This window comes from Sphaerisporangium aureirubrum, from assembly GCF_042658925.1.
Taxonomy (GTDB): Bacteria; Actinomycetota; Actinomycetes; order Streptosporangiales; family Streptosporangiaceae; genus Sphaerisporangium; species Sphaerisporangium aureirubrum.
Window position 1 is genome coordinate 167,678 of the sequence record NZ_JBHSRF010000003.1, and the last position, 56,324, is coordinate 224,001.

Sequence of the window (56,324 nt, forward strand, 5' to 3'; positions counted from 1 at the left end):
CGAGCCGCGCGAGTGGGCCGCGGCCCTGCGGACCCTGGCCGAGCGGCCCGCCTGGCGCGCGATGCTCGGCGCCGGGGCCAGGGAACACGCCGCCGCGTTCGGATGGTCGGCCACCGCGGCCCGCCTGCTGGACGTCTACGCCGGGGCCACCGCCCGGCTGCACGCCCCCCTCGCGGCCCGCCTCTGATCGCGGGGGCGCCGCGCCGGTCAGGCGGCGCGCCTGATACACGTGGTCCAGCCGGGTCTGTTACGCGGGAGTGTGCACACATGGATCACGAGTCCGTCGTCGAGGCCGCGCTGAAGGCCGCCGAGGTGACCTACGAGAACCCGCGTCCCGGGGCCTACCTGGTGCGCCTGCCCGGCCAGCACAAGCTGGCCACCATGACGTGGCTCACCGTGAGCGACCAGGCACTGCACGTCGAGGCGTTCTTCTGCCGCAGGCCCGACGAGAACCACACCGAGTTCTACCGGTGGCTGCTCACCAAGAACGGCGCCATGTACGGCGTGCACTTCGCCCTCGACGCCATGGGGGACGTCCACCTGGTCGGGCACCTGCCGCTGTCGTCCATCTCGGCCGGGGAGATCGACCGGCTCCTCGGCTGCGTCCTCACCTACGCCGACGAGTGGTTCGACCGCGCCCTGGAACTGGGCTTCGCCTCCTCCATCCGCCGCGAGTGGGACTGGCGCGTCAAGCGAGGCGAATCCCTCGCCAACCTGCAGGCCTTCACTGGCATGATCGAGCGGGGACGGCGGGAGAGCGGCTCCACCGGCACGCCCTAAGCTTGGGCGCATGGCGACTTTGGTGCTATTGCGGCATGGCGAGAGCGAGTGGAACGCGAAGGGCCTTTTCACGGGCTGGGTCGACGTCACCCTCTCGACGGCGGGCGAGGAGGAGGCGCGCCGCGGCGGCCGTCTGCTGCTCGACACGGGACTGCGTCCGGATGTTGTGCACACCTCGGTGCTGACCCGGGCGATCCAGACGGCGAACATCGCGCTCGGCGCGGCGGACCTGCTGTGGCTGCCGGTCTCGCGTACCTGGCGGCTCAACGAGCGCCACTACGGCGCGTTGCAGGGCAAGGACAAGGCGCAGACCCGCGAGGAGTTCGGCGACGAGCAGTTCACGCTGTGGCGCCGCTCCTACGACGTCCCCCCGCCGCCCCTGCCGGACGACGACGAGTACTCCCAGGCCGGTGACGCGAGGTACGGCGGCCTGCCCCCCGAGCTGCTGCCGCGCACCGAGTGCCTGAAGGACGTCGTCGGGCGCATGCTGCCCTACTGGTACGACTCGATCGTCCCCGACCTAGCCGCCGGCCACACCGTCCTCGTGGTCGCGCACGGCAACTCCCTGCGCGCCCTGGTCAAGCACCTCGACGGCGTCTCCGACGAGGCGATCGCCAAGCTCAACATCCCCACCGGCATCCCGCTGCGCTACGAGCTGGACTCCTCCTTCAAGCCGGTCGTGGCGGGCGGCGAATACCTCGACCCCGACGCCGCCAAGGCCGCCATCGAGGCCGTGGCCAACCAGGGCCGCTGACCGCGCGCGACGACAACGGGGCACGGCCGCCGGCCGTGCCCCGTCCCTCTTCGACGCCTCGTCAGTCGATGGAGTCGGGGTCCCGGCTCCCGGTGACCAGGTAGACCACGTCCCGGGCGACCCGCACGGCGTGGTCGGCGTACCGCTCGTAGTAGCGGCCGGTGAGCGTGATGTCGATGGCCGGCTCGATGCCGTGCGACCACTCCTTGGACAGCAGCACCCGGAACAGCCGCCGGTGCAGCCGGTCCATCTGGTCGTCGTCGGTCTCCAGCTCCTTGGCGAGCTCGATGTCCTGGCCGATGATGCAGGTGCCGGTCTTGGTGACCAGGCGCTCGGCGATCTGGCCCATCTCCAGGATGGTGTCGCGCACCTCCGGCGGGATCGCCGACTCGGGGTGGCGCATCCGGGCGATCTTGGCGACGTGCTCGGCCAGGTCGCCCATGCGCTCCAGGTCGCTGCCCATCCGCAGCGCGGTGATGGCCGTGCGGAGGTCCACGGCGACCGGCTGCTGGGTGGCCATGAGTTCGTAGATCGAGGTCTCCAGGTCCGCGTAGATGCGGTCGACCTCGGCGTCCTGGGAGATGACGCTCTCCGCGAGCTGCAGGTCGGCGTCGAGCAGCGCCGTGGTGGCCCTCGAGATGGCCGAACGGACAAGGCGGGTCATCTCCACCAGGCGGTCGGTGAGAGCGTTGAGTTCGTCGTGGAAGGCGTCGCGCATGGCGCTCACGCTACGCGCGGGATCGTGAACGAACTTCGTCCAATAGGTGAACTCTCCAGGAAAGGGGCCTGCCGGGGTACCTGACCGGCGGGAATCGACACCTACCATCGGAAGCGTGAGTGAGATCGTGGCGAGCCTGGCAGCGCTGGCGGGGTTCGTCGTCGGGGCGATCGCGATGATGGCGGTCCGCCCGCGCGACAAACAGCCGTCCGGCCCGGACGAGAACACCGACAACATCCTTCCGCAAGGAGTGGCCTCGGTTCTCGCCGTGCTGCCGTCGTCGGCCGTCGTCCTCGGCCGGGACGACCGTGTGCTGCGGGCCAGTTCGGCGGCCCGCGCCTTCGGGCTGGTCAAGGGTGATCAGCTCACCGCGGCCGAGCTGCTGGCGCTGGCCAGGCAGGTCCGCCGCAGCGGCGAGATCCAGGAGAGCGAGATCGAGGTCGCGGGGAACAGGTTCGGCGTCGAGCCGACCACGTTCGCCGTGCGGGTGGCGCCGCTCGGCACCCACGGCCAGGTGCTCGTCCTCGCCGAGGACCAGACCGAGCGCCGCCGGGTCGAGGCGGTGCGCCGCGACTTCGTCGCCAACGTCAGCCACGAGCTCAAGACCCCCGTCGGCGCCCTCAGCCTGCTGGCCGAGACCGTCCAGGACGCCGCCGACGACCCCGTGGCCGTCACCCGCTTCTCCGGGCGCATGCAGCACGAGGCCGCCCGGCTCACCTACCTCGTCCAGGACCTGATCACCCTGTCCCGGATCCAGGGCGGCGAGCCGATCCCCACCCCCGGCCGCGTGCCGGTGGACGAGGTGGTGCACGAGGCCATCGACCGCTGCGGCACCCGGGCGTCCGCCAAGGAGATCTCCTTGGTGGCCGGCGGCACCGAGGGCCTGCGCGTCTGGGGGGACGACGAGCTGCTCGTCACCGCCCTGCGCAACCTGATCGACAACGCCGTCGCCTACAGCCCCGAGAACACCCGGGTCGTGGTGTGCGCGCGGGCGGTCGGGGACACCGTCGAGGTCAGCGTCAGCGACCAGGGCATCGGCATCCCGGAGAGCTCGCTGGAACGGATCTTCGAGCGGTTCTTCCGGGTGGACCCCGCCCGGTCCCGGGCGACCGGAGGCACCGGCCTCGGGCTCGCCATCGTCAAGCACGTCGCCGTGGCCCACGGCGGCGAGGTGACGGTCTGGAGCAAAGAAGGCTCCGGCTCCACCTTCACCCTTCGTCTACCGGCTTTCGGCGGCGCGGCGATGGCCGTGCCGGACAGCACAACTAATTCCCTGGAGGCCGCGCAGTGACCCGCGTGCTCGTCGTCGAGGACGAGGAGTCGTTCTCGGACGCCCTGTCCTACATGCTTCGCAAGGAAGGGTTCGAGGTGGCGGTCGCGACCACGGGCCCGGAGGCGCTGGACACCTTCGACCGCAACGGCGCCGATCTGGTGCTGCTCGACCTGATGCTCCCCGGCCTGCCGGGCACCGAGGTGTGCAGGTCGCTGCGGCAGCGGTCCAAGGTGCCGGTGATCATGCTGACCGCCAAGGACAGCGAGATCGACAAGGTGGTGGGCCTGGAGCTCGGCGCCGACGACTACGTCACCAAGCCCTTCTCCTCCCGTGAGCTGGTGGCCCGCATCCGCGCCGTGCTGCGCCGGCAGGGCGACCTGGAGGAGATCGACTCCGCGGTGCTGACCGCCGGCCCGGTGCGCATGGACGTCGACCGGCACATCGTCGCGGTGCGCGGACGGCCGGTGCAGCTCCCGCTGAAGGAGTTCGAGCTGCTCGAGGTGCTGCTGCGCAACGCCGGGCGGGTGCTGACCCGCGGGCAGCTCATCGACCGCGTCTGGGGCGCCGACTACGTCGGGGACACCAAGACCCTGGACGTCCACGTCAAGCGGCTGAGGGCCAAGGTGGAGTCCGACCCGTCCAACCCGCGGTGCATCCTCACCGTGCGAGGGCTCGGTTACAAGTTCGACCCCTCAGAGGTGTAGAAACGTGAAAGGCCTCCCGCCCCGTGCCCGGGGTGGGAGGCCTTTTCGCGTTCCGCTCAGGAGCTGGCGGAGGGGTCCGGGGCCGGGGTGGCGCTGGTGCTGGGCACGGCCGTTGCCGTCGGTGTGGGGGCGGTGCTCGGCGCGGTGCTCGGCGCGGGGGAGAGGCTGGAGTACTCGCGGCTGCGGGTGACCACCGGGACGATCATGTTGACGTCCCCGGCGTTGCTGAAGCTCAGCGTCAGCACCAGGGACTCGCCGCCCAGCAGTTCCTTCGGGGCGCCCTGCAGGACGTACTTGGACGTGGGCGTGCCGGTGTTCACGAGCTGCCCAGGAGGCAGCGTGAGGGGGCCGGGGGCCTTGACCGTGCCGCCGCCCTGTCCGGCCACGGTGATGCCGTTCAGGGTGTCCGGAGCCGCGCCGTAGTTCACCATGGAGAGGAAGAGGGGCAGCGCGCCGCCGGCCGGGATTCGCGCGCCCGACTCCGGGCCGAGGAGGAAAGCTTGCGGGATCTTGATGCCGTTCCTGCCGTACGTCTTGGCGGAGCCGCTGCTGCCCATCAGCACGTTGGCCTCGGTCGGGGCGTAGGCGTTGCTGGTGTTCGCGTCGGGCCCGGCGCCGCACGCGGCCAGCGCCGGGGACAAGGCGAGCAGCGCGGTGACGACGGTCACCCGGCGACGGCTGGTGCTGGTCACTGTTCGGGGTCTCCTTGGTGCACACGGGTATGGCCAGTGGCCCACCTTATCGGCGCCGGCCACCCCTCCCGAAGCCGGGCCGGGGGCACCGCGAGGGCCGTCTCAGCGCAGGTCATCAGCCGTTTTTCCAGGGCGGATTCACAATGCCGCGCGGTTGTCAAGTCCCAAATGGAGGCTTTGACCTGCAGTTATGTTGATTTCACTGTTCCGGGAGGGGACTGACGCGTGGTATCCTGGAGTACAGCGGAAGGGGTACTTGTCACATGACTTTCCAGGTCGGCGACACTGTCGTCTACCCCCACCACGGGGCTGCTCGAATCGAAGCCATCACGACCCGCACCATCAAGGGCGAGGATAGAACCTATTTGGTGCTGAAGGTCGACAAGGGCGACCTTACCGTTCAGGTGCCGGCGGAGAACGCCGAGCTCGTCGGTGTGCGTGACGTTGTAGGCCAGGAAGGCCTGGAGCGTGTCTTCGATGTGCTGCGCATGCCGCACACGGAAGAGCCCACCAACTGGTCCCGCCGCTACAAGGCCAACCTCGAGAAGCTGGCGTCCGGTGACGTCAACAAGGTGGCCGAAGTGGTGCGCGACCTGTGGCGGCGCGACAAGGAGCGCGGGCTGTCCGCCGGCGAGAAGCGCATGCTCGCCAAGGCCAGGCAGATACTGGTCAGCGAACTCGCCCTCGCCGAGAAGACAAACGAGGACAAGGCGGAAGCCCTCCTCGACGAGGTCCTGAACTCCTGAACACATCACTACCACTGCCAAGGGTGGGCATCGGCGTCGATGTCCACCCTTTCGCATTCGGACGTGAGCTCCATCTCGCCGGGCTCCACTGGCCCGGCGAGATGGGGCTGTCCGGACACTCCGACGGCGACGCCGCCGCACACGCCTGCTGCGACGCGCTGCTGTCCGCCGCCGGCCTCGGTGACCTCGGCGCGCTCTTCGGCACGGCCGACCCCCGCTGGTCCGGCGCCTCCGGCGTCGCCCTGCTGGAGGAGACCGCCCGCCACCTGCGTGCCGCCGGCTTCACCATCGGCAACGTCGCCGTGCAGGTCATCGGCAACCGCCCCAAGCTCGCCCCCCGGCGCGCCGAGGCGGAGAAGGTCCTGAGCGCCGCCGCCGACGCCCCCGTCGCCCTCAGCGCCACCACCACCGACGGCCTGGGCCTCACCGGCCGGGGCGAAGGTGTCGCCGCCATCGCCACCGCGATCGTCTTCCCGTCCTAGGTGTCCTAGGTAAGGATTCCGTGGCGGCGACGGCATCAACCGGCCCCGCCCGCGAGCCGTCGTACTAGCGGGATACCTAAGGCGGGTGCACAGCCTCACGAATCCTTTGGACGGCGTTCCGCTCACCGGCGCGGGTGCACGGGGCGCCGTCCAACTTTCTTTACCGCTCTGACCTGCGGTTTCGAATTTTCTAGGAATAGTCCTCCACGACGGGGTAGCCATCAGTTCAGCGTGAAGGTGCGACCCTCACAGGGGAGGCTCAATATGTCCATCGAAACCATCCTCGGCGCGATCGTGATCGGTGCCGTCATCGGTGCTCTCGGCCGCTTGGTCCTACCGGGCCGGCAGCCCATCGGATGGCTGCTCACCATCGTCGTCGGCATCGTCGCCGCCCTAATCGGTACGGCCATCGCCCAGTACATCGGCGTAGCCACCACCGACGGCATCGACTGGATCGAACTGGTCCTCCAGGTCGTCCTCGCCGTCGTAGGCGTGGGCCTCGTCGCCGGCCTCCGAGGCCGCACAAGGGTCTAACCAAAAACTGCCAAACACCCACCCACCCAAAGACCCGCCCGGCCCAGCCGGGCGGGTCTTCCCCATCCCGCCCCCACACCTCGGCCCCATCGCGTCCCACCGCGAACTCGGCGCCGCCGTACGGAGGTCAACCCATGGTGTGCGCGGCGCCGGTGAAATGGTCCTCGCAGAGGGCGCGCTCCGCGCGGAAAGCCGCAAGGGCTGTGCTCCTGCGGGGGACACCCCCGCACCCCCGGCCCCTGCCGGGCTCATCGTGCTCCACCGATCGGTCCTCGACCGGAAAGGATCACTCCTCCGGTGGCAGCGGAGTGCTGCGCATGCGTCCGGACGGCGGGGCGGCGGTCTCCTCCGAGTACGCCGGACGCCGTGGAGCGTCCTGCGGAGAGGCGACCTCCTCGGGATCCGCCACCCAGGCGCCGTGCGCGGGATCGGGATCCTGCTCCCCGGCGGGCAGCCGGGCGGAGTCCTCGCGCAAGCTCGGGTACGGCTGAGTGTCCACCTCGACGCCGACAGGCTCCTCCGTGGCAGGCCCGGCGTCGGCCTCGTCGCCCCGCTCCACATACAGGCCAGGGTCGTACTCGTCGTCACCGGTGAACGCCGGATAGGGCTGGGTTCCCCCACCGGCCTCCGGCTCCGCGACCCCGGGCAGAGGATGCACCAGTACGTCCCCACTGGCGGGCCGCATCAGATCCCCCCACCGCAGCGGAAGATCGGGCTCCCGCCCGCCACGCGGCTCAGGCACCAGCGTCTCGTCCTTCCCGGCCCTGTCCCGCCACTCAGGCTCGTCCACGACGAGAGGCGATTCATCCCGGGGCGGCGGCAACTGATCGACGGTAGGCGTCTCAGGGGCAGGCGTAGGCCCCACGACAGGCTCCGCCTCAGGAAGGTGCCGAGCGGCCTCCTCCCGCTCCTGAGCGGTCACAGGCTCCTCCAGCGGAGGCGCCTGCACGGGATCCCGGACCTCGATCACCGGATCGGCGGCCACCGGAGCAGTCCGATCGCCCCCGAACGGCACAAGGTCCTCATCGCCCGGCCCAAGATCAGCGATCTGAGGCGCGCGAACGGACAACAGCAGCAGCCACAACCCGAGCACCAGCAGAGCCCAGGGCAGCACCGCGACCGTCACCGCGGCCTCCCGGGGATTGATGGTGGCACCCGTGGCAACGACGGTATTGGCGGTAGCGGCGGCCACCACGAGTACGGCGAGAACGAACCCCGCCTGAACCCGGGCAGGCCAACGCCGCGACCGCAACAGAAAGACACTGATGAGCGCGACAGCGAGCAAAGCGCTGAAGCCCGCCGGATAGAGATACGCGAGATCCCCCCGCGCCCCCCCGGTCATGGCGAGCGCGCGCAGCGGTTCGAAGGACAACGTGCAGGCGGCCCCGGCCAGCCCGGCGACGGCGAGCACGGCGACCGAGGTCCCGAGGCGGCGGAGCGCGAGCGCGATTCGGCTCGGCTGCGGCGCGGGAACGGCCGTGGCGGGGGCGGGCGAGGGCTCAGGACGGCGGGTCGCCGGAACCGCCGTCAGAGGAGGGGTGACGTCCATGGCCCTTCGAAGCCTACAGAATCACCGCAGCCCCGGCCGGTGCGCACGCCGTTCCGGCCCTCGTGGCGCGCCCCGGACCCCGGGTTGCGGTCGTGCTCTCCGCGATGTTTCGGCCCGGTCAAGCAAACCGGTAAATACCGCAAAGAGGTATATATCCTCCGGGCGAACCACTCCTTCACCGGAGAAGACACGCACCCAAGCGGTACGGGTGAAAAGAGCGCCGGAATCACTTTGGTTTTACAGCCGTGTGAGGTCGGGCAACATGTCCTGTCAGAGCCTGAGAGGCATTAGCCTTGCGTTCGTGAGCCTGCGCCTATACGACACCAGCACCCGTGCGGTCCGCGAGTTCGTCCCGATCCAGCCGGGCCGGGTATCGATCTACCTCTGCGGGGCCACGGTGCAGGCTCCGCCGCATGTCGGCCACATCCGCTCCGGCGTCAACTTCGACGTCCTGCGCCGCTGGCTGGGGCGTTCCGGTTACGACGTGACATTCTGCCGCAACGTCACCGACCTCGACGACAAGATCATCCGCGTCGCCGCCGAAGAGGACGTGCCGTGGTTCGTGGTCGCCGAGCGTAACCAGCGCGCGTTCACGTGGGCGTACGAGGCGCTCGGCTGCCTCCCGCCCACCGTCGAGCCCCGCGCCATGGGCCACATCCCCGAGATGATCGAGCTGATGCAGCGGCTCATCGACAAGGGCCACGCCTACGCCGCGGGCGGCGACGTCTACTTCGACGTGATGTCGTACGCCGAGCGGTACGGCAAGCTGTCCAACCAGCGCCCCGAGAACATGCGGGCCGCTGGCGACACCGACAACGAGTCCTGCAAGCACGACCCCCGCGACTTCGCCCTGTGGAAGGGCGCCAAGCCCGGCGAGCCGACCTGGCCCACCCCGTGGGGCCCCGGCCGCCCCGGCTGGCACCTCGAATGCTCCGCGATGGCCACCAAATACCTCGGTGAGACCTTCGACATCCACGGCGGCGGCGTCGACCTGATCTTCCCCCACCACGAGAACGAGGTCGCCCAGTCCCAGGCGGCGGGTGACGGCTTCGCGCGCTACTGGCTGCACAACGGCATGCTCAAGATCGGCGCCGAAAAGATGAGCAAGTCCCTCGGGAACTCCCTGCTCATCCCGTCCATCCTGACCAAGGTCCGCGCGGTCGAGCTGCGCTACTACCTCGTCTCCGCGCACTACCGCTCCGTCATCGACTACTCCGAGGAGTCGCTGGCCGAGGCCGCCGTCGGCTACCAGCGCATCGAGGGCTTCGTCACCCGCGCCGCCGAGGTCATCCACGACGTCGACGCCGCCGCCCCGCTGCCCCAGCCGTTCGTGGACGCCCTGAACGACGACCTCGGCGTCCCCCAGGCCCTGGCCGTCATCCACGAGGTCGTCCGCGAGGGCAACGTCGCCCTGGCCAACGGCAACAAGGAGCAGGTCGCCCGGCTCCTCGCCGAGACGCAGAACATGCTCGACGTCCTCGGCCTGGACCCCCGCTCGGCCCGCTGGCGCGAGTCCGGCGGCGACCACCGCACCCGCGAGACCGTCGCAGCCCTCGTCCGCGTCGCCCTGGACCAGCGCCAGGCCGCCCGCGCCCGCAGGGACTACGCCGCCGCCGACGCCATCCGCGACGAGCTCGCCGCCGCCGGGGTGATCGTGGAGGACACCCCCGCCGGCCCTCGCTGGGAGCTGGCGCACTGATCGCACCGGTAGGCTTACAGCATGGCAGGTGCGGGTAAAAGCTCCGGGGCATCCGGCGGCAAGCGGAAGGGCCCCACGCGGGGCACCGGCGGCAAGGGCCGAGGCTCTCTGACGGGCAAGGGCGCCACGCCGCCTGCCCATTTGCGCCACTGGTACAAGGACCGCCAGCCCCCCCGCGGCGCCGCGGCACGTTCAGGCGACCAGCCCGACCGTCCCGACCGCGAGCGCCAGCCCGTCCGCCGCCGCAAGAGCGAGGACACCCCCGAGGTCATCGGCGGCCGCAACCCCGTCGTAGAGGCCCTCCGCGCCGAGATCCCCGCCAACGTCCTGTACGTGGCCGCGCGCGTCGACAACGACGACCGCGTCCGCGACGCCATCAAGATGGCCGCCGACCGTGGCATAGCCATGCTGGAAGTCAGCCGCGACAAGCTGGACAGGCTCACCGACGGCGGCATCCACCAGGGCCTGGCCCTCCAGCTCCCCCCCTACGAGTACGCCCACCCCGACGACCTGGTCGACCGCGCCGAAGACGCCGCCGAGATCCCCTTGATCCTCGCCCTGGACGGCGTGACGGACCCCCGCAACCTGGGCGCCATAGCCCGCTCCGCCACCGCCTTCGGCGCCCACGGCATCCTCGTCCCCTCCCGCCGCTCCGCCGGCGTGACGGCCGGCGCCTGGAAGACCTCCGCCGGCACCCTGGCCCACCTCCCGGTCGCCCGCGCCGCCAACCTCACCAACACCCTGCGCGACTACCGCACCCGAGGCCTCTTCATCGTCGGCCTGGACGGCAACGCCGACACCACCATCGCCAACCTAACGCTGGCCGCCGAGCCCCTGGTGGTGGTAATCGGCTCCGAAGGCAAGGGCCTCTCCCGCCTGGTCCGCGAAACCTGCGACGTAATAGCCCGAATCCCCATCCGAGCCGCCGCCGAGTCCCTCAACGCCTCAGTAGCCGCCTCAATCTCCCTCTACGAACTAACCCGCCTAAGAGACTCACAACCCCATCCCTGACGCCCCCCACCGTCTCCACTAAACTCAACCGCACCACCCGCCGACGTAGCTCAATCGGCAGAGCAACGGTCTTGTAAACCGTAGGTCAGGGGTTCGATTCCCCTCGTCGGCTCCCAGCTCAAAGGCCCCTTGCGATCTCCACAAGAGGCCTCTTGCTAACACCGTTGCTAACAGCCGCTATGCGGCGGCGCCTTTGACGGCGGTCGCGAAGATGCCGGCAGCCGCCGCCATCTGTTCAACGATCACATGTGCGTACACCCGAAGCGTGATCGCCGGGTCGGTGTGCCCGAGCCGCGCGGCGACCACGTGAACCGGGACGCCGGCCAGCAGAAGCGTCGTGGCGTGAACGTGCCGGAGGTCGTGAAGTCTCGCGTGGGGGAGAGGCTTGTCGGGCTTGGGGCGATCCTTGGGGGCGTTGTACGCGGCGACGAGCTTGGCGACCAAGGACGTGACGGTGTCCGGGTAGATCGGTTCGCCGGACCGCCTGGAGGCGAAGCTTGGTGGTGAACTCGTCTTCGGCGGTCCCTCACCGGCATAGCCCGGCGTGCGGTCGAACTCCGCATGCCGTGGGCGGGAGCCCTGCCTGGCAGGCGAGCAGGAAAACTGGTCGTCGACGTGTTGTGGACGCAACGGTCGCCCGAGTTCGGCGGTGAAGACGCAACCGCTGTCGCCGCTGTTGTAGCGGTGCAGGAAATCTCCGAGGGCATCGGTGCGTTCGTCATTGCTTGCGCAGGGCCGTAGGTGGGGCCCATTCCTCTACCAGGCGTCCGACGGCATCGAATCGATTCGTTTGGTTGTGAAAGTTCGACACAGGTCTGGATGGTCCTGAGCATGCCGATTCTCGATCTTGGAACCGTGTTCGAGGTGTCCAACGCAGCCTGAAAATTACACGACGTCTAGGACCGCGTGGTCTCATCAGGTGTGATGGGAGCCAGACGGCCGAAGTGATCCGATCTCTGTGGAACCCTGAGCATTGACAGGTGGGACCTGGGCCTTAAGTGTGATGTCCGGCCATGCCGTCGAACCGATACGACGCTCCCATTACGAGGAGACAGGATGCCTCCCGCAAACCGTCGGCTTTCGCCGACGAACGGCGACGGCCTGAACGGCCGGGCGGTGGCGCTCGCGGAGGGGCGGCCGGACCCGGGAAGTGCCTCACGAACGGGATTCACCCGAAAGGATTACCGATGAAGCGGAGCGACCCCTTCTCCCGTCCTCGACGTACGGCGAGCAGGTGGCCGGCTGTGGTGGCGGCCCTGCTGGTCGCGACGATCGGGGCTCAGCCGGCTGTCGCGGCACAGCGGTCCGCGCCGTCGGAGTCCACCGCGACGGTCGCCGCCGCCGCTGGGGACATCGATGGATTCACCGCGGGCAATGCCGCGGTCGCTTCGGTCGATCTCGCCGGGACGTGGAGTTTCACGCCGGCGGGCCGGTCGACGACCTCGATCAGGGTGCCCGGAGGCGGCTGGTACAAGCAGGGGTTCACCGATGTGTCCCAGGCGGTGTACTCGCGTACGGTGACGGTGCCGGACTCGGGGCAGCCGCAGTCGGCGTGGATCGAGTTCGGCGCCGTGAACCACCAGGCGACGTTGTCGGTGGACGGCCGGGTGGTCGCGACGCAGATGACGGCCTTCACTCCGTCGAAGTTCGACATCAGCGCTTACGCCGCGCCGGGTACCACTCATACGATCAGCGTCGATGTGAAGGGCCGCGGCGCGTTGAAGGCATCCAACGGCCGGTACCTGGTGCCCGACGCCGCCGAGTGGTCCGAGGCGGTACCGCAGGGGATCTATCGTTCGGCGTTCCTGCGGGTGTATCCGGCGGTGTACGTCAGTGACACGTTCGTCCGCACGTCGGTGGCGAATCAGACCCTCGGCTACGACATGTGGGTGACCAATACCTCGACCAGCGCTCGATCGGTGACGGTGACCGGCGAGCTCTCCTCCGACGGAGGCGGGACGTTCTCCTACCCGGCGCTGCCGTCGCGCACCGTGACCGTGGGGGCGCGGTCGACGGCCAAGGTGACGGTCGATTCCGTCGCGTGGAACCTCGGCAGCGCCTCGTACTGGTGGCCGAATGTCCCCTACCGGTCGGGCTACCGAGCCCAGCTTCACCGTCTCAAGGTTCACGCCGCGACCGACGACGGCCGCACGAGTGACGCGACGTACCGGTTCGGGTTCCGGGAGGCCACCCAGAACGGCGAGTACTACTACCTCAACGGCGTGCGCGTGAACTTCCGCGGCGACAACCTCCAGGGTGCCGACTACGACCGGATCAACAACGGCGGCAAGGGCGACGCCTACGACACGCTGCCCGGATTCCTGCCCCCGTCGTCCGGCAACGGCGGCTGGCCGCAGGCGGTGGACAACTACCAGCGGCTCAACTACAACGTGGTGCGCATCCACCAGGAGCCGGCCAGCCCGTACATGTTGGATGTCGCCGACGAGATGGGCCTGATGATCATCGACGAGGTCGCGATCCGCGGCTCCCAGTCCGGGCAGGATTGGATCTCCGGGCACGACAACATGGTCAACCACGCCCGTGCGCTGGTCCTGCGCGACCGCAACCACCCCGCGGTCATCCGCTGGAGTCAGAACAACGAGCCGAACCAGAGCGGCCAGGATTCCGAACAGTTCGAGAAGGACCTGTACGCGGCGATGAACGGCGCCGACGGTACCCGGCCGATCATTGTCGAGCTGGGCGTCGGCGCGAATCTCAACATGTATCCCGGGATGACGTACGCCAACTTCGCGGTGATCTCGCACTACGTCGACGGCTTCGGCAGGTACGGGGAGGGCCTGATCACCGTGAATGGGCGGCCCGAGGGCGAGGGCGAGTACATCTGGCCGGCATGCAACAACAAGCAGGGCTTCGAGTGGTTCGCCACGGCAACCCTGGCCAAGCGCGGCAAGGGCGCCGCCGATCTGCGTCCGTACACGCTGCTGTCCGCCTGGGCCAGCGTCGTGCCCGGCGTGCGGAGCACCGACTTCACCCCGGAGGAAGGCGGTCACCCTATCTACGGCGCGGACAACCTCCCGGACCCCTGGAGCAACCCGCAGATCCAGCGCGTGCAGGCGGCGTTCAACCCGGTGGCAGCGGTCGACCTGCCGTACTGGTCCGCCTCCGGCGCCTCGGACTCCAACGGCACCTTCCCTCTGCCGCAGGCCGTGCCCACCTACGCCCGGAACGCCACGGTCACTCGCAACATCACCGTCTTCAACGACGACTTCGCCGACACTTCGGTGGGCTTCACCTGGACGGCGCGGCTCGACGCGCCGAACGGCGCGGTCGTCGCGTCCGGAAGCACGACCCTGACCGTCCCGCTCGGCTCGCGGGTCACCCAGCCGGTGTCCTTCACCACCCCGGCCACCGGCAGCCGCGTGTACCTGCAGCTGTCGACCACGAAGTCCGGTAGCCCCGTCTTCACCGACGCGGTGGAGTACTTCAACCTCGGAAGCGGCGGAAGCGGACCCGCACCGGGCACCTACCGCATCGTCAACCGCAACAGCGGCAAGCCGCTCGCTGTCGCGGGCAACTCCACCGCTGACGGTGCCAAGGTGGTCCAGCAGAGCGGCAGCGCCACCTGGACCATCGCCACGACCTCCGACGGCTCCTACACCCTCAAGTACGTCCCGAGCGGAAAGATGCTCGACGTCAACGCCGGCAGCAGCACGGCCGGGCTGCAACTGCAGCAGTGGACGGCCAACGGCGGCACCAACCAGATGTGGTATCTACGGTCCACCGGCAACGGCTACTACACCATCGTCAGCCGCAACAGCGGACTGGTGGCGGACGTCTCCGGTGCTTCGACGAGCGACGGGGCGCAGGTCGTGCAGTGGGCCGCCAACGGCGGGAACAACCAGCAGTGGCAACTGACCCAGAGTTGACCGGACGACCCGGTTCGCGCCTGCTGCCGCGGCGTTGACCGTTACCCCTGGCCGCTCGGCCCTGCGGCCAGGGGTAACGGCGAGATGTCAACTCCGAACGTCGGCAAGCGACCACCACCGAGCACCTTCATCGCGCATCCCCGTGGGGGCGATAAGCCGCCTCCGGTGCGCCGGGTGATGATTTTGCTAACGCGGATGCTAACTGCGTCCCGAGACGGCCGTAGACGTCGACAGAAGACGATCAAGCCAATCAGCCCGCTGAGCAGGCAGGAAGAGACGCTGAGGGACAGAAGTAGACGATCTTCTTCCGGCTTGTAAACCCTAGATCAGGGGTTCGATTCCCCTCGTCGGCTCCCAGCCCAAAGGCCCCTAGGAGTGTCCGCCGGGGGCCTTTCGCCAACACCTCTGCTAACACGCGCTACGCAGCCGTCCGGCCGAAGGCGAACTCGCCGTGGCCTCCCACATATACGCCGCCCACCGGTGAAAAGGCCCTTCGCTCCGCTCAGGGCTGTCCTTCCCAGGGGGCGCCGCCCCCCTCGCCCCCCGAACGCGAGGCACAAGCCTTCCGCGGCGGTTGTCCTCCAAAGATCCACAAAGGGAGAAGTCCCTGGGCCGCCGACCTGTACAGACGCGCCCGCGACCGCAGCAAACGTCACCTCCAGGCCGTCTGCATCCCTCGGCCGAGGATGGCTGCGCGTCATCCACGCCTGCTACCGCGACGGCACACCCTACGACCCCGCCGTCCACCACACGCGACACGACACGGCTACCGCCTATCAACTACCAACACAATGACTAACAATCCTCAGAAGTCGATCTCCCAGAAGAGTGCGCCGGCCTCCCGTGGGCCCGTGAGAATCTTCACCAGTGAATCTGGTCCGGTGCCGGGAGGCAGGTCGACGGACAGATAGGTGCCTTGCAGCCACTCGTGGGCCAGGCCGGATGCCACGACCTTGCCATGCAGCAACTCGTGGAGTTGGTCACGTTGAGGGTGCCGCTGGACCAGGGCGACGCGCAAGGTGCGGTGCCCGGACTTCTCAACTACGGCGGACACCACGTGCTGATCATTGATGGTCACGATGTCGCGGTGGCAGATGCCGTATGTGAAGAACGGCAGGCAGGCGATCTCGAACCTGTCTGGTGAGAGCTGGTGGGTCCACAACTGTTCGCGCCAGCCGTCCTGCCGCTCCGATAGGTCGGCGTGGATCATGTAGTTACTGGCCCCACGGCCAATCGGGTTGTCGTGCGTGATGATAGTGATGACGCGCCTCCCCGGGAGAACGGCCAGTGCGGCCATGCTGCAGCAGATGGCGGGCGGTCGGCTCAGCGGGGTGCTGCGAGCCGACGCCAGCAGACGAGGCCGTCACCAATCCCCACCCTCACCACGCGACTGACCAGCAAACGCACCCTGGCGCGCAAAGGTGTTGACTCAGGGAACTGCCGCGGCCCTCCTTCGTCGGACCTTGCCATCGGGCAACGTGGCAAGGTCCTGCTTAACCCTTGGGATGTGATGCCGCATGTGGGGGCATGAGACGGTTTGCTTCCTCAAGAGCCTGTGAAGCCTCGGCTGGGCGCCCCAGCGCCAAGTACATGAGACCGAGGTTGTTCAGGGTGCCGGCTAGGCCGGGGCGGTAGCGGTCGGGGTAGCGTTCGGCCAGCTCCCGCCTGATGGTGACGGCCTCCTGGGTGTGGTGGAGGGCCTCAGCGGGGCGGCCCAGCGCCGAGAATCGGACGCCGAGGTTGTTCAGGGAGCTGGCGAGGTCGGGGCGGTAGCGGTCGGGGTAGTGCTCGGCCAGCTCCCGGTAGATGGTGAGGGCCTCCTGGGTGTGGGGGAGGGCCTCAGCCGGGCGGCCCAGCACCGAGAACAAGTTGCTGAGGTTGTACAGGGTGCCGGCGAGGTCGGGGCGGTAGCGGTCGGGGTAGCGCTCGGCCAGCTCCCGCCGGATGGTGAGGGCCTCCTGGGTGTGGGGGAGGGCCTCAGCCGGGCGGCCCAGCTCCGAGAACCAGGCGCCGAGGTCGTTCAGGGAGGTGGCGAGGTCGGGGCGGTAGCGGTCGGGGTAGCGTTCGGCCAGCTCTCGGTAGATGGTGACGGCTTCCTGCGTGTGGGGGACGGCTTCAGCCGGGCGGCGCAGCGCCGAGAATCGGACGCCGAGGTTGTTCAGGGAGGTGGCGAGGTCGGGGCGGTAGCGGTCGGGGTGGCGTTCGGCCAGCTCCCGCCGGATGGTGAGGGCTTCCTGGGTGTGGGGGAGGGCCTCAGCCGGGCGGCCCAGCGCCGAGAACGTGATGCCGAGGTTGTTCAGGGAGGTGGCGACGTTGGGGCGGTAGCGGTCGGGGTGGCGCTCGGCCAGTTCTTGGTAGATGGTGAGGGCTTCCTGGGTGTGTAGGAGGGCTTCAGCCGGGCGGTCCAGCTCCGAGAATCGGCCGCCGAGGTTGGACAGGGTGCCGGCGAGGTCGGGGCGGTAGCGGTCGGGGTAGGACTCGGCCAGCTCCCGGTAAATGGTGAGGGCCTCCTGGGTGTGGGACAGGGCCTCAGCCGGGCGGACCAGCTCCGAGAACCAGATGCCGAGGTTGTTCAGGGAGGTGGCGAGGTCGGGGCGGTAGCGGTCGGGGTAGGACTCGGCCAGCTCCCGCCGGATGGTGAGGGCTTCCTGGGTGTGGGATAGGGCCTCAGCCGGGCGGCCCAGCTCCGAGAACCACATGCCGAGGTTGTTCAGGGTGCCGGCGAGGTTGGGGCGGTAGCGGTCGGGGTGGCGCTCGACCAGCTCTCGGTAGATGGTGACGGCCTCCTGGGTGTGGGGGAGGGCTTCAGCCGGGCGGCCCAGCTCCGAGAACCGGCCGCCGAGGTTGGACAGGGAGCCGGCGAGGTCGGGGCGGTAGCGGTCGGGGTGGGACTCGACCAGCTCCCGCCGGATGGTGACGGCCTCCTGGTCGTGGGGGAGGGCTTCAGCCGGGCGGCCCAGCTCCGAGAACAAGACGCCGAGGTTGGACAGGGAGGTGGCGAGGTCGGGGCGGTAGCGGTCGGGGTAGCGCTCGGCCTGCTCTCGGTAGATGGTGAGGGCTTCCTGGGTGTGGGACAGGGCCTCAGCCGGGCGGCCCAGCGCCGAGAGCCAGACGCCGAGGTTGGACAGGGAGGCGGCGAGATTGGGGCCGTAGCGGTCGGGGTGGGACTCGGCCTGCTCTCGGTAGATGGTGACGGCCTCCTGGGTGTGGGATACGGCCTCAGCCGGGCGGCCCAACTGGGCCGTCAACGTCCCTACCATCGACAGCCAGTAAGCCCGCTCGCTGCTGTGCTCCCCGGCGGGGAAGCTGTCCAGAACTTTGCGGGCCAGAATCGCGCCCGCTTCGGCCAGCAACAAGGACGGGTAGGGAATCGCTCCGGAGATCGCCGCCAAGGTGTCTCGTGATGCCTCCAAGTCCGCCGCCACCTGCGCCACCAACGGCACGATCTGTTGCAGCAACTCCTGCGCCGATTCGTAGTCGACCGACGCTCGTCCCAGAACGATCAACGCTTGACGTGACTGTACGACGTCCACGTCGCTCAGGCATCGTTGCGCCAGCTCGGGTGAAGCCGCCAGCTCCTGTGTCACGTGCAACTCGGCCAACCGGTCCGGCCGTAGCGAAGCCAGCCATTGCCCGCTGTCGGCATCAGGTGGGTACACGCCGCGCAGCCAGTCGGCCACGCGGCCCGATTGCGGCGCCTCAGGGATCCGCGCCAACAGGCTCACCGCCTCGGTGCGGTCGCGAGCTCCCAGCAGGGACGCCGTGGCCACCAATTGGCGCAGCATCGTCGAAGTCAACCCGAAAGGTCCCGCACACAGGCCGTTCGCTTCCGCGCTGCGCTGCCAGAACTTCCGCTCATGCCCCAACAACTCCGCCAGCACCTCGGCCAGGTCGACGTGAATCGTGCCAGTCCCCGGCGCCTGCTCGGTTTCCAACACCGCCACCAGCGCAGCCGCGTGCAGATCAAGAATCCGCGCCTGAGCAAAGCTAGAGGCGAGCACGATGTCCGGGACGTGTGCCAAGCCGCGTAGCCGAGCGAAGTCCGCAGCCGCAGCCGCCACCACCTGCGCATCAGAGACATCAGCATTGACCCGCGACGCCAACCCCATGTGCTCCACGGTCGCGCGTGCGTGCACCTTACGGACCGGCGGCTCCCCCGTCCCCAGCCGTTCCCACCACTCACCGGCACTGCGCGCCAGCAGCAACAACCGCACCTGCCTGCCCTGATCGGCCACTACCGAGGCCAGCAACTCATCAAGTCCCGTCCGCGTCTCGGCGTAATCCACCACCAGCAGCACAGGGCCATCAGAGCTCTGCCGGAAGCGGTACAACGCCGTCGACTCCTGACGCTCCCCGACCTCCCAGACCGCCCAGCCGCGATCATGCATCCGCGACGACAGCTCCAGCATCAGACGCGTCTTGCCGACACCGCCCGGACCGGTCACCAGCCGCACCCGCGCCGCGGCCGGATCGGCGCACCAGTTCTCTAACGTGCGCAACTCCTCAGCGCGGCCGAGAAACGTCACCACCTCACGACGCGCCGTCAGCAACGTCGCGGGTCCCCGATCCAAATCCGTCAGCGCCGCCGCCGACACCGCGTCATCCATCGCCCGTCGCCGCGCCACCACTGCGTCGTACACGGTCGGCCCGAACGCCCCCAGCGCGCCACCGATCGCCGCCCCCAGCACAGCCGCCAACGTCTTGCCATCGGTCACCGCGCCGGCAACACCTCCGGCCAGCGCCAGCCCAACCCCCACCAGCAATGCACGCCTACCACCCATACCGCCATCAGTAGCCCACCCGACCACCTTCCGCGCGCGGAGTTACGAGATAGCAACCCACGGTCAGATCTGGTCCGGCCGTACAGCACAGCGCCATACGCCATCAGGCACCACCACACATCTGAGCAGGAGCCTTTGTGTCCTCCGGGTTGACGGCGCGGTTGTCGTTGTGCGGTGAGGGGTGTTGTTGTGAGGCAAGCTGATGGCGTGAGTGGTCATGTACCTTCGGACGATGCCGGGGTCCCGCGGGCGCAGGCCGGCCCCAACCCGCAGCATCTGCTGACGACCTTGCTCGGTGAGTATCTCGACTCCTCGGATGCCGATCTTCCGTCGGTGGCGGTGGTCGCGATACTCAGGGAGTTCGGCATCACTGAGTCCAGCGCGCGGGCGGCGTTGTCCCGGCTGACCAAGCGTGGTCTGATCGCTGTGCGGGGAGCTGGACGGCCGCCTGTGTATCACCTCACGCCTCAGGCGATCGCCAGGCATCGCTCACGGATGGATCATTTTCTGAGCTTCGGCGCGCGGCCGCCGCGGTGGACCGGTGACTGGGTGACCGTCTCCTTTTCTATTCCCCAGGCCGGCCAGGCGCCGCGGCACGCGGTTCGTAAGGCTTTGGGGGCGCTGGGTTTCGTGGGGCTGTACGACAGTGTGTGGATCCGGCCGGGATCGGACTCCGGGGCGGTGAGTCAGGCGCTGCACGACATCCTGGACGGCGTCGGCGGTAGTCGATGGTCGGTGATGCACACCCGGTTCGACGAGGAGGCCGGTCCGCACGGTCCGGCGGCCGCCTACGATCTGGCCGGTCTCGCCTCGGCCTACGAGGATTTCATCGCGCGGTACTCGGATCTGCGGGTGGCCGTCCGCGACGGGGAGGTGGACGCGGCCCGGGCGCTGGTGGCCCGGACCTCCGTCATGGATGCCTGGCGGAAGTTCCCGGACATCGACCCGAACCTCCCCGAGCACCTCCTGCCGGCACCGTGGCCCCGCCAGGCTGCCAGGGACCTCATGCTGGAGATCCATTCCGCTCTCGGCTCGCTCGCCGAGGCGCGCCTCATCGAGGTCGCGACACCGTACTGGCCGGATGCCGCGTCCTGGATCACCCACTTCCTGGTGTCGGAGAACTCCGTTTCGGTCCCGGCCGGCAGGGACGGCTGAACGAAACTTTCACGTGCGTCAGGGCGTTTCCGGTCTGCGCGCGCATCGCTCGGCCGACTTGGTTGACACTTAATGTCACCGCGGTGATAGTAACTGCACGTTGCTCTCATCGGCGCGTTTCGCCTGGCACGAGCGCACCTTGCAGTCGACGGTTCGCCATGTCGATCTCCAGATTCGGTCGGCGCCGACCAGCCTGGCCCGCGGTGGGAGTGGTCGTGCCGTTGTCGGGCCGCGTCGGCGTGTGCCGCGCACGCCACAACCGATTCAGAGCGCCGTCGTGACACCTTCGGAGGGCGAAATGAGAAAACGCTCGATCATCAGCGCGGTACTGGCGGCCGCGGTCGTGCCGGTCTGCGCCGGAATAATGGCGCTCACCACGACGCCGAGCGCCGCGGCGGTCGGCGGGTCGGGTCCTTACCCGGCTGATTACGAGACCTCCACCGGCCTGCCCAATCACACCATCTACCGGCCCGGAACCCTGCCGTCCGAGAAACTTCCCATTTATGTATGGGGCAACGGAGGCTGCTCCGCCAACGGGCTTTCGCAGCAGAATTTCCTCCGTGAGATCTCCTCGCACGGCTTCCTGGTCATCGCCAGCGGCGCCCCGAACGGCTCAGGCTCGACGACGTCCCAGCAGCTCACCCAGTCCATCGACTGGGCGGTCGCGGAGAACAGCCGCCAGGGCAGCAAATACTTCGGCAAGCTGGAAACCGGCAAGATCGCGGTAGGGGGGTTCTCCTGCGGGGGGCTGGAGGCCTATGCCGTCTCCAACGACTCGCGTATCACCACGACCACCATCTTCAGCAGCGGGTTGCTGAACGACGCCGACGACTACCAGCTCCGCCGGCTGACGAAGCCGATCGCCTACTTCATCGGCGGGTCCAGCGACATCGCCTACCCGAACGCCATCGACGACTGGGGCAAGCTGCCGGCCGGGCTGCCCGCGTTCATGGGCAACCTGAACGTCGGACACGGCGGCACCTACGGCCAGACCAACGGCGGCGAGTTCGGCCGCGTGGCCGTGCTGTACCTCAAGTGGCGGCTGAAGGGCGACACGACGGCCGGCACCAACTTCGTCGGCGGCAACTGCGGCCTGTGCAACACCCAGTGGCAGGTCCAGCAGAAGAACCTCACGCTCGACGGCGGCACCCCCTCCCCGTCCCCCAGCGTCACCCCGTCCCCGTCTCCCAGCGTCACCCCCTCCCCCTCCCCGTCACCCACCAACAGCGGGGCCCGGGGCTGCTCGGCGACCTACTCGGTGCAGAACCAGTGGTCCGGCGGTTTCGTCGCCGCCATCAACGTCACCGCGGTCGGCTCCGCCATCAACGGCTGGAGGCTCGCCCTCACCCTGCCCGCCGGAGCCACGATCACCTCCATGTGGAACGGCGTCAACTCCGGCACCACCGGCACCGTGACCGTCACCAACCAGACCTACAACGGCCAACTGCCGGCCGGACAGAGCACCAGCCTCGGCTTCCAGGGCAACGGTACCGGCGCCGGCGCCACCGTCACCTGCACCGCGAGCTGACCCCGACCCCCTCAGGCAGGACACACCGTAGCGGCGGGCCGGGACCGAGCTCCCGGCCCGCCGCGCGCCCGGTCTCAGGAGTGAGGGCTAGAACCCCAAGCCGAGTAGGACGGTGTGGGCGTTCTCCGGGCTGTGGACGTGTTTTGCCAGCGAGGCCCTCGTTGGCGGCGTTCAGGTACTCGATGACGAAACCGCCTGGCAGGTGCGCCGGGTCTGCCCACTCGAATGTGGCTTGCCGCCATTCCTCGTATGGTCTCGTTGGCTGGAGGGAAAGTTCTGCGCCGGTCTCTGTGGCGCGGAACTCGAGCGAATTGGTGCCGGGGCGTCGCCAGCGTAGGAAAGGGGCTCCCCAGTCGGGGGAGCGCTCGTACCAGGGGCCTATCGGGCCGTGGCTGCCGACGCTGCTGGCGGCGCCGATCGCGGTTTCCAGCGCGTCGGCGTGTTGCCGGAAGGCGGTGACCGGTTCTCCGTCCAGGGAGAGGGGGATGACCAGGCCGCGGAACTCCCGGGAGCCGGTGTACCGGTGTTAGTGATCCTTTATCGGGACCAGGTGGCAACGGCCTTCGGCCTGTAGGCGTAGCGCCTCGCCGGACCAGTCGCCGGGGTCCACCTCGTGCCACAGCCATCTGGCGGTGCCGGCGAGGTCGTCCATCCTCATACGCGGGATCTTAGGAGGGGCCGTCGGGTGCTATCGGGCGGACACGTACGTCACGAAGGAGGACTGGTCGCTTCGGGTGAGGCCGTTGTAGCAGGCGTCGTGGACGGTCGCGGTGCCGCCGGTGGTCGTCCACGTCGCGAGCAGGTTGCAGTATTCGGGGTTCACGCCGTAGGCGGTGGCCTGCACGTTGTCGGGGAGGGAGCCGACGGCGGGGAAGGTGACCAGGCGCAGGCCCGGTCCGGCGGTCCTGATGTCGTTGGTCGAGGCCAGGGAGTTGTAGTTGATCGCCGCCGGGGTGGGTGAGTACGGGCCCGGGGTCGTCGGCAGTTTGTCGAAGGTGTAGGCGAAGGTCGTCGGTGGGAGGGCTCCGCCGGTGATGGCGCGCTCGCGTTGGTAGGTGAGTGTCCAGCCGGTGTCGATTCGGGTGGTGGTCGCATCGTGGCAGATCACGTACAGCGTGTGCGCGGTGGTGGACGGGGTCCAGCTGGCCGGCTTGCAGCGCGCGGGCCGGACGGCGTTCACGGCCGTGACCTGGAAGCCGCCCGTCTGGGCCGCTGAGCCGAGTCCCGGCAGGGTGACCTGCCACAGACCTGGGGCGACGCGTGTCACGCGGTTGGTCACGCCCATCGAGTTGTACGAGCTGGCGACCGGGTCGCCGCCGGAGACGGGCTCGCTGTGGATGTAGCCGAACGCCTGGGGAGCGTTCAGGCGGCCGCTGCTCTCCGAGAAGACGACCGAGAACGATGTGAACTCCGGGGTGCCGCCGTAGCGGTAGCACTGCACCGCCACTCCCTCGTCGGCCCCCCACGGTCCCCACTGCTGGACCTGGCACCACTTCGGCTCCTGGGTGATCGCCGTGACGTGCACGACGCCGCCGAAGGGGATCCCTATCTGCGGGAACCGGACGAACACCTGGCCGGTGGCGATCGCGGCGACCGTGACGGTGGAGCCGGTCGGCCAGCTCCCCGCCTCATGGCTGAGGCTGGGGACGCCCGAGGTGACGTCGACGACGGCGAAACCCCAACGGTCGGGCGCGGCGGCGTGGGCGCTCGGGTTCGCGGCCGTGACTCCTGCCGTGAGCACCGACACGAGGCACAACATCCGGAGCAGCACGTCTCGCAACTTGCGCATGGCGTTCTCCATCGAAGCGGTGATCACTGAGAGGAGGTGCGGGGCCGGTGACCCAGGTGCATGCGGACGTGGAGCGCCGCCCTCACGTGTCCGCTTGGCCTGTTGATAACCCGGTCGAAGAATGTTGAGAAGACCCAATCTCTTCTGACCGCGGGTCCCGGTCAGGTGACGGCGAGCAGGCGGTCCAGGGGACGGGGGACGTGGGGGGCGTCGAGGGCGAGGACGAGGGCGCGGGCGTAGTGGGCCTTGCGGCCGCTCGTGGTGCCCATGAAGCGGTGCATCTGGTGTTCGACGGCGCGGCCGCGCTGGGCGGGCTGGTTCTGGAAGAGGCGGAACTTGGCCAGGTCTCTCTCGGCGGCGAAGACCCGCTCGACGCCTGGGGGGCCGAGGGCGCGGATCAGTTCGTCCTCCAGGTCGGTGACGCACACGTAGAAGCCGAGCGACTCCATCGCGGAGCGGGTCAGGCCGGTGCCCCAGCCTGCTTGCTCCAGGCCGCGGCGGAAGTAGGCCTCCTCGGCCTCGTCGCACAGGCCTCGCACGTTCACGGCGAGCTCGCGGGCGCCGAGGATCCGGAGGTACCGGCCGACGCCCATCGCGCCGCCGATCGACATGACGCATATGCCCTCGCCGGCCAGATCGCGGTCGCGCCGCATGGCCAGCGCCTCCAGCGCGCTCTGGTCGCTGACCCCTTCGACGAGGACGACCGTGGCGAGGCCGCCGGCGGCCAGCTCGCGGGCCACGGTCGCGGCCGCTGGAGCGTCCTCGCCGCCGGCCGCCCAGGTATGGATGGAGGCTCGGAAACGTTCCAGATCTCGCACAGATCGATTCTCGCAGCGGCGGCTCCGGGGCGTCATCCCGATTACCGGCGCGGTCCCCGGCGCTCACACAGGCGTTGAAACTTCCAGGAGTGAGCTGGCACTACGCGCTCCGCGCTGGTCGCGGGCTCGACACACGGTGGCGCACGCGCTTACCGTCCGCACACCGCATTGATCGGCATGGTGGAGCCGGCAAAAGGTACTGCCTCATCCCCGTCCGTCAGGGAGTCACCCATGCAACGGCGACTTGTCTGCGCAATCCTCGTGACGCTCGCCGCGCTGTTCGGCGTCGCGCCCATGGCCACGCCCGCGGTCTCCGCGGCGGCGCCCGTGAGGATCATGCCGCTCGGCGACTCCCTCACCGGGGGACCCGGGTGCTGGCGGGCCCTGCTCTGGGATCGGCTGCAGCGTACGGGGTTCACGAACATCGACTTCGTCGGGACCCTGCCGGGCGGCGGCTGCTCGGTGGCGCACGACGGGGACAACGAGGGGCACGGGGGATTCCAGGCCACCGGGATCGCGAACCAGAACCAGCTCCCGGGGTGGCTCTCCAGCACGCGGCCGGACATCGTGCTCATGCATCTCGGCACCAACGACGTCTGGAACAACGTCGCGACGGCGACCATCATCGCCGCGTTCACCAAGCTGGTCGACCAGATGCGGGCGAGCAACGCGAACACGAAGATCATCGTGGCCAAGATCGTTCCGATGACGCCGAGCGGGTGCACCTGGTGCCCGTCCGGGGTGACCGCGCTCAACGACGCGATCCCGGGCTGGGCCGCGGGCAAGAGCACCACCCAGTCGCCGATCACGGTGGTCGACCAGTACACGGGCTTCGACACGGTGGCCGACACGACCGGGGACGGGGTGCACCCGGACGACTCGGGCTTCCAGAAGATGTCCGACCGCTGGTACCCGGCGCTGACCGCCCTGCTCGGGGGCGGGAACCCCGCGGACACCACCGCGCCGTCGGTTCCGGGCGGGCTGAGGGCCACGGTCAGCTGCAATCCCGTGACGGTGACGCTGAACTGGACCGCGTCCACCGACAACGTGGGGGTCACGGGCTACGACGTCTACCGCGCCTCCAACGGCGGCACGTTCACCTCGGCCGGCACCACCACGACCACCTCGTTCACCCAGGCCCTCAGCGGGTCGGTCCAGTACCAGGTGCGAGCGCGCGACGCGGCCGGCAACACCTCCGCGTTCACCTCGCCGGTGAGTGTCGTGCCGCCGCCGTGCCCGACCATGCCGCCGCAGGACACGCAGCCGCCCACCACGCCGGGTACGCCGGTCGTGACCATCACCTGCGACTCGGCGACGCTGAACTGGGCGGCGTCCACGGACAACGTGCGGGTCACCGGGTACGAGATCTGGCGTGCGCTCGGCACCTCCGGTGGCACGTTCGTCTTGGTCGGCACTTCGACGACCACGTCGTTCACACAGACCGGTGCGGGGACCTTCCGTTACCAGATCAGGGCGCGGGACGCGGCGGGGAACACCTCGCCGTTCACTCCTCCCGTCACCGTCCTCCCCACGGGCTGTCCCACGTTCTCGCCCACGCCCACGCCGACCGCCGGCGGGTGTACGGCCGTGTACAGCCTCACCGGTAGCTGGGGCGGCGGGTTCCAGGGGCAGGTGACCGTGACCAACAGCGGGACCACCGCGATGACCGGGTGGACGGTGACGCTCACCTTCCCCGACGGCCAGCGGATCACGCAGACCTGGGGTGCCCGCACCGACAGCACCGCCAGTCCGTACGCGTTCAGGAACGAGAGCTACAACGGAGCGCTGGCCCCCGGCGCGTCCACCACGTTCGGCTTCCTGGCGAACTGGAGCGGCACCAACACCGCGCCCACGGTGACCTGCGCGCGGACGCCGTAGAGCCAGGCTAACGATCTTGTGAGGGATACCGGTACCGCTTCACGGATTGACATGTGACCTTTTGGTCACATATTTTCCGAGGGTGGCTGACGATGACCAGGTGTTCAAGGCCCTTGCCGATCCGACGCGCCGATTCCTGCTCGACCTGCTCTTCGCGCGTGACGGCCGCACGCTCACCGAGCTGGAGTCCGGGCTGGAGATGTCGCGCTTCGGGGTGATGAAGCACCTGCGGGTGCTGGAGGACGCCGGTCTCGTGGTCACCCGCCGGTCGGGGCGGGAGAAGCTGCACTTCCTCAACCCGGTGCCGATCCGGCTGATCCACGACAGGTGGATCGACAAGTACACCGAACGCCAGGTGTCGGTGCTGGCGGAGCTGAAAGCGGAACTGGAGACCGAAGATGAGTGATACCGAGACGACCGTGCAGGTCTACCGCGTGTACATCAAGGCGACCGCGGAGGCCATCTGGGACGCGATCACCAAGCCGGAGTGGACCGCACGGTACGGCTACGGCGGGCTGAGCGAGTACGACCTGCGGCCGGGCGGCGCGTACGTGGGCCGCGCCAACGCCGGCATGATCGAGTACGGGGCGCCGGAGGTGGCGGTGGACGGGGAGGTCATCGAGGTCGATCCGCCGCGCAGGCTGGTGCAGACGTTCCGTGTGCTGATGGACCCGTCGATCCTGGCGGAGGGATTCACCCGTCTCACCTACGAGATCGCCGAAGGTAAGGGCGGCGTCTGCGCGCTGACCGTCACGCACGACGTGAGCGGCGCGCCCGGCATGGCCGCGCTGATGCGTGGCGACTTCGACGCGATCGGCGCCGGCGGCGGCTGGGCGTGGACGCTCAGCGGCCTGAAGACCCTGCTGGAGACCGGTCAGGAGATGGGGTCGTGACCGCCGTCATCTCGGTGCCCGCCGCGCGGCGGGCACCGGTGGGGCCGCTGCTGGTGGCCGGCGCCGTCTCCGGGCCGCTGTTCGTGGCCGTCGTGCTGGCGCAGGTGTACACCCGGGAAGGGTTCGACCCGGCCCGGCATCCCATGAGTTCGCTGGCACTGGGCGAGCTCGGGTGGGTGCAGATCGCGAACTTCGTGGTCTGCGGCGCACTGGCACTGGCCGGCGCGGCCGGGCTGCGGCGGGCGGCGGCACCGGGCCGGGGGAGCACGTGGGGGCCGCGGCTCCTCGGCCTGGGAGGCGCGGCGCTGATGGTGGCGGGGGTTTTCCCCACCGATCCGATCAACGGCTACCCGGTCGGCACCCCCGACGCGGTGACCTGGCACGGCGTCGTCCACTCGATGGCGCCGGCGGTCGGCGGCGTCGCCGGTCTGATCGCCTACGCGGTGTTCGCCAGGCGGTTCCGTGCCGGCCGTGAACACGGCTGGTTCGCATGGACCATCGTGGCGCCGGTCGCGGTGCTCGCCACCGACGTGGTCGCCGGGGTCGCGGGCGACTTCCGGCCGATGCTGATCGGCCAGATGATCGGCGCGGCGTGGGCCACCTCGGTCTACCTGAGGTTCCGCCGGTCTTCCGGGGCGTAGGCGGCGGGCAGGTGCCTGAGCCAGGGGCGGAGTGGTACCCCCACCGGCAAACGTTGCCGGATCCGGCCTCTAGACTTGGACTATTCGTTCTATTGGATCGTTCGGGTTTACGAAGGTTGGATTGGCGCCATGACCGCATCCCAGACTCCGACCACCGCCGAGGAGCTGCGCGGTGCCGGCCTGCGGGTGACGGCCGCCCGAGTCGCGCTGCTTGAGACCGTCCGGCACGGCGATCATCTCGATGTCGAGGAGATCGCCACCGGGGTGCGCGACCGGGTGGGCCACATCTCCCTTCAAGCCGTGTACGAAGCCCTCCACGCGCTCACCGCGGCGGGACTCGTCCGCCGCATCGAACCGGCAGGCAGCGCGGCCAGGTTCGAGGGGCGCGTGGGGGACAACCACCATCACGTCATCTGCCGGTCGTGCGGCGTCGTCGCCGACGTCGACTGCGCGGTCGGCGAGGCTCCCTGCATGACCGCCTCCGACGACCACGGCTTCTCGATCGACGAGGCCGAGGTCATCTACTGGGGCCTGTGCCTCGACTGTTCCACCGCCCGCAGCTCCTGAGCACCGTGATCGCCTAGCCCAGAAAGATTTCGATGACTGAGAACCACGACGCAATAGTCACAGACGCGAAGACGGAGGACGGGGGTGGCTGCCCGGTCGCGCACGAGCGCGCCCCGCACCCGACCCAGGGCGGCGGCAACCGCCAGTGGTGGCCCGAGCGGCTCAACCTGAAGATCCTCGCCAAGAACCCCGCCGTGGCCAACCCCCTCGGTGAGGACTTCGACTATGCCGAGGCGTTCCTGAGCCTCGACCTCGCGGCCGTGAAGCAGGACATCGCGCAGGCGCTCACGACCTCGCAGGACTGGTGGCCGGCCGACTACGGCAACTACGGGCCGTTCATCATCCGGATGGCCTGGCACAGCGCGGGCACCTACCGCATCAGCGACGGCCGCGGCGGCGCGGGCGCCGGTCAGCAGCGCTTCGCGCCCCTCAACAGCTGGCCGGACAACGCCAACCTCGACAAGGCCCGCCGCCTGCTGTGGCCGGTCAAGAAGAAGTACGGCCAGAAGCTCTCCTGGGCCGACCTCATGATCCTCGCCGGCAACGTCGCCCTGGAGACGATGGGCTTCGAGACCTTCGGCTTCGCCGGCGGCCGCGTGGACGTGTGGGAGCCCGAGGAGGACGTGTACTGGGGCCCGGAGTCCACCTGGCTCGACGACCAGCGCTACACCGGCGACCGTGATCTCGAGAGCCCCCTCGGCGCCGTCCAGATGGGCCTCATCTACGTCAACCCCGAGGGCCCGAACGGCAACCCGGACCCGCTGGCCTCGGCCCGCGACATCCGTGAGACCTTCCGCCGGATGGCGATGAACGACGAGGAGACCGTCGCCCTGATCGCGGGCGGCCACACCTTCGGCAAGACCCACGGCGCGGGCCCGGCCGACAACGTCGGCCTCGACCCGGAGGCCGCCTCGATCGAGGAGCAGGGCCTCGGCTGGAAGAACACCTACGGCACCGGCAAGGGCGCCGACACGATCACCAGCGGTCTCGAAGGCGCGTGGACGACCACCCCGGCGGCCTGGGACAACAGCTTCTTCGAGATCCTTTTCGGCTACGAGTGGGAGCTGAGCAAGAGCCCCGCCGGCGCCAACCAGTGGAAGCCGAAGAACGGCGCCGGGGCGGGTACCGTGCCCGACGCCCACGACCCGGCAAGGACCCACGCCCCGACCATGCTGACGACCGACCTCGCGCTGCGCGTGGACCCGGTCTACGAGCAGATCTCGCGGCGCTTCCTCGCGAACCCCGCCGAGTTCGCCGACGCCTTCGCCCGCGCGTGGTTCAAGCTGACCCACCGCGACATGGGCCCGGTCGTGCGCTACCTCGGCGCGGAGGTCCCGTCCGAGACGCTGCTCTGGCAGGACCCCCTGCCCGCGGTGACGCACGAGCTCGTCGACGCCGCGGACGTCGCCTCCCTCAAGGCGCAGGTGCTCGACTCGGGCCTGACGGTGTCCCAGCTCGTGTCCGCCGCGTGGGCGTCGGCCTCGACCTTCCGCGGCGGTGACAAGCGCGGCGGCGCCAACGGCGCCCGTGTCCGCCTCGAACCGCAGAGCGGCTGGGAGGTCAACGACCCCGACCAGCTGGCCACCGTGCTGCGCACCCTTGAGGGCGTCCAGGAGACCTTCAACGCCGCGCAGGTCGGCGGCAAGCGGGTCTCGCTCGCCGACCTGATCGTGCTCGCGGGCGGCGCGGCCGTCGAGCGGGCGGCCAAGGACGCCGGCGTCGACGTCGAGGTGCCCTTCACGCCGGGCCGCGTGGACGCCTCCCAGGAGCAGACCGACGTCGAGTCGTTCGCCGCGATGGAGCCGGTCGCCGACGGGTTCCGCAACTACCTGGTGAAGGGCAACCGCCTGCCCGCCGAGTACCTTCTGATCGACCGGGCCAACCTGCTGACCCTGAGCGCCCCCGAGCTGACCGTCCTCGTCGGCGGCCTGCGCGTCCTCGGCGCCAACCACCAGCAGTCGCCGGTCGGCGTCCTCACCGAGACCCCCGGCACCCTGACCAACGACTTCTTCGTCAACCTGCTCGACCTCGGCACGACGTGGTCGGCGACCGCGGGGGACGCGAACACGTTCGAGGGTCGCGACGCCGCCACCGGCGAGGTCAAGTGGACCGGCAGCCGGGCCGACCTCGTCTTCGGGTCGAACTCCGAGCTGCGCGCCCTCGCCGAGGTCTACGCGAGCGACGACGCGAAGGCGAAGTTCGTCAAGGACTTCGTCGCCGCGTGGGACAAGGTCATGAACCTCGACCGGTACGACCTGGTCTGACGTTCAGGTCTCACCCGAAAGCCCCCGGCGGCCTTCTCCGCCGGGGGCTTTCTCGGGTCCGCGGCCTACCGGCCCCCGGCAACACAAAGAAGGGAAACCGATCACCATGTCCACCTGGCTGATCACCGGATGCTCGACCGGCCTGGGCCGAGCCCTCGCCGAAGCCGTCCTCGCCCGCGGTGACAACGCCGTGGTCACCGCCCGGGACGTGTCGAGCGTGCGGGACCTCGCCGACGCGCACCCCCGGAATGCCCTCGCGCTCACCCTCGACGTGACCGAGCGGGACCAGGTCGAGAAGGCGGTACGCCGCGCCGAGGAGCACTTCGGCGCCGTGGACGTGCTCGTGAACAACGCCGGCTACGGCTACCGCGCCGCCGTCGAGGAGGGGGACGAGGCGGACGTGCGACGGCTGTTCGACACCAACTTCTTCGGTGCCGTGGCCTTGATCAAGGCCGTCCTGCCCGGCATGCGGGCCCGCCGCTCCGGCGCCATCGTGAACATCTCCTCGATCGGCGCCCGGATCACCCCCGCGGGCTCCGGCTACTACGCCGCCGCGAAATCAGCCCTGGAGGGCATGACCGGCTCCCTGCGCAAGGAACTGGCCCCCCTGGGGATCACCGCCATGTCCGTCGAACCGGGCGGCTTCCGCACCGACTTCGCCGGCCGCTCCCTCACCCAGTCCGCCACCCCCATCCCCGACTACGCCGAGACCGCCGGCAAACGCCGCAAGGAACACGACACCGTCCACGGCACCCAGCCCGGCGACCCCGCCAAGGCCGCCCACGCCATCATCACCGCGGTGGAGTCCCCGGAACCTCCCGGCCTTCTCCTGCTCGGTGAGGACGCGATCACCATGTTCCGCGGCGTCCTCGACGCCGACCGCGCCTCCCTGGACACCTGGGCCCGGCTGGGCGCGGACACCGCCGTCGACGAGTGACGGCCGTGCGGACCCGTGGCCGGTCCGCATCCGCGGGAGCGCGGATGCGGACCGAGGCCGACGGGACCTAGCGGACTTCGTAGATGGCGGTGGTGCCGCTGATCTCGTTGCCCACGATCAGGAGGGGGCGGCGGGTGGGACTGTCGCCGGCGGGGACGAAGAAGACGCCCTCGGGGCCCACGTCGCCGGCGGTGCCGTCCTCGACGGAGCCGGTGAAGTCGCGGGTGTTGAGGAAGGCGGCGGGAGTGGGGTGGCGGGGGTCGGTCACGTCGTAGGCGGCCACGCCGCTGACGCGCTCCAGGCCGGCGAAGACGTAGGTTCTGCCGCGGACCTCGCCGACGGTGACGCCTTCGGGCTCGGGGCCCTTGTTGTCGCTGCGGCTGTCGAAGGAGTCGTTCTCCTCGTTGTCGGCGTTGAAGTTCTCGGGGAGTTCGCGGGCGATCAGCTTCTCCAGGCCGTCACCGGAGTCCCAGAGCAGGGCGCCGCCGGTGGAGCGGAGGGAGATCGAGCGGGCGCCGAAGGTGTGGAGGGCGGTGTAGGCGCCGGTGGCGTCCTTGGGGGAGTCGGCGGCGACGGTGAGGCGGCCGAGTTCCGCGTCCTTCTTCAGGTCGGCGGCGTTCGGGAACGCGGTCGCGGACAGCGTGAGGTCCTTGACGCGGGCCTCGTCGGTGTAGCAGTCCCAGTCGCGGCTGTCGCCCTCGTTGGCGGTGACCAGGTAGGTCTGGCCGCGGGAGCGGAAGTGGGCGATCCCGTCGGGCATGTACATGCCCTTGACGCCGGGACGCGGGCGGATGTCGATCTTCCCGTCCTTGTCGGAGGCGTCGACGCCCACCTTGCCGAAGTCCTTCAGTCCGAGCGGCACGATCCGCTCCACCCTGGCACGTTCCAGGTCGACGATCGCGACCGCGTTGTTCTCCTGCAGCGTCACCCACGCGGTGTCGCCGGACACGGTGACGTACTCGGGCTCCATGTCGCGGGCCACCGTCGCGCCGGGGCCCGAGATGCGCACGCCCGCGGCGCGCAGCCGGTCGGCCTGGCCGTTGAACGCCTGGAAACCGGCGTCGCGCACGGTGCCCCGGGCGATGTCGATGACGCTGATCGAGCCCTCGGGGTCGTCGACGGCGTCCGCGCAGTAGGACTCGGGCTCGCCCTCGTTGGCGACGACCAGCCGGCGGCCGTCCTCGGTGAAGGTCAGCATGTCGGGGAGCGCCCCGGCGGGGAACTCCTTGAGCTTCTTGCCGGTGCGGGTGTCGAAGAGCGACACCTTGCCCTGGCCGGTCTTGGTCTCGGCCTGCTGGGCGACGGCCACCAGCTTCTTGTGCACGGCGACGCTGTTGGCTCCCGGAGCCGCCAGGGAGGTGACCCGCCGGGGGGCGCGCGGGTCGCGGATGTCGAGGACGTCCACGGTCCCCGCCTGCGCGTTCACCACGAAGGCCCGCTTGGTGGCGGGGTCGTACGACGTGATCTCCGAGGCTCCCGTGCCGACCGAGCCGGTGGAGAAGCGCCCGAGGAACGCCAGGGAGATGCCCTTGCCGCCGTGGCCCGGGTGGGTCGCCGCCTGGGCGGGTGCGGTGGTCAGCGCGAGGGAGAGGGCGGCCGTGGCGGTGGCCGCGGTGATCCGGAAGGGGTGTTTGACGTGCATGTCTGGTGATCCTGGCGATAGCCGGTGAACTGTTGATCCCCCCGAGATGGCGCCGCGGTGAACGTGGGGCAGCGCCGGGTGTGGCCGGGGGTCACGGCGCGGGGGCGAGCGCCCGCAGGCCGCGAATGAACAGCTCCAGGTGGCGGCGGGCCAGGTCGTGTTTCTCGCCGGCGGGGAGCGGGCCGGGCAGGGGCCGGGCGATCCGGACGAGCATCATGCCGATGTCCTCGAAGGTGACGTCCGCGGGGAGGACGGCCGCCGCGCGGGCCTCGGCGACGAGCCGGCGGACGAGGTGCGCGGACTCGTCGCGCACGGGACCGATCTCGGGGTCGTTCGCCAGGTCGAGCACGTCGAGCAGGGCCGGGAGCACGGCGGACACGCGTAGTTCGAGTGCTTCGCGCAGGTAGCGGGCGAGGGCGTCGAACGGGTCGGTCTCCTCGGCGATGGCGGCGCGGGCCGATTCGACCGTTCTGGTGAGGGCGTCCAGGGCGAGGGCGTGCACGAGGGCGTGCCGGTCGGGGAAACGGCGGTACACGGTGCCGATCCCCACCCCGGCGCGGCGGGCGATCTCGTCGAGGGGCACGTCGGGGCCGCGCTCGGCCACCAGGTCCCGCGCGGCGAGCAGGATCTGTTCCTGGTTTCGCCGGGCGTCGGCCCTGATCGACTTGGCCATCGCCCTCTCCCTTCTGCCGTGATGCGGACAGCATATCCGCGTATGCGGAGGAAAATGCTCCACTTAGTCTTGCGCAGTCTCCGGCGGGTGTGCCAGAGTCAATGTGGAGGATTTCCCTCCGCTTAGAGAGAACGGGGATGCCAAGAATGAGCCGGCAGCAGATTCTCGACCTCGTCGACCGCTGGGCCAAAGCCGAGCTGCACGGCGACGTCGGCGCCTACGACGACCTCCTGACCGACGACTTCGCCGGTATCGGGCCCGTCGGATTCAGCCTCACCAAGCAGCAGTGGGCCGGTCGCCACCAGGGCCCGCTGAAGAACCACCACTTCGAGATCCACGAGCGCCAGGTGCGGTTCCACGGCGACACCGCGATCGTCGGCGGCGTCCAGGAGCAGCGGACCACCGCCATGGGACGCGACACCAGCGGGTCGTTCCGGGTCACCCTGGTGGCCGTGCGGGCGGGCGATCGCTGGTTGATCGCCAACATCCAGCTCAGCGGCCCGCTCCAGGACCCCGGCGCCCCGCCGCCGTTCGCCCGCGACACGCGCCCCGGCGCGGGCGCCACGATCTCCCGGGACGAGCTGCGGTCCGCGCTCGCCGGCGGCGCCGTCACCGTCGTCGACGCGCTGCCCGAGCCGGCCTACCGGCGCAGGCACCTGCCCGGCGCGCTGAACCTCACCGCGGTGGACGCCCCGGCGTCCGCGGAGGACGTGCTGCCGGACCGCGCCGCGCCGATCGTCGTCTACTCGACCGACCCCGCCTGCACCCGCGGCCCCGACCTCGCGGCCGAGCTGAAGAGGCTCGGCTACCAGGACGTGCGCCTGTACGCCGAGGGCATCGAGGACTGGACCCGCTCCGGCCTTCCGGTGGAGGGCTCACCCGCCTGAGCGCGGGCCCGCGCCTCACCCCGCCTGGTCCGCGATCGCGGCGCGCGGCCGCCGGTCCTCGGCGTGGCGGACGAGCTCGGCCTGCATGTCGGCGTACGGCGTCGCGGGCGGCGTGGGCCTCCCGTCGCGGACGGCGTTCGCGGTCTCCAGGGCGGCGTGCAGCGCGGCGCGGTAGGGGAGGGAACCGGTGCTGACGCGGCGGACGCCGAGCGCGGCGAGGTCGGCGAGGGAGCGGCCGGGGGTCGCGAGGACGTTCACCGGGACCGGGAGGCGGGCGGTGAGGCGCCGCAGGACGGACGGGTCCGTCGCGCCGGGGACGAAGACGCCGTCGGCGCCCGCCTCGACGTAGCGGGTGGCCCGCTCCAGCGTCGCGCCCACGGTGGCGTTCCGTCCGAGCCAGTAGGTGTCGACGCGGGCGTTGACGAAGAGGTCGGGGCAGCGCTGCTTGATCGCGGTGATCTTCGCGGCGTGGACCCAGGGGGAGACGAGGGTCCCGGCGCCGGTGCTGTCCTCGATGTTGATCCCCGCGGCCTCCAGCCCGGCGACGTACGCGGCGACCTCGGCGGGGTCGTCGGAGTAGCCGTCCTCGACGTCCACGCTGACCGGACAGGGCAGCGCCGACAGCGCGCGGGCCAGGGCGAGGTTCGCCTCCCTGGTGGCGCGCGCGCCGTCGGGACGCCCGCAGGTGGCGGCGACGCCGAAACTGGTCGTGCCGATGGCCGGGTACCCGTCGGCGAGGAAGACGAGGGCGGAGGGGACGTCCCAGGCGTTGGGGAGCAGGAGCGGGCGGCCGCTGTAGTGGAGATCGTGGAAGTTCATCGCCTGGGCTCCTCTCCCGGCCCGTCGGGCGCGCGGGCCGACCGGGTGTCTCTACCGCAACGCTAGGCCGGGAATGGTGTGACGCAGGTCAAAGAGTGGCCTCCAGGGTCAGGAGGGCACGCTTGGCGCCGGGCCCGCCGACGTAGCCGCCGGGGGTGCCGTCCGAGCGGATCACCCGGTGGCAGGGGACGACGACCGGGAGCGGGTTGGCGGCGCAGGCGGTGCCCACCGCGCGGACGGCGCGAGGGCTGCCCGTGGCCGCGGCGACCTCGGCGTAGCTCTCGGTGCGGCCGTAGGCGATCTCCCGCAGGTGGCTCAGGACCTGCTGGCGGAAGCCCTTGGCGAGGCGCCAGTCCAGGGGGAGCTCGAAGCGGGTGCGGCGCCCGGCGAAGTAGTCCTCCAGCTGGCGGCTCGTCTCGTCCAGGCGCCGGGGGGCGCGCAGGACGCGAGGGCTGATGTCGCCGGCGAGCCCGCGCAGGACGGCGTCGTGGTCCTGTACGGCGTAGGCGACCTTCACCAGGCCCTCGGCGGTGGCGGCGAGCAGGAGGTTTCCCACCGGGGTGTCCAGGGTGCGGTAGGCGACGTCCAGGACGCCGTCACGCTGGGCCCGCTCGGCGAGCGCCGCGTGCAGGCGGGCCAGGGCGGGGGCGTCCCGGCCGGGGAGCGAGGCGAACAGGTCGTCGGGCGCGGTGGTCATCCGGCCACCCCTTCCTCGTCGATGGCGCGCGGGTAGGTGCGGCGCAGGGTCCTGACGCCGTCGGCGGCGGCTCTGCGGGCGGCGTCGGCGGTGCCGCCGGACAGGGCGGCGATCTCCTTGTAGGGCAGTCCGGCCAGGTAGTGGTACGCCACCGCCTGGCGCTGCCGCTCGGGCAGGGCCTTCAGGGCGCGCCACAGGTCGCCGTCCCAGTCCTCGGGGCGGCCGGGGGCGGGCCGTTCCGGCGGATCGCCCACGGGGACGGGACGGCGGGCGGCGGCGCGGGTGACGTCGATGGCCTTGCGGTGCGCGATCGTCACCAGCCACGCCTCGACGTTGGCGCCGGGCGGCAGGTCCGGGTAGGCCTTCAGCGCCGACAGGAACGTCTCCGACCAGGCCTCGTCGGCGTCCTGCGGGCCGAGCACGGCGCGGCACACCCGCAGCACCATGGGACCGTGGTCGGTCACGATCTGCTCGAACGGTCGTCGCATGATCACACCCTGCCCGGCCCGGCCGCGTGAAGGGACGGGAACACGGCTCAGAACAGCCTCGCCTCCTTCTTCCGTGCCGGTTCCTCCAGTTCCAGCAGGTACCGCTTGCGGTCCAGGCCTCCGGCGTACCCGGTGAGGCGGCCGTCCGCGCCCACCACCCGGTGGCACGGCACCACCACCGGCAGCGGGTTGCGCCCGCACGCCGCGCCGACCTCCCGGGCCAGCGCCACGTCCCCGAGCCGCCGGGCCAGCTCCCCGTACGAGCGGGTCTCCCCGAAGGGGATCTCGGCCAGCAGCCGCCACACCTGGTGCTGGAACTCGTCTCCCCGCGGCGCCAGCGGCAGCTCGAAGCCGGTCCGCTCACCGGCGAAGTACTCCGCCAGCTGCCGGCGCGGCTCCGCGAAGCCCGTCTCGTCGCGGGTGCCGAGGTCGCCGGGCCTCGGGCCGCGGCGGCGCCGTTCGAAGTACAGGCCGGTCAGCGCGCCGTCCTCGGCGACCGCGATCAGGCCGCCGACCGGTGACTCGATGACGGTGTGGGTCCTCGTCATGTCGCTCCGTCCGTCCGGGGCCGCGGGGTGCGCGGCCCGTACGTCATGTAGACGGCCGGGGGATGCGAAACGTGAGATGCAGGGCTGGGCGAGGACCGTGTTGTACCTCTCCGCGCCGGGGGTGACCGGGCGTCAGACGGCGAGGGCGATCTTCAGGTTGTTGTAGTCGTTCTCCACGCCGCTGCCGAGGACGGTGTTGTGCCAGTCGGCGAAGAAGTTGGGGAAGCGGGTGCGGATGTACTTGCGCAGCTCGGGGTGCAGGTTCTGGATCTGGGCGAGGACCGCGTTGTACTCGGCGGTGTAGGCCGGGTACGGGACGGGCAGGTCCCGGGTGGTCTGGTTGGAACTCCAGGTTGTGAAGCAGGCGCGGAACAGCTGGTCCAGGCCGGCGACCACGTCGTGGGCGGGCACCAGGGTGGCGGTGCGGGACAGCTCCAGGGCGACGTCGGCCGGCTTGCCGACCACCGTCCGGCTGGGGTCGGTGGCCAGCGGCGGGGCGTAGACGGTGCGGCCGGCGCGGACCACGAGGGTGCGGTCGGTGGGATAGGCCTTGCTGACCGCGAGGTCCTGGCGGAGCTGGTCGTAGGCGATCTCCGGGGCGACGGGACGGGTGGCCATGCGGCCCACCCAGTCGCCGATGCTCAGCGGGCCGTCCGCCACCGAGGGGTCCATGACCACGGGGTCGGGTTTGGGGCTGCCCGAGGGCACGTAGAGGAGCGGGGCGACGTGGTACCACCACTCGACCTGGAGGCGCTCGCCGAAGCCGGCCTGGTCGCCGCCGTGGGGGGTGTTCAGACGCAGGCCGTTGCCCGCGGCCACGGCGAAGATCTTGTCCGTCTGGTAGCCGGAGGCGGCGAGCATCGTCGCCATGATCTCGGCGCGGGCGAAGCAGCCGTCGGTGGGATAGCGGTACGGGATGGGGAGCGGGCCCCCCATGGGCGGGGTGAAGTGAGCGGTGCGCAGGGCGGCGAACAGCTGACTCAGCTCCTCCTCCGAGGAGAGGATGTCGCCGGTGACGGAGGTGACGTGCGCCGCCTGGGCCCAGCCGACGGTTCCGGCGGCGGCGCCCTCCAGCAGGCGCACCTGGACCCAGCCGGGGGAGAGGGAGATGACGAAGACCCGTGCGACGGTGGTGACGGTCGCGATGGGGGCCGGGGCGTTCGGGGCGGGGTAGACGGGTAGCGGCGCGTGCTGCTTGCCCTGGATCTCGTAGGCCATGTTCACTTCCCTGGGACAGGTGGATTTCCGATCACGGTGGAAGCCCCCCGATGTCCCGCCCCCGAGACCGTGTTCACGCGTACGCGGTCAGTGTCACAGCTGCGGGGCACGGCATTCAATGTCGTGGCCCATGGCGGACAGTTCCCCGCGTTCACGCCAGATCGGACAGCTGGGACGCGGCCCGCTGGTCCCCGGCGGTGGCGCGGGCGCGGAGGATCGCGCGGGCGTCCTCCAGGTCGCCGCGCTCGGCGAGCAGCCGGGCCAGGCGCGCCGCGGCGTCGCCGTCGCCGCTCTCCGCGCGGGTGCGCAACTCGTCGGTGCGGCCGTGCTCGGCGAGCAGGTCGGCGAGCCGTCGCGCGGGGTCGCTCCTGTCCGCGTGGGCGCGCAGCAGGTCGAGGGCCTCGTCCAGGTGCCCCCGCTCCACCAGCAGGTCGGTGAGCGCCTCGACGGCGTGGGTGTCGCCGCTGTCCGCGCGGGCGCGCAGCTCGTCGGTGCGGCCCTTGCGTGCGAGCAGGTTGACCAGGCGGGCGGCGGCCCACCAGTTCCCGGCGTCGGCGAAGGACCGCAGGACGGCGAGGCCCTCGTCGGTGCGGTCGCCCAGGGACAGCAGGATGGCGAGCCGCCACGCGGCGTGCTCGTCGCCGGCCTCGGCGTGCACGCGCAGCTCGTCGGCGAGGCCCCGTTCGTACAGCAGCTCGATGAACCTGGCCGTGGGGCCGTACGGCCGCAGCAGAGGGACGGCCTCGTCGGGCCGGCCCTCCCGGATGAGCACGTCGGTCAGTTCCTGGGCGGCGTAGCCGTCCCCGGCCTCCGCCCGGGTGCGCAGCACGTCCAGGCGGCCGTCGGCGATGAGCAGCTTGGCGAGCCTCTCCCTGGCGTGGTGGTCCCCCGCGTCGGCGCGGGCGGTCAGCTCCTCGACCCGGCCGTGCGCCACCAGCAGGTCGGCGAGCCGCCAGGGCGCCTCCCACCACTGGCCGGCGTCCGCGATGTCCCGCAGGACGGTGATGGCGCCCTCGACGTCGCCGCGCGCGCGGAGCAGCCCGACCAGGGCCACGGTGGCGTGGCCGTCCGCCGCCGCCGACCGGGCCCGCAGCTCGTCCACGCACCCCCGCTCGGCGAGCAGGCGGTCCAGGGTGGCGGCCGCGTTGGCCATGCCGGCGTCCGCGCAGGCCCGGATGTCGTCGATCCGCCCGAGCCGGACGAGCAGCGACAGCAGCAGGTTGTACCCGTTGGTCCCGCCGGCGTCGGTGAACTCCCGCAGCACCGCGACGGCCTCGTCGGTCCGGCCCTGCCGCTCCAGGATCCCGGCCAGCTGCGCGCCGTGCCCCCGGGGAGGCGCGGCCCGGAGCACGGCGACGGCCTCATTGGCGCGCCCCTCCTTCTCCAGGAGCTCGGCGAGGGGCTCGGCGAGCTCCGCGGCGTGCGCGCGCAGCACGGCGATCGCCTCGCCGGGCCGGTCCTGCCGGACGAGCGACTCCGCCAGGTGCCGCGCCGCGTGCGGGTCGCCCGCGCCGGCCCGCGCGCGCAGGACGTCGGTCTGTCCCCGCGCGGCGTGGGTCTCGGCCAGCTTGATCGCCGCGTACGTCTCGCCCGCGTCGGCGCGGAGCGTCAGGTGGCGCAGGAAGGCGTCCTCGGCCAGGCGGTCGCGCAGCAGCGCGTGACGGAACTGCCAGGCGGTGCCGTTCCCGCGGAGCATTCCCCGCCGGTGCGCGTCCTTGAGGAACGCCGTCAGCCGCCACGGCAACCCGCCGCGCAGGGCCAGCTGGGCGTGCGTCACCCGGAACCGGATCCACACCCACACGCCGGCCCCGAGCGCGGCGCTCGTGCCGAACACGAGGAAGGCGGCCGCGCCGGCGGACAACGGCTGCCCGGTCACCTCGGCGAGGACCGTGCAGACCGCTCCGCCGAGCAGGCCGTAGAAGGCCCCGGCCCGCCAGGGCGGGTCCGCGCGGACGGGGATCGCGCCGACGACGAGCCCGCCCGCGAGCCCGATCCACAACGACGGGCCGAGCAGGCCGGTCAGCGCGCCGGACAGCAGGCCGAACGCCATCCGCCGCCGCGTCACCAGGCGGCGCAGCTCGGCGGGGGTCCGGAAGGTCAGCGGGACGTAGCGGGGGCGGCCGTCCGGCCACAACACCTGGAACACCCGGCCGGCGTGCAGCCCGATGACCGCCGCGGTGCCGAGACCGGCGACGACTCCCTTCCAGGGCCCCGCGAGCAGACCGGTGGCGAGCCCGGCGGCCGTGGCGAGCGCCAGCGCCGCCAGCGCGGGCAGCGACCAGGCCGCGCGTTCCGGGTCTCGTGACGCCGAGCCCGGCCGCAGCTCCCACCACAGCAGGTCGGGGGTCCCGTTCAGGCGCAGAAGATAGGCGAGGCTGCTCAGCCATCGGCGGGCCCGCGCGGGACGCGGCTGGTAGGCGGCGTCGACGTAGGTGTCGATGAGCATGCCTTCGACGGACGCCCTGTCCTGCGGTTCGAGCAGCCCGGCGGGGTCGGTCGCGGGGCGGGAGTACGCCGAGCGGGCCAGCGACACCATCAGCGGGGTGGACAGCGCGGAGGCCAGCGGGCCCTCGGGGTGCCGCCGTAGGTGCTCGAAGACGGTCCGCCAGCGTTCCCGGCCCGTGGCGGGATGCGACAGGAAGGTGGCGGCCTCGTCGGCACCGACCGGTTCGATCTCCACGACCGCGGCCCGGGAGAGCAGCCATCCGCTGGCGGCCACCGCTCGTTCGTACTCGGCGGCGCGGCAGGTGACGACGAGGGGGCGGCCCGCCGCGGCGAACCGGTCCAGGGATTTGAGCGCGGCGTCGCGGGCGTCGGCGGCGATCTCGTCGAGCCCGTCCACGAGGGGGAGGACGTGCCCTTCTTCGAGCAGGCGCCCGGCGTCGCGGCGGGTGAGGAACGGGTACTCCTCGGCGAGCGTCCGCACGACGAAGGTGTCCGCCTTCTCGGTGCGCGGCTTCCACGAGGCCGCCGACATCAGCACGGGCACGGGCCCGGCGTGCTCGACGAGCCCAAGCGTCAGCGTGACGGCCAGGACGGTCTTGCCCGTCCCGGGTTCGCCGATCACCACCAGCTGGCCGTGCGGCAGGCGGCGGTAGGCGTCCACGATGTCGCCGACGTCGCCCGACAGGGGCCAGAGGCCGGGGTCCTCGACCACCACCTCGGGGGCCGCGCTCACCGGCCGACGTGTCGACGACCACCGCACCCGCAGCGGCAGCGGCTGCCGCAACCCCTGCGCCGCCGCCTCCCGGGCCCACTGGACGGCCACCTGCCGCGCGAGCCGGTCCCTGAGCTGCTCGGGAGGCTCGCCGTCCCGCTCCCGTCCGCGCCACCCCTCCACCACGACCACCAGCACGGCCAGTACGGCGAGCAACGCCCACACCCAGGGCTGCGTGGACGGCGGCAGCCGCACCAGGCCGGTGGCCACGTTGCCCACGAGCCCGACGGCGATCACGAGAGCGGCCGCCACGGGGACCAATGAGGGTCGCCGCACCTCGCACCTCCACCAGTGCCGGTCGGGTTTCTCAGCCTGGCACGCGGAGGCCGTGGCGCGTAAGAAGGGGACGCTACCTCGCTTCCGGTGGCATCCCTCGCGCCGAGCGCCTACACCGGCCTCGGCTCCGCGTGGAGCGCCTTCGGCGAGATCCCCCGCCGATCCAGTCCCTTCCACCAGCGCTTGTAACCTTCCCCGGGGTCCGCGACCAAGCATGGGTGTCACCCGAGGAAGGGAGCGATGCCCGTGCGTCGCAAACAGGCGGGGATCGCCCGGGACCCCGCGGCGTTCGAAGCCTTCTACCGGCGTCACGTCGACGCGGTCACCAGGTTCATCGCGCGGCGCGTCGACGACCCGCACACGGTCGCCGACCTGGTGGCCGAGGTGTTCATGGCGGTGCTCGACTCCGCGCACACCTACCGGCCGGGCCTCGGCACCGAGATCGCGTGGTTGTACGGGGTGGCGCGCAACACGCTCTCCGCCGAACGGCGGCGGGCGTTCAAGGAGGGCCGGCTGGCGAGCCGGCTGGGCGGGCGGCGGGTGCTGGACGCCGACGACCTCGTCCGGCTGGAGGAGCGCATCGACGCGGGGCGGGCGGCCAGGGAGGTCCTCGCGGCCCTGGCCGACCTGCCCGAGGGGGAGCGCGCCGTGCTGGAACTGGTGGTCGTCGACCAGCTCACGGTCGCCGAGGCGGCGGTGGCGCTCGGCATCCGGCAGGGGACCGCGAAGGTGCGGTTGCACCGCGCACGGCGCACGTTGCGGGGGCTCCCGCTGGTCATGGAAGGGATGGCGGGATGACGTTCGAGGAGCAGATCCTGGTGGAGCTCAAGGAGGAGTTCGCCGCGCGCGCCGAACGGCGCCGGCGGTCCGGCCGCCGCCTGGTCGCGGGGGCGGCGGCGGGCGGGCTGGCCGCGGCGGCGGCGGTCGTGCTGCCGCTGGTGACCGGGGCGGGGAGCCCCGCGTACGCGGTGACGAAGAATCCCGACGGCACGATCAGGCTGGAACTGCACGAGTTCAGGGACGCCGACCGGCTGGAACAGGACCTGCGCGACATGGGGGTGGCCGCCGACGTCACCTACACCAAACCCGGGTGGCGGTGCGAACCGGGCAGGGGGGAGATCGTCGGTAGCGACATCCAGCGGGAGTCGGACAACGGCGACTTCCGGCGGGACTGGCGGAACCCCGAGTCCGCGAAGCTGATCACCATCCGGGACGGGGGATGGGACATCGAGCCCCGGTACCTCCGCGAGGGACAGACCCTGGTGATGGAGTTCGCCGAGAGCGACGGCCGGGCCTCGGGGCCGGTGCGGCCACGGGTCGTGTGGCAGCTCGCCGCCTATGTGGTGAACGGCCCGGTCGGGCCGTGCGTCGTGGCGCACCTCCCGGCCCCGGACGGCGGCGGGACCCCCACGGACGCGCGGCCGGGTGAGGAGAGCCCGGTGGACTGAACATTTCACCCGGCGTGCCGGACTTCCGGGGCGCGTGCCCGGACGGACGCGGTCGAACCGTCCGGGCACGGCGGCCGTATCTCCGCTCGTGAGAGGCCGTACCGGAGGGTGGCCTGGGCCGCGCGGCACCCGTCGTGCCGGTCACCCGGCGAAAAGGACCGGCGCGGGGGAATTGCGCCGGGTAGGGGTCATGTCAACATTGGGATCGTGAGGATGACCGTCAGCCATCCGGTGATTCGCCTTTCGCGGGCGATTGTTTTCGCCGTGGTGTGCGTGACGGTTTCGCTGTGCATGCACGTTTTGGCCGGCGGGGCGTTCGTACGGCCGGAGGTCGTCGTCGCGGCGGCCCTTTTCACCGGCGCCGTCGGATTCGCGCTCACCGGGCGGCAGCGGGGATTCGGCACGCTGCTGGTGGCCTGTTTCGCGGCGCAGTACGGCATGCACCACATTCTCGGGGCCGGGGCGACGTCCCCCCTCGCGGACGCGCACCACGCGGACGGCGGCCTGACGCCCCCGCTGGCGATGCTCGTGGCGCACGGGCTGGTGGCCGCGCTGTCCGGCTGGTGGCTCGAACGCGGCGAAGTGGTGCTCGCCACTCTGTTGCGGCTGCTCGGGCACACGCTGCTCGACCTGCGGCATCTGCTGGGTTTCGTGCTCCTGCGCGAGCCGGAGGCGGGCCGCCGGGGCCCGCGCGCCGCCACGTCGCGGGTGACCGCCGGCAAGAAACGCATTCTGGCCTCGGTGCTGTCCGGCAGGGGACCGCCGACGCTCTCACCGCTGTCCTGACCGGGCGCCTTTCTTCTCCGCCGCGCCCCATTACAGCCGTGAATTGATTCAACCGCCGCCGCGCGGTCATTCCGTCATGCCCTTTCCTCTGGTCTGACGCCTTTCCTGTCGCGTTTCACACGCATGCCTCGTGCACGCGTGTCTCCCCAACGGAGAATTCAATGACGTCCGTCGAAGTACGCCCGGAGACCGGGCCGGTCCCCCCTGCCCCCAACGGCGCGTCGCAGCGTTATCGCGCCGTATGGCGCTGGCACTTCTACGCGGGACTGTTCGTCGCGCCCATTCTGGTGGTGCTCGCCGTCACCGGGTCCATCTACCTGTTCAAGGAGCCGTTCGAGGAGTGGCGGTACCGCGACGTGCGCACCCTCGCCGCCCCGGTCACCGCCGCGCAGCCCCTGTCGCGCCAGATCGACGCGGCGCGGTCGGCCCGGCCGGGCGCACCCGTGATGACGGTGATCCCGCCCACCGCCCCAGACCGCTCCACCAGGGTGATCCTCGCCGGCGCCGAGTCCGGCCCGTGGGCACAGGGAATCTCGGTCTACGTCCACCCCGGCACCCTGAAGGTCCTCGGCCAGATCGACGACTCGGCCACCTTCATGCGCGTCGTCCGCACCGTCCACGGCGAACTGCTCGCGGGCACGGCCGGCGACCGCATCGTGGAGACCGCCGCGTGCTGGGCCCTGATCCTGGCCTCCACCGGCACCTATCTCTGGTGGCGCGGCCCCGCCCGCCGCCGCGGCGCCCGTCCGGGCCGCCCCCGGCTGCGCCGGGTCCACTCCCTCACCGGCATCGGCGCCGGCACCGTGATCGTGTTCCTCATCGTCTCCGGCCTCCCCTGGTCCGGAGTCTGGGGCGACCTGTTCCAGCGCCTCCAGGACCGGACCGGCTCCACCACCCCCAGCGCCGACGCCTTCCCGAACACCTCGGCCGTCCCCCCGCTCTCCGGCGACCTGTCCACCGACCCCGACGCCAAGGTCCCCTGGTCCGCCGAACGCCTCCCCGTCCCCTCCTCCACCGACGGCCACGGCGCCCACGGCACGACCACCGGCGTCCTGCACCCCGGCGCCGTCCCCGTCGAACGCGCGCTGGAGTCCGCCCGCCCCGTCCTGCGCGACTGCCGCCCCACCGACTGCGACGTGAAAGTACTGCTCCCCAAGGACCGAGGCGGCGTCTACACCGTCATCGCCTCCCCCCGCACCGACCCCTCCGCCTCCCGGACCGTGCACGTGGACCAGTACAGCGCCCGCGTCCTAGTCTCCTTCGGCTGGCAGGAGTACGGCGTACTGGCCAAAGCCGTGGAACAAGGCATAGCCCTCCACGAGGGCCGCCGCTACGGCCCCCTCAACCTCCTGGTAATGCTCACCGCCTGCCTGGCCGTCCTCACCCTCGTAGTAACCGGCACCTGGATGTGGTGGAAACGCCGCCCCCAAGGCCGCCTAGCCGCCCCCACCCGCCCCACCGACCGCCGCACCGCCTACGGCGTCCTCGCCATCATGGCCACACTGGGCCTGCTGTTCCCCCTGGCAGGAATCACCATGGCCACCGTCCTCCTCCTGGACCTACTACTCCTCCGCCGCATCCCCCGCCTGCGCCGCGCCTTCGGCTGACCGGGACACCGCCGGCGCGCACCCTCTCTCGGCCGTCTCGCTCCGTGACCATTCAGGTGCGGAGGTGATATAAGCGGTCAATTGCTGTTTTTGCCGAGTGAGGGTGGCGCCGTGGTCAACGAGGACGACGCGCAGGGAGAGCTGGCGGCTGCCGTTATCACGGCGGTGTTCAAGGTGTTGTTGCCGGATGTGGCTACGCGGGTGGAGGGGCTGGCGGAGGTCGCGCGGATCATTCGGGGGCGGAGGGGGTCTCGGCGGGAGGAGAACTATCTGCATCGGCGGTTGCTGGATGCGGCGGATGTGCTGGCGGGGAAGCTTTCGGAGGCTGAGGGGGCGCTCTTCTCGCGGGGGGTGGAGGCGGGGGAGAAGGAGGCGGCCATCGCGGGGGTGATGGGGGCGCTTCAGGAGGTGCGGCTCAGTAAGGCCGAGGTGGTGGGGAGCGGGCTCAGTGAGGGTGTGCTCGTGGGGCGGGTGGAGGGGGTGGCCGCGCGGTTGTGGCGGGAGGCGGGGGTGTCGGAGGCGGGGGTCTCCTATGGGCGGCTCTATCTGTTGGAGAGTTGCCGGTCGGTCGTTCAGCTCGTGCGGGATCTGCCGGAGTTCCGGGACGAGCTGCTCGAGCACAACGCGCAGATCTCGCGGCGGGTGCTCGAACTGCTCGAACGGAGCCTGGACACGCTGGCGCTGCCGCGGCACCGGGCGGGGACCGAGGACGAGCACGAGCGGTTCGAGGACGACTATCTGCATGACGTCGTCAGCACGTACAAGGACTGCGAGCTGTTCGGGCTGAACGTGCCACGGGAACTGCGGCAGCAGCCGGTGGACATCGCGTACATCACGCTCACCACGTCGGGGACGACGGCGCCCGTGGGGCCCCTCGGGCGGGAGATCCCGGAGAGTGCGCAGGTCGCGTGGCAGGGGCCGTTCACCGCCCGGGTGGACGCCGCGCTCGCGCGGGTCTGCCCGCCGGGGGCGGGGGCGCGGATCCTGCTCACCGGGACGGCGGGGTCGGGGAAGACGACGGCCATGCAGTGGCTGGCCATCATGTGCGCGCGGCGGCGGCTGCCCCCGGTGTTGCGGCGCTGGAACGGCAGGGTGCCGTTCGTCGTGCAGCTGCGGAACGTCTTCCGCGGGCCGGCCACGGTCGACCCGGTCGAGGAAGACCTGATCGCGGCGGCCAAGTACCGGATCCGCTCCATGCCGGGAGACTGGATCAGCCGGCGGCTGGAGTCGGGCAGGGCGCTCATCCTGCTGGACGGGTTCGACGAACTGTCCGCGCTGCACCGCAGGGACGCGGAGATCTGGATCCGCAAGCTCATGGACGCCTCACCGCGCTCCGACATCATCGTCACCTCCCGGCTGGAGGGCGTGGACCGGCAACGGTTCGTGCGCGACGGCTTCACGCACCTCCAGTTGCAGCCGATGGACCACGCCGACATCCGGCGCTGCGTCGACGCGTGGTTCGTGGCGCTGCTCAAGAACACCGACCCGGCGCTGCACGCCGACTACGTGGACTCCAAGCGCCGCCTCCTGACGGACCTCGAGCGCCGCGCGGCGCTGCGCGAGCTGGCGGAGACGCCGCTGCTGTGCGCCATGTTGTGCGCGTTCTACGCCTACAAGCTCTCCGCCAGCGGGCCGCAGAGCCGCAGCGAGCTGTACAAGGGGGTCGTCGGCACGCTGGTCCACGCCAGGGACATGGAGCGCAAGGCCCTGCTGGGCGACATGACGCAGAAGGAGAAGCTCTCCCTGCTGCAGTCGGTCGCCCGGCACATGACCGACCGGTCGGCCGTCGTCATCGGCATCAGCCCGGCCGACGCCGTCAAGCCCCCGGCCGCCACCCGCACGGGCGCCGGTGCGCGCGGCCGGTCGAGCGCGGGGGAGGACGTGGCGGCGGAGCTGTCCGCGGTGGAGGTGGTGGAGGTCGCGCTGCGGGACGCGCGGCACATCAACCTGACCGCGCGGGAGGCGCTCGACCAATTGCTCGCCCGCAGCGTCGTGTTCCGCCAGGTCTCACGGAGCGAGGCGGACTTCGCGCACCGCAGCTTCCAGGAGTACCTCGCGGCCGAGGACTACGTCATCACCGAGTCGTTCCAGGAGCTGACCCGGCACATCGGTTCGCCCCAGTGGCACCGGGTCATCTCGTTCGCGGCCGGGTCGCTGTCCAAACCGGCGGCCGACCGCCTGCTCCAGGCGATGATCCGCTGGATCGACACGGCCGCCGACCCGCGTCCCCTCATCCTGCTGCTGGCCGAGTGCGTCAACGCCGCCGTGCGGGTGGCGCCCGAGGTGGTCGCCGAGGTGACGCTGCGGCTGGCGCGGATCCTGCCGCCCCGCACGTTCACCGAGGCGGAGGCCGTCGCGCACGGCGGGGAGGGGCTGCTGTACGCGCTCGACCAGTACGCGGACCGGGACCCGCTGACCGTCGCGGCGTGCGTCCGCACCGCCGCGCTGATCGGCGGGATGAAGGCCCTCGACGTCATCTCCGCCTACAGCCGCGTCCCGCACGCCGCCGAGGTCGCCCAGGAGATCGTCGAGGACTGGCGGTACTTCGACGCCGAGGACTACGTGGACCGCGTGCTCACCCACATGGACCTGTCCCGCCAGGTCGTCCGGGTGTCCTCCCCCCAGGCGTTCCTCGCCGCGGGCCGCTTGACGCGCCTGACACGGGTCCGGCTGGAGGCGGTGGAACGGTTGCCGGACCTGCACCACTGGCGGCGGCTGGACGGGTTGCACGAGCTGCACGCCGGCTCCTGCCCCGGCCTGCACACCCTGCACGGCGTCGAGGCCCTCACCGGCCTGCGCCGCCTGAACCTGTCCGGGAACCCGCAGCTCACCGACCTCACCCCGCTCGCGGGCCTGCCGTGGCTGCGCGAGCTGTACCTGGCGGGCAACCTCAGCCTCACCTCAGGGGCGGCGCTCGGGAACCTGGCCGAGCTGCGGGTGCTTCGCCTGGACGGCTGCCGCAAGCTCACCGCCGCACCCGAGATCGCCGGTCTGGAGAGACTCCAGACCCTCACGCTGCTGCGGTGCGGGATCGACCACCTCGACTTCACCGGCACCCTGACCGACCTGCGGATGCTGCGGGCGTCCGAGCTGAAGCACCTGCGGGACCTCCACCCGCTGTCCGGCGCGAAGCGCCTGCGCGTCCTGGAGCTGACGGACTGCTCCGCGCTGACCACGGGCGAAGGAATCGAGGGCCTCACGGCCCTTGAGGAACTGGACCTCAGCGGCTCGGGCCTCGGCGACCTCGACTTCGCCGAGTCGCTGACCGGCCTGCGCGTGCTCCGCCTCTCCAGGTGCCGGTACCTGCGGGACGTCTCCGCGCTCACCCTGCTGCCCGGCCTGGAGGTCGTCCGCCTGCCTCCGCAGATCCCGTTCACCGAGGTGGAGCGACTCCAGGACGAGTGCCCGGACCTCGCGATCGAGCACGAGCCACCCCAGTTCGTCGGCGAGGCGGGCGCCTGACGACGCGGGACCCCTATCGGCGCCGCGTGGCCACGAGGCCGGCGACCAGTGCGGCCGCCGCCCAGGCGGCGAGGATCGCGACGCCCGTCCACGCGCCGTACGAGCGGGCGAAGTTACCGGTGAGCGGCAAGGTGTAGATGATCAGGCTGCCCGCCTGGTCCGGGAGGTACTGGGCGACGACGTTGATCCCCGGGGCGTTGCCCAGGCCCTGCGAGCCGAGGAACAGCAGCGGCAGCAGCACGCCGAGCGAGATGACCGAGCTGCGCAGCGTCGCGGTCACGCCCGCCGCCAGCAAGCCGATCAGCGTCAGGTACAGGCAGGCGCCGACGGCCGCCCGCGCCATGCCGTCTGTGGCGAGCGTGACGTGGTGTGGGCCGAGACCGATCTGGGCGCTTACGAAGATCGCCGCCGTGGTGACCAGGGACACCGGGAACGCGACCAGCGCCACGGCGGCGATCTTGCCGCCGTAGAACAACCCCCGCCTCGGCACGGCCGCCAGCGAGGCGTTGATCGTCCCGCTGGAGTACTCCCCGCCCACCAGCAGGACCATGAAGACCACCAGAGGGATCTGCCCGAGCAGGATGCCGTAGAAGGTGATGAACCCCGGGTCGAAGGGGCCGAGCCTCCGTCCGGCGGACATCGCCGAGTTGGCGGAGAGCCCGATCAGATAGCCGAGGCCCGCGCTGACGACCGGGGTGAGCAGCAGCGTCCAGTACGTGGCCCGCACCGTCCGGATCTTGATCAGTTCCGCGGCGACGACCGCGCGGAAAGACATGGCCCCCGTCGTCATCGGCCCGCCTCCCCCGGCTGCTGCGCCCGGTGCTCGGACGCCTGCGCCGTGATGCGCAGGAACGCCTCCTCCAGGGACGTCGCCCGGCTGTTCTCCACGAACTCGGCCATGCCGGTGTCGGCCAGCAGCCGTCCCCGCCCGATCACGATGAGATGGTCCGCCGTGAGCGCCATCTCGCTCATCAGATGACTGGACACCAGCACCGTCCGCCCCTCCGCCGCCAGATCCTTCACCAGCGTGCGCAGCCAGAGCACCCCCTCGGGATCCAGCCCGTTCACCGGCTCGTCCAGCAGCAGCACCGGCGGATCGCCGAGGAACGCCGCCGCGATGCCGAGCCGCTGCGCCATGCCCAGCGAGAACGTCCCGCACCGCTTGCGCGCGACCCCCGCCAGCCCCACCATCTCCAGCACCGCCTTCACCCGCGAAGCCGGGATGCGGTTGCTGCGCGCCAGCCACAGCAGATGGTGGTACGCCGACCGCCCCTTGTGCGCGTTCCCCGCGTCCAGCAGCGCCCCCACCCGCCGCAGAGGCTCCCCGAGCTCCCGATAGGCCCGCCCGTCGATCAGCGCGGACCCGCCCGTGGCCCGCTCCAGCCCCAGCATCAGCCGCATCGTCGTCGACTTCCCCGCGCCGTTCGGCCCGAGGAACCCCGTGACACGCCCCGGCCGGACGGTGAAGGACAGCCGATCGACGGCGACCGTCTTCCCGAACGTCTTGGTGAGTTCCCGTACTTCGATCACGCCGCCCGACGCTAGACGCCGCACCCGTGCCGGGGCTGTCCCCGAAAGTCGACGATCCGGCCGGCGAACGTTGACAGCCCCGCAGGGATCACCCCTTGCGGTTTCATTCCGGGGGCGACCTAGCCTTGGGGGCATGTGGCGGGCTTTGGCGGGTCCTGTGGTGGTCGTCGCCGTGGATGGCTTCGTGCTGTACCGGGTGGCGGGGAGTGAGCCGTGGTGGGTGGTGGTGATGCGGCTCCTGGCGGTGGCGGTGGTGGCCGTGGTGGTGCGGCGGGTGCCGGTGGCGGGGTTTCTGGCGGCGCTGGGCGTCGCGGCCGGTGGGCCGGCGAACGCGTTGCTCGTGTGGGCGGGGTATCAGGCGGGCGCGCGGGTCTCCTCGCGGCGCGGGGTGACCGTGCTGGTGGCGGGGGTGGTCGCGGCTTTCGGGGCGCAGGTGTGGATGGCGGCGACGCCCACCGGTGGGGTGGTGGGGACGTACGTCGTGTTCGTGGCGCTGCCCGCCGTGGTCGGGCGCAGCGTCGCGCAGCGGCGGAACCTGCGGGCGGCGCTGGACGACCGGGAGCGGCGGCTGCGCAGGGAACGGCGGCTGCTGGCCGAGCGGGAACGGCTGCGGGAACGGCTGCGCATCGCCAGGGACGTGCACGACTCGCTCGGGCACCGGCTCGGCCTCATCTCGGTGCAGGCGGCGGCGCTGGAGGTGGCGGACCTGCCCGGTCCGCACCAGGAGGCGGTACGGCGCCTGGCCGGCACCGCGCGCACCGCCATGGACGAGCTGCACGAGCTGGTGGGCACGCTGCGCAGCCCGGAGGCGGTCCCCCGGGACGGGGCGCTGGACGGCATCGACGAGCTGGCGGCGGGCTTCCGCGCCGCGGGGGTGCCGCTGACGGTGCGCTCCTCCGGGGAGCCGGTCGAGGTGCCGTCCGCCGTGGCGCAGGCCGCGTACCGGGTGGCCGAGGAAGGGCTGACCAACGCGGCCAAGCACGCCCCCGGCGAACCGGTCACGATGACCCTGCACTGGGAGACCGACGCCCTGCTGCTCACCCTGGCCAACCCGCTGCCCCCGGGCCCGGAAGGCGTGGGATACGGCCTGATCGGGCTGACCGAGCGCGTCCGGCTGGCGGGCGGCATGCTGCACGTCACCCGCGCCGCGGGGGAGTTCCGGCTCGTCGCCATGCTGCCGGCGACCCTGGAGCCGGAGCACGAGGCCGAGCACGAGAGCCACATCACCGACGCCGCCCGCGCGAGCGCCGCCGTCGCCAACCGCATCTGGGTCGCCGCGCTCGCCGTCACCGTCGCCGCCCTGGCCCTCATCTCGGGCCCGATGGGCGGCCCCGGGTGATCCGGGTGCTGATCGCGGACGACGACGCGCTGATCAGGGCCGGGGTCCGGGCGGTGCTGGAGACGGCGCCGGACGTGGAGGTCGTGGGCGAGGCGGAGGACGGGCGGGCGGCGGTCGAGACGGTGCTCGGGCGGCGCGTGGACGTGGCGCTGCTGGACATCAGCATGCCCGGCATGGACGGGCTGACCGCGATCGAGCACCTGCGCGGCCGGGGGTCGGTGACGCGGTTCGTGGTGCTGACCGCGTTCGGCGCCGAGACCAACGTGCTGCGCGCCCTCGGCGGCGGCGTCGCCGGTTTCGTCCTGAAGAACTGCGCCCCCGAGGAGCTGATCCGCGCCGTCCGCTCCGCCCACGCCGGCGAGGCCTACCTGTCCCCGGCCGTCACCAGGCTGGTCCTCGGCATGGTCCGCCCCGAGACGGGAAGGCGCCGCCAGGAGGCCCGGCGGCGCCTCGCGGCCCTCACCGGCCGCGAGTCCGAGGTCGTCGCGCTGGTCGCCGAGGGCCTGTCCAACGCCGAGATCGGCGTTCGCCTCCACATGAGCGAGACCACCATCAAGACCTACGTCAGCCGCGTCCTCGCCAAACTGGACTGCGCCAACCGCGTCCAGGCCGCGCTGCTGGTCCGGGACGCGGAAGGGCCCGGCGTCAGTCCGTGAAGTGCTCCGGGGACAGGGGATGGGGCGGCAGCGGGGTCTCGTGGAGGACGGTGAGGCGCTGGGTGGGGCGGGTCAGCGCCACGTAGAGATCCTGGGGACCCTTGGGGGACTGGGTGAGGATCTGCTCGGGGGCGACGACGATCACCGAGTCGAACTCCAGGCCCTTGGCCTGGGTGACGGTCAGCACGACGGCGGGGGAGTCGAGGGCGTCCGGGCTGAGGGTGGAGGCCGCCCCGGGGAGGAGGACGGCGATCTCGCGGTGGCGGGCGTCGGGGGTGAGGACGGCCAGGCGGCCGTCGCCGATCGCGGTGAGCTCGGCCTCGACCAGCGGCGGGAGCACCGAGGGCAGGCCGGCGCCGGGGACGCGCAGGGCGCGGGGCGGCGCGGCGCCGTCCCGGACCGAGATGGGGGGCTCCTCGGCGGGGGCGACGGAACGCAGCACGTCGGTGGCGACGGCCATGATCTGGGCGGGGGTGCGGTAGTTGACCAGCAGGCGGGCCTCGCGCCAGCGGCCCTTGACGTACGGGTCGAGCATCTCGCCCCACGAGCGCGCGCCCGCCGCCGAACCGGTCTGCGCGATGTCCCCCACCACGGTCAGCGAACGCGCGGGGATCCGCCGCATGACCATGCGCCAGGCCATCGCCGACAGCTCCTGCGCCTCGTCCACGATCACGTGCCCGTACGACCACCGCCGGTCCCTGGCCGCCCGGTCGGCGGTGGTGAGCGCCTCGCCGTCGTAGGCGTTGCGGTCGGCCAGCTCGTCGACCTCGACGAGCGTCGTCTCGGCCACCCCGGTGATCGTGAGCACCTCCCCGGCGTACAACTCGGCCTCGCGCCGCGCCCGGACGGCGTCCCTGGCCGCGGCCCGTCCCGCCGCGTCGTCCTCGCCGAGCAGCTCGGCGGCCTCGTCCAGCAGGGGGACGTCGCCGGGGGTCCACGGCGCGCCCGGCGGCCGCAGCAGCGCCTGGATCTCCTCCTCGCGCAGCGGACCGGAGGCGGCGGCCGGGTACAGGAGGGCCGGGTCGGTGAGCAGGTCGGCGATCAGCCGCTCGGGGGTCAGCGGCGGCCACAGCTCGTCCAGGGCCCGCCGGACGGACGGCTGGGCCCACAGCGCGGCGCGGGCGTACCGCAGGTCCTCGGCGTCGAGCGGCGGCAGGTCGAGCCTGCGGGCCTCGTCGCGGGCGAGGGCGGTGAGCATGGTGTCGGCGAACAGCTTGCGGGCGACGTTGTGCGGGCCGCGCACGGCACGCGCACGGTCGCGGGCCCGGACGCAGGCGGCGTGGTCCACGCCGAGCGCCATGCGTTCGACGACGACCTCGACGCCGCCGCGGATCGACGTCCGCAGGTCGATGAGGACCTCCAGGTCGCCGTCCGGCACGCGCTGCCGGCCCCGCACCGCCGCCGCGACCACGTCGGTCATCCGCGGGTCGCCCTTGACCACGGCCGTCTCGGGAGGGTCCGCCGCGGTGGCCCGCACGCCGGGGTACATCTCGCCCACGGTGGTCAGCACCACGTCGGTCTCCCCGAGGGACGGCAGCACCTGGCCGATGTAGCGCAGGAACACGGCGTTCGGCCCGATGACGAGCACGCCGCGCCGGGCCAGGGTGTCGCGGTGCGCGTAGAGCAGGTACGCGGCGCGGTGCAGCGCGGCGACGGTCTTGCCGGTGCCGGGGCCGCCCTGGACGACGAGCGCCCCGCCGAGCCCGGACCTGATGACCTGGTCCTGCTCGGCCTGGATGGTGGCCACCACGTCGCCCATCCGGCCGGTACGGCCCCGGCGCAGCGCCGCCATGAGCGCGGCCTCGCCGACCAGCGTGCGGCGGTCGGGCTCGCTGATCCTGGCGAGGTCGAACACCTCGTCGTCCAGGTCGACGACGGTGCGGCCGCGGGTGTGCAGGTGACGGCGGCGGACCAGCGGCCCGGGGTCGCTCGGCGTCGCGGTGTAGAAGGGGCGGGCGGCGGGGGCGCGCCAGTCGATCAGGACGAGTTCGTTGCCGGCGTCGCGGAGCCCGGTCCTGCCGATGTAGTACGTCTCGCCGTCCCCGTCGTCGACGCGGCCGAAGCAGAGCCCGCGTTCCACGCCGGCGAGCTGGGCGACGCGGCGGGCGTGCTCGGCGGAGGAGACGTCGCGTTCCAGGCGGGCCTGGTGGGTGCCACCGGGGCCGCCGCGGCCGTGTTCCGCGCGCAGCGCCGAGGCCGCGCGCTCGCGGGCGGCGTCGAGCCGGTCGTACACCATGGAGACGTAGTGCTGTTCGATGCGCAGTGCCTCGGCGCGGGCGGAGGAGGGTTTACGAGGCGTCATCGGAATGGTATAATCCTTCTCGGAGGGTTGTACGCGCCGCCGGTTTAGGCAGGCCAACATCCGAGCGTAACAGCTTCCTTTTCCCCGCGCCATCGCCGATCGTCGGCCCAGGTCCCCATGCGCACGGCGCCACCCCGGCTCCCCGCGCCGGTCGTGCCCGTCCCCCTTCAGATCTCCGGCGTACGGCGGCGACGGAGAGCCGAGGCGCCGGATCTCACCTCATCCGCCCACCCGGCGAGCCGATGGCCTCCACCGCGTCCTGCGTGGCCGGGAAGGTCTCGAAGTGATGATCGAGATTCGTTATGGCGAGCAGCCGGGAGATCATTCCGTCCGCCACCACCAGGCCCAGCCGTCCGCCCGCGTCCCGCACCCTGGTCAGCGTGCCGACCAGTAGTCCAAGGCCCAGGGAGTCGCAGAAGGTCGTGCCGGTCAGGTCGAGCACCAGGTGGGGCGGCCGTTGCCCCTCCATCGCACCATCGAGTTCGGCGCGCAGCCGGGGGACCGCGTTCATGTCGAGCTCGCCGACGATGCCGACGACCACGCACGGCCCCTCGTGCCACGCGCGGATGTCCAGTCCCGTCTCTCGCGTCGGGGTTGCCATCCTCCATCACCTCCGTTGCGAACTCGTTACCCTCGCAAAAAGGTAATA

Annotated in this window: 48 protein-coding genes, 1 tRNA gene and 2 pseudogenes (1 of these 51 cut by a window edge); 30 read left to right on the forward strand and 21 right to left on the reverse strand. The window is 71.2% G+C overall.

The features are described from left to right. The 3 genes from mshA to ACFP1K_RS03510 form a co-directional block, all read left to right on the forward strand. Positions 1-187, forward strand: partial view of a D-inositol-3-phosphate glycosyltransferase gene (mshA, locus tag ACFP1K_RS03500; RefSeq protein WP_380746988.1) — the 3' end only. The gene continues 1,082 nt to the left of window position 1, outside the view; 187 of the gene's 1,269 nt are visible here — the last part of the coding sequence; the start codon falls outside the window, past its left edge; it ends in the stop codon at positions 185-187. Between the two features lie 80 nt (positions 188-267). Then, positions 268-780, forward strand: coding sequence for a YbjN domain-containing protein (locus tag ACFP1K_RS03505; RefSeq protein ID WP_380746989.1), 513 nt, complete (start codon positions 268-270; stop codon positions 778-780). A 10-nt stretch (positions 781-790) separates the two neighbouring features. After that, positions 791-1,534, forward strand: coding sequence for a phosphoglyceromutase (locus ACFP1K_RS03510; RefSeq protein ID WP_380746990.1), 744 nt, complete (start codon positions 791-793; stop codon positions 1,532-1,534). A 61-nt stretch (positions 1,535-1,595) separates the two neighbouring features. On the opposite strand, the gene phoU is transcribed toward ACFP1K_RS03510, so the two are convergent. Next, positions 1,596-2,252 carry a phosphate signaling complex protein PhoU gene (gene phoU, locus ACFP1K_RS03515; RefSeq protein ID WP_380746991.1) on the reverse strand — a complete coding sequence of 219 codons (657 nt, stop codon included), beginning with the start codon at positions 2,250-2,252 and terminating at the stop codon, positions 1,596-1,598. A gap of 175 nt (positions 2,253-2,427) precedes the next feature. Here phoU and ACFP1K_RS03520 point away from each other — a divergent pair, with 175 nt between their 5' ends. Both ACFP1K_RS03520 and ACFP1K_RS03525 read left to right on the forward strand, forming a co-directional pair. Further along, the gene (locus tag ACFP1K_RS03520) at positions 2,428-3,543 is read left to right on the forward strand and encodes a sensor histidine kinase (RefSeq protein ID WP_380747079.1); all 1,116 of its coding nucleotides are present in this window, start codon (positions 2,428-2,430) and stop codon (positions 3,541-3,543) included. Then, complete coding sequence (locus tag ACFP1K_RS03525) at positions 3,540-4,229, forward strand: response regulator (protein ID WP_380746992.1); 690 nt, start codon at positions 3,540-3,542, stop codon at positions 4,227-4,229. The genes ACFP1K_RS03520 and ACFP1K_RS03525 overlap by 4 nt, the downstream gene beginning before the upstream one ends. A 56-nt stretch (positions 4,230-4,285) precedes the next feature. On the opposite strand, the gene ACFP1K_RS03530 is transcribed toward ACFP1K_RS03525, so the two are convergent. After that, entirely contained in the window at positions 4,286-4,921 is a 636-nt protein-coding gene (locus ACFP1K_RS03530) for a copper chaperone PCu(A)C (protein ID WP_380746993.1), read from the reverse strand. A gap of 263 nt (positions 4,922-5,184) precedes the next feature. On the opposite strand from ACFP1K_RS03530, the gene ACFP1K_RS03535 reads away from it, so the two are divergent. From ACFP1K_RS03535 to ACFP1K_RS03545, 3 genes are all read left to right on the forward strand, one after another. After that, complete coding sequence (locus ACFP1K_RS03535; protein ID WP_114028347.1) at positions 5,185-5,667, forward strand: CarD family transcriptional regulator; 483 nt, start codon at positions 5,185-5,187, stop codon at positions 5,665-5,667. Positions 5,668-5,690: 23 nt separating this feature from the next. Further along, complete coding sequence (ispF, locus tag ACFP1K_RS03540) at positions 5,691-6,149, forward strand: 2-C-methyl-D-erythritol 2,4-cyclodiphosphate synthase (protein WP_380746994.1); 459 nt, start codon at positions 5,691-5,693, stop codon at positions 6,147-6,149. A gap of 264 nt (positions 6,150-6,413) precedes the next feature. After that, entirely contained in the window at positions 6,414-6,683 is a 270-nt protein-coding gene (locus tag ACFP1K_RS03545) for a GlsB/YeaQ/YmgE family stress response membrane protein (RefSeq protein ID WP_380746995.1), read from the forward strand. A 286-nt stretch (positions 6,684-6,969) separates the two neighbouring features. On the opposite strand, the gene ACFP1K_RS03550 is transcribed toward ACFP1K_RS03545, so the two are convergent. Beyond that, a complete protein-coding gene (locus ACFP1K_RS03550) occupies positions 6,970-8,232 on the reverse strand; it encodes a DUF2637 domain-containing protein (protein ID WP_380746996.1) in 1,263 nt (420 codons plus the stop codon). Positions 8,233-8,533: 301 nt separating this feature from the next. Between ACFP1K_RS03550 and cysS the strand changes: the two genes are divergently transcribed. From cysS to ACFP1K_RS03565, 3 genes are all read left to right on the forward strand, one after another. Then, positions 8,534-9,931: a cysteine--tRNA ligase gene (cysS, locus tag ACFP1K_RS03555; protein WP_380746997.1), complete on the forward strand. Its 1,398-nt coding sequence runs from the start codon at positions 8,534-8,536 to the stop codon at positions 9,929-9,931. 21 nt (positions 9,932-9,952) lie between these two features. Continuing rightward, positions 9,953-10,942, forward strand: coding sequence for a 23S rRNA (guanosine(2251)-2'-O)-methyltransferase RlmB (gene rlmB / locus ACFP1K_RS03560; RefSeq protein WP_380746998.1), 990 nt, complete (start codon positions 9,953-9,955; stop codon positions 10,940-10,942). A gap of 39 nt (positions 10,943-10,981) precedes the next feature. Beyond that, positions 10,982-11,054 (forward strand) — tRNA-Thr (locus ACFP1K_RS03565). A 65-nt stretch (positions 11,055-11,119) separates the two neighbouring features. Here ACFP1K_RS03565 and ACFP1K_RS03570 read toward each other — a convergent pair. After that, a complete protein-coding gene (locus tag ACFP1K_RS03570) occupies positions 11,120-11,572 on the reverse strand; it encodes a tyrosine-type recombinase/integrase (RefSeq protein ID WP_380746999.1) in 453 nt (150 codons plus the stop codon). Between the two features lie 557 nt (positions 11,573-12,129). Here ACFP1K_RS03570 and ACFP1K_RS03575 point away from each other — a divergent pair. Next, complete coding sequence (locus tag ACFP1K_RS03575; protein ID WP_380747000.1) at positions 12,130-14,829, forward strand: RICIN domain-containing protein; 2,700 nt, start codon at positions 12,130-12,132, stop codon at positions 14,827-14,829. Positions 14,830-15,634: 805 nt separating this feature from the next. Here the strand turns inward: ACFP1K_RS03575 and ACFP1K_RS03580 are convergent. Continuing rightward, positions 15,635-16,126 (reverse strand): DUF4265 domain-containing protein, encoded by a 492-nt coding sequence (locus tag ACFP1K_RS03580; protein ID WP_380747001.1) that lies wholly within the window; start codon positions 16,124-16,126, stop codon positions 15,635-15,637. Positions 16,127-16,322: 196 nt separating this feature from the next. Next, positions 16,323-19,544: a tetratricopeptide repeat protein gene (locus tag ACFP1K_RS03585; RefSeq protein ID WP_380747002.1), complete on the reverse strand. Its 3,222-nt coding sequence runs from the start codon at positions 19,542-19,544 to the stop codon at positions 16,323-16,325. A gap of 273 nt (positions 19,545-19,817) precedes the next feature. Here ACFP1K_RS03585 and ACFP1K_RS03590 point away from each other — a divergent pair. From ACFP1K_RS03590 to ACFP1K_RS03600, 3 genes and pseudogenes are all read left to right on the forward strand, one after another. After that, positions 19,818-20,066, forward strand: a pseudogene (locus tag ACFP1K_RS03590) (hypothetical protein); the annotation flags it as partial. 39 nt (positions 20,067-20,105) lie between these two features. Continuing rightward, a complete protein-coding gene (locus tag ACFP1K_RS03595) occupies positions 20,106-20,765 on the forward strand; it encodes a PaaX family transcriptional regulator C-terminal domain-containing protein (protein ID WP_380747080.1) in 660 nt (219 codons plus the stop codon). A gap of 298 nt (positions 20,766-21,063) precedes the next feature. After that, positions 21,064-22,293: a cellulose binding domain-containing protein gene (locus ACFP1K_RS03600; protein WP_380747003.1), complete on the forward strand. Its 1,230-nt coding sequence runs from the start codon at positions 21,064-21,066 to the stop codon at positions 22,291-22,293. A 526-nt stretch (positions 22,294-22,819) separates the two neighbouring features. Here ACFP1K_RS03600 and ACFP1K_RS03605 read toward each other — a convergent pair. The 3 genes from ACFP1K_RS03605 to ACFP1K_RS03615 all read right to left on the reverse strand — a co-directional run bounded on the left by ACFP1K_RS03605 (position 22,820) and on the right by ACFP1K_RS03615 (position 24,900). Beyond that, entirely contained in the window at positions 22,820-22,951 is a 132-nt protein-coding gene (locus tag ACFP1K_RS03605; protein WP_380747004.1) for a hypothetical protein, read from the reverse strand. Between the two features lie 30 nt (positions 22,952-22,981). Continuing rightward, the gene (locus ACFP1K_RS03610) at positions 22,982-24,082 is read right to left on the reverse strand and encodes a hypothetical protein (RefSeq protein WP_380747005.1); all 1,101 of its coding nucleotides are present in this window, start codon (positions 24,080-24,082) and stop codon (positions 22,982-22,984) included. Positions 24,083-24,243: 161 nt separating this feature from the next. After that, complete coding sequence (locus tag ACFP1K_RS03615) at positions 24,244-24,900, reverse strand: TOPRIM nucleotidyl transferase/hydrolase domain-containing protein (RefSeq protein WP_380747006.1); 657 nt, start codon at positions 24,898-24,900, stop codon at positions 24,244-24,246. Between the two features lie 231 nt (positions 24,901-25,131). On the opposite strand from ACFP1K_RS03615, the gene ACFP1K_RS03620 reads away from it, so the two are divergent. From ACFP1K_RS03620 to ACFP1K_RS03650, 7 genes are all read left to right on the forward strand, one after another. Beyond that, entirely contained in the window at positions 25,132-26,778 is a 1,647-nt protein-coding gene (locus ACFP1K_RS03620; RefSeq protein WP_380747007.1) for a cellulose binding domain-containing protein, read from the forward strand. An 82-nt stretch (positions 26,779-26,860) separates the two neighbouring features. Continuing rightward, a complete protein-coding gene (locus ACFP1K_RS03625; RefSeq protein WP_380747008.1) occupies positions 26,861-27,184 on the forward strand; it encodes an ArsR/SmtB family transcription factor in 324 nt (107 codons plus the stop codon). After that, positions 27,177-27,671, forward strand: a complete 495-nt coding sequence (locus tag ACFP1K_RS03630; protein ID WP_380747009.1) for an SRPBCC family protein — start codon at positions 27,177-27,179, stop codon at positions 27,669-27,671. Before ACFP1K_RS03625 ends, ACFP1K_RS03630 begins: the two co-directional genes overlap by 8 nt. Then, positions 27,668-28,312: a DUF998 domain-containing protein gene (locus ACFP1K_RS03635; protein WP_380747010.1), complete on the forward strand. Its 645-nt coding sequence runs from the start codon at positions 27,668-27,670 to the stop codon at positions 28,310-28,312. The genes ACFP1K_RS03630 and ACFP1K_RS03635 overlap by 4 nt, the downstream gene beginning before the upstream one ends. A 129-nt stretch (positions 28,313-28,441) precedes the next feature. Continuing rightward, complete coding sequence (locus ACFP1K_RS03640; protein WP_380747011.1) at positions 28,442-28,879, forward strand: Fur family transcriptional regulator; 438 nt, start codon at positions 28,442-28,444, stop codon at positions 28,877-28,879. A 32-nt stretch (positions 28,880-28,911) separates the two neighbouring features. Continuing rightward, positions 28,912-31,143: a catalase/peroxidase HPI gene (gene katG, locus ACFP1K_RS03645; RefSeq protein WP_380747012.1), complete on the forward strand. Its 2,232-nt coding sequence runs from the start codon at positions 28,912-28,914 to the stop codon at positions 31,141-31,143. Positions 31,144-31,249: 106 nt separating this feature from the next. Continuing rightward, positions 31,250-32,080: an oxidoreductase gene (locus ACFP1K_RS03650; protein WP_380747013.1), complete on the forward strand. Its 831-nt coding sequence runs from the start codon at positions 31,250-31,252 to the stop codon at positions 32,078-32,080. A gap of 67 nt (positions 32,081-32,147) precedes the next feature. On the opposite strand, the gene ACFP1K_RS03655 is transcribed toward ACFP1K_RS03650, so the two are convergent. Together ACFP1K_RS03655 and ACFP1K_RS03660 are read right to left on the reverse strand one after the other, a co-directional pair. After that, entirely contained in the window at positions 32,148-33,722 is a 1,575-nt protein-coding gene (locus tag ACFP1K_RS03655) for a choice-of-anchor I family protein (RefSeq protein ID WP_380747014.1), read from the reverse strand. 91 nt (positions 33,723-33,813) lie between these two features. Next, positions 33,814-34,395 carry a TetR/AcrR family transcriptional regulator gene (locus ACFP1K_RS03660; RefSeq protein ID WP_380747015.1) on the reverse strand — a complete coding sequence of 194 codons (582 nt, stop codon included), beginning with the start codon at positions 34,393-34,395 and terminating at the stop codon, positions 33,814-33,816. 146 nt (positions 34,396-34,541) lie between these two features. On the opposite strand from ACFP1K_RS03660, the gene ACFP1K_RS03665 reads away from it, so the two are divergent. After that, entirely contained in the window at positions 34,542-35,282 is a 741-nt protein-coding gene (locus ACFP1K_RS03665; protein WP_380747016.1) for a DUF4440 domain-containing protein, read from the forward strand. Positions 35,283-35,297: 15 nt separating this feature from the next. On the opposite strand, the gene ACFP1K_RS03670 is transcribed toward ACFP1K_RS03665, so the two are convergent. From ACFP1K_RS03670 to ACFP1K_RS03695, 6 genes are all read right to left on the reverse strand, one after another. Next, positions 35,298-36,101 carry an isocitrate lyase/PEP mutase family protein gene (locus tag ACFP1K_RS03670; protein ID WP_380747017.1) on the reverse strand — a complete coding sequence of 268 codons (804 nt, stop codon included), beginning with the start codon at positions 36,099-36,101 and terminating at the stop codon, positions 35,298-35,300. 88 nt (positions 36,102-36,189) lie between these two features. Continuing rightward, entirely contained in the window at positions 36,190-36,798 is a 609-nt protein-coding gene (locus ACFP1K_RS03675) for a methylated-DNA--[protein]-cysteine S-methyltransferase (RefSeq protein ID WP_380747018.1), read from the reverse strand. Beyond that, the gene (locus ACFP1K_RS03680) at positions 36,795-37,286 is read right to left on the reverse strand and encodes an RNA polymerase sigma factor (protein WP_380747019.1); all 492 of its coding nucleotides are present in this window, start codon (positions 37,284-37,286) and stop codon (positions 36,795-36,797) included. The genes ACFP1K_RS03675 and ACFP1K_RS03680 overlap by 4 nt, the downstream gene beginning before the upstream one ends. Before the next feature lie 47 nt (positions 37,287-37,333). Beyond that, the gene (locus ACFP1K_RS03685; protein ID WP_380747020.1) at positions 37,334-37,834 is read right to left on the reverse strand and encodes a methylated-DNA--[protein]-cysteine S-methyltransferase; all 501 of its coding nucleotides are present in this window, start codon (positions 37,832-37,834) and stop codon (positions 37,334-37,336) included. A 132-nt stretch (positions 37,835-37,966) separates the two neighbouring features. After that, positions 37,967-39,052 carry a protein-glutamine glutaminase family protein gene (locus ACFP1K_RS03690; protein ID WP_380747021.1) on the reverse strand — a complete coding sequence of 362 codons (1,086 nt, stop codon included), beginning with the start codon at positions 39,050-39,052 and terminating at the stop codon, positions 37,967-37,969. 151 nt (positions 39,053-39,203) lie between these two features. Next, positions 39,204-42,521: a hypothetical protein gene (locus ACFP1K_RS03695; protein ID WP_380747022.1), complete on the reverse strand. Its 3,318-nt coding sequence runs from the start codon at positions 42,519-42,521 to the stop codon at positions 39,204-39,206. A 264-nt stretch (positions 42,522-42,785) separates the two neighbouring features. Here ACFP1K_RS03695 and ACFP1K_RS03700 point away from each other — a divergent pair, with 264 nt between their 5' ends. The 5 genes from ACFP1K_RS03700 to ACFP1K_RS03720 all read left to right on the forward strand — a co-directional run bounded on the left by ACFP1K_RS03700 (position 42,786) and on the right by ACFP1K_RS03720 (position 49,848). Further along, positions 42,786-43,343, forward strand: a complete 558-nt coding sequence (locus ACFP1K_RS03700) for an RNA polymerase sigma factor (protein WP_380747023.1) — start codon at positions 42,786-42,788, stop codon at positions 43,341-43,343. Beyond that, the gene (locus ACFP1K_RS03705) at positions 43,340-43,993 is read left to right on the forward strand and encodes a hypothetical protein (RefSeq protein WP_380747024.1); all 654 of its coding nucleotides are present in this window, start codon (positions 43,340-43,342) and stop codon (positions 43,991-43,993) included. Before ACFP1K_RS03700 ends, ACFP1K_RS03705 begins: the two co-directional genes overlap by 4 nt. Before the next feature lie 291 nt (positions 43,994-44,284). After that, the gene (locus ACFP1K_RS03710; protein ID WP_380747025.1) at positions 44,285-44,779 is read left to right on the forward strand and encodes a hypothetical protein; all 495 of its coding nucleotides are present in this window, start codon (positions 44,285-44,287) and stop codon (positions 44,777-44,779) included. Positions 44,780-44,940: 161 nt separating this feature from the next. Then, the gene (locus ACFP1K_RS03715) at positions 44,941-46,386 is read left to right on the forward strand and encodes a PepSY-associated TM helix domain-containing protein (RefSeq protein ID WP_380747026.1); all 1,446 of its coding nucleotides are present in this window, start codon (positions 44,941-44,943) and stop codon (positions 46,384-46,386) included. Positions 46,387-46,497: 111 nt separating this feature from the next. Continuing rightward, positions 46,498-49,848: an NACHT domain-containing protein gene (locus tag ACFP1K_RS03720; protein WP_380747027.1), complete on the forward strand. Its 3,351-nt coding sequence runs from the start codon at positions 46,498-46,500 to the stop codon at positions 49,846-49,848. Between the two features lie 13 nt (positions 49,849-49,861). Here the strand turns inward: ACFP1K_RS03720 and ACFP1K_RS03725 are convergent, their stop codons facing one another. Both ACFP1K_RS03725 and ACFP1K_RS03730 read right to left on the reverse strand, forming a co-directional pair. After that, the gene (locus tag ACFP1K_RS03725) at positions 49,862-50,638 is read right to left on the reverse strand and encodes a hypothetical protein (protein WP_380747028.1); all 777 of its coding nucleotides are present in this window, start codon (positions 50,636-50,638) and stop codon (positions 49,862-49,864) included. 74 nt (positions 50,639-50,712) lie between these two features. After that, a pseudogene (locus ACFP1K_RS03730) lies at positions 50,713-51,378 on the reverse strand (ATP-binding cassette domain-containing protein); the annotation flags it as partial. Positions 51,379-51,511: 133 nt separating this feature from the next. Between ACFP1K_RS03730 and ACFP1K_RS03735 the strand changes: the two are divergent. Then, a complete protein-coding gene (locus ACFP1K_RS03735; RefSeq protein WP_380747029.1) occupies positions 51,512-52,717 on the forward strand; it encodes a sensor histidine kinase in 1,206 nt (401 codons plus the stop codon). A 5-nt stretch (positions 52,718-52,722) separates the two neighbouring features. Next, positions 52,723-53,373 carry a response regulator gene (locus ACFP1K_RS03740; RefSeq protein WP_380747030.1) on the forward strand — a complete coding sequence of 217 codons (651 nt, stop codon included), beginning with the start codon at positions 52,723-52,725 and terminating at the stop codon, positions 53,371-53,373. Here ACFP1K_RS03740 and ACFP1K_RS03745 read toward each other — a convergent pair. Together ACFP1K_RS03745 and ACFP1K_RS03750 are read right to left on the reverse strand one after the other, a co-directional pair. Next, complete coding sequence (locus ACFP1K_RS03745) at positions 53,363-55,675, reverse strand: HelD family protein (protein WP_380747031.1); 2,313 nt, start codon at positions 55,673-55,675, stop codon at positions 53,363-53,365. The two genes, ACFP1K_RS03740 and ACFP1K_RS03745, sit on opposite strands and share 11 nt — an antisense overlap. Before the next feature lie 214 nt (positions 55,676-55,889). Then, positions 55,890-56,276 (reverse strand): STAS domain-containing protein, encoded by a 387-nt coding sequence (locus tag ACFP1K_RS03750; protein ID WP_380747032.1) that lies wholly within the window; start codon positions 56,274-56,276, stop codon positions 55,890-55,892. Positions 56,277-56,324 lie beyond the last annotated feature (48 nt).

Excerpts from the sequence above, each read along its gene's own strand:
- rlmB (WP_380746998.1), top strand. The coding sequence starts at position 9,953 with ATGGCAGGTGCGGGTAAAAGCTCCGGGGCATCCGGCGGCAAGCGGAAG.
- ACFP1K_RS03550 (WP_380746996.1), bottom strand. The coding sequence starts at position 8,232 with ATGGACGTCACCCCTCCTCTGACGGCGGTTCCGGCGACCCGCCGTCCT.
- katG (WP_380747012.1), top strand. The coding sequence starts at position 28,912 with ATGACTGAGAACCACGACGCAATAGTCACAGACGCGAAGACGGAGGAC.
- ACFP1K_RS03725 (WP_380747028.1), bottom strand. The coding sequence starts at position 50,638 with ATGACGACGGGGGCCATGTCTTTCCGCGCGGTCGTCGCCGCGGAACTG.
- ACFP1K_RS03595 (WP_380747080.1), top strand. The coding sequence starts at position 20,106 with ATGGATCATTTTCTGAGCTTCGGCGCGCGGCCGCCGCGGTGGACCGGT.
- ACFP1K_RS03620 (WP_380747007.1), top strand. The coding sequence starts at position 25,132 with ATGCAACGGCGACTTGTCTGCGCAATCCTCGTGACGCTCGCCGCGCTG.
- ACFP1K_RS03690 (WP_380747021.1), bottom strand. The coding sequence starts at position 39,052 with ATGGCCTACGAGATCCAGGGCAAGCAGCACGCGCCGCTACCCGTCTAC.
- ACFP1K_RS03700 (WP_380747023.1), top strand. The coding sequence starts at position 42,786 with ATGCCCGTGCGTCGCAAACAGGCGGGGATCGCCCGGGACCCCGCGGCG.
- ACFP1K_RS03660 (WP_380747015.1), bottom strand. The coding sequence starts at position 34,395 with ATGGCCAAGTCGATCAGGGCCGACGCCCGGCGAAACCAGGAACAGATC.
- ACFP1K_RS03650 (WP_380747013.1), top strand. The coding sequence starts at position 31,250 with ATGTCCACCTGGCTGATCACCGGATGCTCGACCGGCCTGGGCCGAGCC.
- ACFP1K_RS03685 (WP_380747020.1), bottom strand. The coding sequence starts at position 37,834 with ATGACGAGGACCCACACCGTCATCGAGTCACCGGTCGGCGGCCTGATC.
- ACFP1K_RS03655 (WP_380747014.1), bottom strand. The coding sequence starts at position 33,722 with ATGCACGTCAAACACCCCTTCCGGATCACCGCGGCCACCGCCACGGCC.
- ACFP1K_RS03520 (WP_380747079.1), top strand. The coding sequence starts at position 2,428 with ATGATGGCGGTCCGCCCGCGCGACAAACAGCCGTCCGGCCCGGACGAG.
- ACFP1K_RS03575 (WP_380747000.1), top strand. The coding sequence starts at position 12,130 with ATGAAGCGGAGCGACCCCTTCTCCCGTCCTCGACGTACGGCGAGCAGG.
- ACFP1K_RS03665 (WP_380747016.1), top strand. The coding sequence starts at position 34,542 with ATGAGCCGGCAGCAGATTCTCGACCTCGTCGACCGCTGGGCCAAAGCC.
- ACFP1K_RS03705 (WP_380747024.1), top strand. The coding sequence starts at position 43,340 with ATGACGTTCGAGGAGCAGATCCTGGTGGAGCTCAAGGAGGAGTTCGCC.
- ACFP1K_RS03510 (WP_380746990.1), top strand. The coding sequence starts at position 791 with ATGGCGACTTTGGTGCTATTGCGGCATGGCGAGAGCGAGTGGAACGCG.
- ACFP1K_RS03600 (WP_380747003.1), top strand. The coding sequence starts at position 21,064 with ATGAGAAAACGCTCGATCATCAGCGCGGTACTGGCGGCCGCGGTCGTG.
- ACFP1K_RS03640 (WP_380747011.1), top strand. The coding sequence starts at position 28,442 with ATGACCGCATCCCAGACTCCGACCACCGCCGAGGAGCTGCGCGGTGCC.
- ACFP1K_RS03505 (WP_380746989.1), top strand. The coding sequence starts at position 268 with ATGGATCACGAGTCCGTCGTCGAGGCCGCGCTGAAGGCCGCCGAGGTG.
- ACFP1K_RS03610 (WP_380747005.1), bottom strand. The coding sequence starts at position 24,082 with ATGCGCAAGTTGCGAGACGTGCTGCTCCGGATGTTGTGCCTCGTGTCG.
- ACFP1K_RS03580 (WP_380747001.1), bottom strand. The coding sequence starts at position 16,126 with ATGGCCGCACTGGCCGTTCTCCCGGGGAGGCGCGTCATCACTATCATC.
- ACFP1K_RS03670 (WP_380747017.1), bottom strand. The coding sequence starts at position 36,101 with ATGAACTTCCACGATCTCCACTACAGCGGCCGCCCGCTCCTGCTCCCC.
- ACFP1K_RS03630 (WP_380747009.1), top strand. The coding sequence starts at position 27,177 with ATGAGTGATACCGAGACGACCGTGCAGGTCTACCGCGTGTACATCAAG.
- ACFP1K_RS03535 (WP_114028347.1), top strand. The coding sequence starts at position 5,185 with ATGACTTTCCAGGTCGGCGACACTGTCGTCTACCCCCACCACGGGGCT.
- ACFP1K_RS03745 (WP_380747031.1), bottom strand. The coding sequence starts at position 55,675 with ATGACGCCTCGTAAACCCTCCTCCGCCCGCGCCGAGGCACTGCGCATC.
- phoU (WP_380746991.1), bottom strand. The coding sequence starts at position 2,252 with ATGCGCGACGCCTTCCACGACGAACTCAACGCTCTCACCGACCGCCTG.
- ACFP1K_RS03605 (WP_380747004.1), bottom strand. The coding sequence starts at position 22,951 with ATGAGGATGGACGACCTCGCCGGCACCGCCAGATGGCTGTGGCACGAG.
- ACFP1K_RS03680 (WP_380747019.1), bottom strand. The coding sequence starts at position 37,286 with ATGCGACGACCGTTCGAGCAGATCGTGACCGACCACGGTCCCATGGTG.
- ACFP1K_RS03715 (WP_380747026.1), top strand. The coding sequence starts at position 44,941 with ATGACGTCCGTCGAAGTACGCCCGGAGACCGGGCCGGTCCCCCCTGCC.
- ACFP1K_RS03545 (WP_380746995.1), top strand. The coding sequence starts at position 6,414 with ATGTCCATCGAAACCATCCTCGGCGCGATCGTGATCGGTGCCGTCATC.
- ACFP1K_RS03710 (WP_380747025.1), top strand. The coding sequence starts at position 44,285 with ATGCACGTTTTGGCCGGCGGGGCGTTCGTACGGCCGGAGGTCGTCGTC.
- ACFP1K_RS03735 (WP_380747029.1), top strand. The coding sequence starts at position 51,512 with ATGTGGCGGGCTTTGGCGGGTCCTGTGGTGGTCGTCGCCGTGGATGGC.
- ACFP1K_RS03675 (WP_380747018.1), bottom strand. The coding sequence starts at position 36,798 with ATGACCACCGCGCCCGACGACCTGTTCGCCTCGCTCCCCGGCCGGGAC.
- ACFP1K_RS03750 (WP_380747032.1), bottom strand. The coding sequence starts at position 56,276 with ATGGCAACCCCGACGCGAGAGACGGGACTGGACATCCGCGCGTGGCAC.